The organism is Bacillus sp. EKM202B (genome assembly GCF_011066025.1).
Taxonomy (GTDB): Bacteria; Bacillota; Bacilli; order Bacillales; family Bacillaceae_G; genus Bacillus_A; species Bacillus_A toyonensis.
On sequence record NZ_JAAMNK010000014.1, the window covers coordinates 57,672 to 115,342 of the forward strand.

62 protein-coding genes and 4 pseudogenes (2 of these 66 cut by a window edge) are annotated in these 57,671 nt (G+C 34.5%); 41 read left to right on the top strand and 25 right to left on the bottom strand.

Annotated features, from left to right (window positions below; translation table 11 throughout):
- Positions 1-765 carry the 3' end of a C40 family peptidase gene (locus G9F74_RS17385; RefSeq protein WP_016107949.1) on the top strand. 1,143 nt of this gene lie to the left of the window's left edge, so 765 of the gene's 1,908 nt are visible here — the last part of the coding sequence; its start codon lies beyond the left edge, outside the window; its stop codon occupies positions 763-765.
- A gap of 97 nt (positions 766-862) precedes the next feature.
- On the opposite strand, the gene G9F74_RS17390 is transcribed toward G9F74_RS17385, so the two are convergent.
- The 6 genes and pseudogenes from G9F74_RS17390 to G9F74_RS30125 form a co-directional block, all read right to left on the bottom strand.
- Entirely contained in the window at positions 863-1,213 is a 351-nt protein-coding gene (locus tag G9F74_RS17390) for a DUF3139 domain-containing protein (RefSeq protein WP_016107950.1), read from the bottom strand.
- 203 nt (positions 1,214-1,416) lie between these two features.
- On the bottom strand, positions 1,417-2,310 hold the full coding sequence (locus tag G9F74_RS17395) for a helix-turn-helix domain-containing protein (protein WP_000393592.1): 894 nt from the start codon (positions 2,308-2,310) through the stop codon (positions 1,417-1,419).
- A 1,017-nt stretch (positions 2,311-3,327) separates the two neighbouring features.
- A pseudogene (locus tag G9F74_RS29900) lies at positions 3,328-3,747 on the bottom strand (Branched-chain amino acid permease); the annotation flags it as partial.
- A gap of 654 nt (positions 3,748-4,401) precedes the next feature.
- The gene (locus G9F74_RS17405; RefSeq protein WP_000757557.1) at positions 4,402-5,577 is read right to left on the bottom strand and encodes an MFS transporter; all 1,176 of its coding nucleotides are present in this window, start codon (positions 5,575-5,577) and stop codon (positions 4,402-4,404) included.
- A 267-nt stretch (positions 5,578-5,844) separates the two neighbouring features.
- A complete protein-coding gene (locus G9F74_RS17410) occupies positions 5,845-6,156 on the bottom strand; it encodes an ArsR/SmtB family transcription factor (protein WP_000433544.1) in 312 nt (103 codons plus the stop codon).
- A gap of 194 nt (positions 6,157-6,350) precedes the next feature.
- A pseudogene (locus G9F74_RS30125) lies at positions 6,351-6,452 on the bottom strand (TetR family transcriptional regulator); the annotation flags it as partial.
- A gap of 244 nt (positions 6,453-6,696) precedes the next feature.
- Here G9F74_RS30125 and G9F74_RS17415 point away from each other — a divergent pair.
- The gene (locus tag G9F74_RS17415) at positions 6,697-7,314 is read left to right on the top strand and encodes a VanZ family protein (protein WP_016107951.1); all 618 of its coding nucleotides are present in this window, start codon (positions 6,697-6,699) and stop codon (positions 7,312-7,314) included.
- Between the two features lie 111 nt (positions 7,315-7,425).
- Here G9F74_RS17415 and dhaQ read toward each other — a convergent pair whose 3' ends face one another.
- The gene (dhaQ, locus tag G9F74_RS17420) at positions 7,426-8,424 is read right to left on the bottom strand and encodes a DhaKLM operon coactivator DhaQ (RefSeq protein ID WP_000723338.1); all 999 of its coding nucleotides are present in this window, start codon (positions 8,422-8,424) and stop codon (positions 7,426-7,428) included.
- 19 nt (positions 8,425-8,443) lie between these two features.
- Positions 8,444-9,010 carry a dihydroxyacetone kinase transcriptional activator DhaS gene (gene dhaS, locus G9F74_RS17425; protein ID WP_000204220.1) on the bottom strand — a complete coding sequence of 189 codons (567 nt, stop codon included), beginning with the start codon at positions 9,008-9,010 and terminating at the stop codon, positions 8,444-8,446.
- A 177-nt stretch (positions 9,011-9,187) separates the two neighbouring features.
- On the opposite strand from dhaS, the gene dhaK reads away from it, so the two are divergent.
- Positions 9,188-10,939 (top strand): dihydroxyacetone kinase subunit DhaK, encoded by a 1,752-nt coding sequence (gene dhaK, locus G9F74_RS17430; protein ID WP_000720708.1) that lies wholly within the window; start codon positions 9,188-9,190, stop codon positions 10,937-10,939.
- A 74-nt stretch (positions 10,940-11,013) separates the two neighbouring features.
- On the opposite strand, the gene G9F74_RS17435 is transcribed toward dhaK, so the two are convergent.
- The gene (locus G9F74_RS17435; RefSeq protein ID WP_001044357.1) at positions 11,014-11,655 is read right to left on the bottom strand and encodes an FMN-dependent NADH-azoreductase; all 642 of its coding nucleotides are present in this window, start codon (positions 11,653-11,655) and stop codon (positions 11,014-11,016) included.
- A 210-nt stretch (positions 11,656-11,865) separates the two neighbouring features.
- Between G9F74_RS17435 and G9F74_RS17440 the strand changes: the two genes are divergently transcribed.
- A complete protein-coding gene (locus tag G9F74_RS17440) occupies positions 11,866-12,378 on the top strand; it encodes an RrF2 family transcriptional regulator (RefSeq protein ID WP_001200345.1) in 513 nt (170 codons plus the stop codon).
- A gap of 100 nt (positions 12,379-12,478) precedes the next feature.
- On the opposite strand, the gene G9F74_RS17445 is transcribed toward G9F74_RS17440, so the two are convergent.
- Positions 12,479-12,802 (bottom strand): PepSY domain-containing protein, encoded by a 324-nt coding sequence (locus G9F74_RS17445; protein WP_000912147.1) that lies wholly within the window; start codon positions 12,800-12,802, stop codon positions 12,479-12,481.
- Positions 12,803-12,822: 20 nt separating this feature from the next.
- Positions 12,823-13,293, bottom strand: a complete 471-nt coding sequence (locus tag G9F74_RS17450) for a hypothetical protein (RefSeq protein ID WP_001246840.1) — start codon at positions 13,291-13,293, stop codon at positions 12,823-12,825.
- A 174-nt stretch (positions 13,294-13,467) separates the two neighbouring features.
- Between G9F74_RS17450 and G9F74_RS17455 the strand changes: the two genes are divergently transcribed.
- Together G9F74_RS17455 and G9F74_RS17460 are read left to right on the top strand one after the other, a co-directional pair.
- Complete coding sequence (locus G9F74_RS17455; RefSeq protein WP_001264540.1) at positions 13,468-14,142, top strand: response regulator transcription factor; 675 nt, start codon at positions 13,468-13,470, stop codon at positions 14,140-14,142.
- On the top strand, positions 14,139-15,512 hold the full coding sequence (locus tag G9F74_RS17460; RefSeq protein WP_000736484.1) for a sensor histidine kinase: 1,374 nt from the start codon (positions 14,139-14,141) through the stop codon (positions 15,510-15,512). Before G9F74_RS17455 ends, G9F74_RS17460 begins: the two co-directional genes overlap by 4 nt.
- Positions 15,513-15,872: 360 nt before the next feature.
- On the opposite strand, the gene G9F74_RS17465 is transcribed toward G9F74_RS17460, so the two are convergent.
- Entirely contained in the window at positions 15,873-16,031 is a 159-nt protein-coding gene (locus tag G9F74_RS17465) for a hypothetical protein (protein ID WP_000732343.1), read from the bottom strand.
- The gene (locus G9F74_RS17470) at positions 16,031-17,125 is read right to left on the bottom strand and encodes a response regulator aspartate phosphatase (protein WP_016107952.1); all 1,095 of its coding nucleotides are present in this window, start codon (positions 17,123-17,125) and stop codon (positions 16,031-16,033) included. Before G9F74_RS17470 ends, G9F74_RS17465 begins: the two co-directional genes overlap by 1 nt.
- Positions 17,126-17,638: 513 nt before the next feature.
- Between G9F74_RS17470 and G9F74_RS17475 the strand changes: the two genes are divergently transcribed.
- Both G9F74_RS17475 and G9F74_RS17480 read left to right on the top strand, forming a co-directional pair.
- Positions 17,639-20,023, top strand: a complete 2,385-nt coding sequence (locus G9F74_RS17475; RefSeq protein ID WP_016107953.1) for an immune inhibitor A domain-containing protein — start codon at positions 17,639-17,641, stop codon at positions 20,021-20,023.
- A gap of 384 nt (positions 20,024-20,407) precedes the next feature.
- Entirely contained in the window at positions 20,408-20,821 is a 414-nt protein-coding gene (locus G9F74_RS17480; protein WP_000120220.1) for a BtaA family protein, read from the top strand.
- Positions 20,822-20,885: 64 nt separating this feature from the next.
- Here G9F74_RS17480 and G9F74_RS17485 read toward each other — a convergent pair.
- Together G9F74_RS17485 and G9F74_RS17490 are read right to left on the bottom strand one after the other, a co-directional pair.
- Positions 20,886-21,053, bottom strand: a pseudogene (locus tag G9F74_RS17485) (YolD-like family protein); the annotation flags it as partial.
- A gap of 71 nt (positions 21,054-21,124) precedes the next feature.
- Positions 21,125-21,595, bottom strand: coding sequence for a hypothetical protein (locus G9F74_RS17490; protein WP_000720845.1), 471 nt, complete (start codon positions 21,593-21,595; stop codon positions 21,125-21,127).
- Positions 21,596-21,808: 213 nt separating this feature from the next.
- On the opposite strand from G9F74_RS17490, the gene G9F74_RS17495 reads away from it, so the two are divergent.
- The 3 genes from G9F74_RS17495 (at position 21,809) to G9F74_RS17505 (ending at position 22,776) form a co-directional block, all read left to right on the top strand.
- The gene (locus G9F74_RS17495; protein ID WP_000448820.1) at positions 21,809-22,198 is read left to right on the top strand and encodes a YflT domain-containing protein; all 390 of its coding nucleotides are present in this window, start codon (positions 21,809-21,811) and stop codon (positions 22,196-22,198) included.
- 50 nt (positions 22,199-22,248) lie between these two features.
- Complete coding sequence (locus G9F74_RS17500; protein ID WP_000004263.1) at positions 22,249-22,449, top strand: CsbD family protein; 201 nt, start codon at positions 22,249-22,251, stop codon at positions 22,447-22,449.
- A 75-nt stretch (positions 22,450-22,524) separates the two neighbouring features.
- The gene (locus G9F74_RS17505; protein WP_000522903.1) at positions 22,525-22,776 is read left to right on the top strand and encodes a GlsB/YeaQ/YmgE family stress response membrane protein; all 252 of its coding nucleotides are present in this window, start codon (positions 22,525-22,527) and stop codon (positions 22,774-22,776) included.
- Between the two features lie 180 nt (positions 22,777-22,956).
- Here the strand turns inward: G9F74_RS17505 and G9F74_RS17510 are convergent, their stop codons facing one another.
- Entirely contained in the window at positions 22,957-23,157 is a 201-nt protein-coding gene (locus G9F74_RS17510; protein WP_016107954.1) for a hypothetical protein, read from the bottom strand.
- A 197-nt stretch (positions 23,158-23,354) separates the two neighbouring features.
- Between G9F74_RS17510 and G9F74_RS17515 the strand changes: the two genes are divergently transcribed.
- The 5 genes from G9F74_RS17515 to G9F74_RS17535 all read left to right on the top strand — a co-directional run bounded on the left by G9F74_RS17515 (position 23,355) and on the right by G9F74_RS17535 (position 26,746).
- Positions 23,355-23,693, top strand: coding sequence for an STAS domain-containing protein (locus G9F74_RS17515; RefSeq protein WP_016107955.1), 339 nt, complete (start codon positions 23,355-23,357; stop codon positions 23,691-23,693).
- 6 nt (positions 23,694-23,699) lie between these two features.
- On the top strand, positions 23,700-24,182 hold the full coding sequence (rsbW, locus tag G9F74_RS17520) for an anti-sigma B factor RsbW (RefSeq protein ID WP_016107956.1): 483 nt from the start codon (positions 23,700-23,702) through the stop codon (positions 24,180-24,182).
- Positions 24,145-24,921, top strand: coding sequence for an RNA polymerase sigma factor SigB (gene sigB / locus G9F74_RS17525; protein WP_016107957.1), 777 nt, complete (start codon positions 24,145-24,147; stop codon positions 24,919-24,921). The genes rsbW and sigB overlap by 38 nt, the downstream gene beginning before the upstream one ends.
- A gap of 69 nt (positions 24,922-24,990) precedes the next feature.
- Positions 24,991-25,431, top strand: coding sequence for a ferritin-like domain-containing protein (locus G9F74_RS17530; protein ID WP_016107958.1), 441 nt, complete (start codon positions 24,991-24,993; stop codon positions 25,429-25,431).
- A gap of 172 nt (positions 25,432-25,603) precedes the next feature.
- A complete protein-coding gene (locus G9F74_RS17535) occupies positions 25,604-26,746 on the top strand; it encodes a fused response regulator/phosphatase (protein WP_016107959.1) in 1,143 nt (380 codons plus the stop codon).
- 39 nt (positions 26,747-26,785) lie between these two features.
- Here G9F74_RS17535 and G9F74_RS17540 read toward each other — a convergent pair whose 3' ends face one another.
- The 3 genes from G9F74_RS17540 to G9F74_RS17550 all read right to left on the bottom strand — a co-directional run bounded on the left by G9F74_RS17540 (position 26,786) and on the right by G9F74_RS17550 (position 30,804).
- Entirely contained in the window at positions 26,786-27,643 is an 858-nt protein-coding gene (locus G9F74_RS17540) for a CheR family methyltransferase (RefSeq protein ID WP_000429038.1), read from the bottom strand.
- Between the two features lie 16 nt (positions 27,644-27,659).
- Positions 27,660-30,350, bottom strand: a complete 2,691-nt coding sequence (locus G9F74_RS17545; protein ID WP_016107960.1) for an ATP-binding protein — start codon at positions 30,348-30,350, stop codon at positions 27,660-27,662.
- A 202-nt stretch (positions 30,351-30,552) separates the two neighbouring features.
- Complete coding sequence (locus G9F74_RS17550; protein ID WP_000991353.1) at positions 30,553-30,804, bottom strand: hypothetical protein; 252 nt, start codon at positions 30,802-30,804, stop codon at positions 30,553-30,555.
- Positions 30,805-31,040: 236 nt separating this feature from the next.
- Between G9F74_RS17550 and G9F74_RS17555 the strand changes: the two genes are divergently transcribed.
- The 4 genes from G9F74_RS17555 (at position 31,041) to G9F74_RS17570 (ending at position 32,572) form a co-directional block, all read left to right on the top strand.
- Positions 31,041-31,181 carry a hypothetical protein gene (locus G9F74_RS17555; RefSeq protein ID WP_001004563.1) on the top strand — a complete coding sequence of 47 codons (141 nt, stop codon included), beginning with the start codon at positions 31,041-31,043 and terminating at the stop codon, positions 31,179-31,181.
- 62 nt (positions 31,182-31,243) lie between these two features.
- Positions 31,244-31,774: a general stress protein gene (locus G9F74_RS17560; RefSeq protein WP_001100089.1), complete on the top strand. Its 531-nt coding sequence runs from the start codon at positions 31,244-31,246 to the stop codon at positions 31,772-31,774.
- A gap of 140 nt (positions 31,775-31,914) precedes the next feature.
- Positions 31,915-32,118 (top strand): DUF4028 family protein, encoded by a 204-nt coding sequence (locus tag G9F74_RS17565; protein WP_000635853.1) that lies wholly within the window; start codon positions 31,915-31,917, stop codon positions 32,116-32,118.
- 142 nt (positions 32,119-32,260) lie between these two features.
- A complete protein-coding gene (locus G9F74_RS17570; RefSeq protein WP_000637510.1) occupies positions 32,261-32,572 on the top strand; it encodes a YbjQ family protein in 312 nt (103 codons plus the stop codon).
- 118 nt (positions 32,573-32,690) lie between these two features.
- On the opposite strand, the gene G9F74_RS17575 is transcribed toward G9F74_RS17570, so the two are convergent.
- The 3 genes from G9F74_RS17575 to G9F74_RS17585 all read right to left on the bottom strand — a co-directional run bounded on the left by G9F74_RS17575 (position 32,691) and on the right by G9F74_RS17585 (position 35,780).
- On the bottom strand, positions 32,691-33,872 hold the full coding sequence (locus G9F74_RS17575) for an MFS transporter (RefSeq protein ID WP_016107961.1): 1,182 nt from the start codon (positions 33,870-33,872) through the stop codon (positions 32,691-32,693).
- A 70-nt stretch (positions 33,873-33,942) separates the two neighbouring features.
- The gene (locus G9F74_RS17580) at positions 33,943-34,623 is read right to left on the bottom strand and encodes a FadR/GntR family transcriptional regulator (protein ID WP_001024476.1); all 681 of its coding nucleotides are present in this window, start codon (positions 34,621-34,623) and stop codon (positions 33,943-33,945) included.
- A 161-nt stretch (positions 34,624-34,784) separates the two neighbouring features.
- Positions 34,785-35,780, bottom strand: a complete 996-nt coding sequence (locus G9F74_RS17585) for a zinc-dependent alcohol dehydrogenase family protein (protein WP_080001221.1) — start codon at positions 35,778-35,780, stop codon at positions 34,785-34,787.
- Positions 35,781-35,994: 214 nt separating this feature from the next.
- Between G9F74_RS17585 and G9F74_RS17590 the strand changes: the two genes are divergently transcribed.
- Both G9F74_RS17590 and G9F74_RS17595 read left to right on the top strand, forming a co-directional pair.
- Complete coding sequence (locus G9F74_RS17590; RefSeq protein ID WP_001034988.1) at positions 35,995-36,579, top strand: hypothetical protein; 585 nt, start codon at positions 35,995-35,997, stop codon at positions 36,577-36,579.
- A gap of 90 nt (positions 36,580-36,669) precedes the next feature.
- Positions 36,670-36,915 carry a hypothetical protein gene (locus tag G9F74_RS17595; RefSeq protein WP_000418550.1) on the top strand — a complete coding sequence of 82 codons (246 nt, stop codon included), beginning with the start codon at positions 36,670-36,672 and terminating at the stop codon, positions 36,913-36,915.
- Positions 36,916-36,969: 54 nt separating this feature from the next.
- Here the strand turns inward: G9F74_RS17595 and G9F74_RS17600 are convergent, their stop codons facing one another.
- Positions 36,970-37,110: a YflJ family protein gene (locus G9F74_RS17600; protein WP_000273535.1), complete on the bottom strand. Its 141-nt coding sequence runs from the start codon at positions 37,108-37,110 to the stop codon at positions 36,970-36,972.
- 153 nt (positions 37,111-37,263) lie between these two features.
- Here G9F74_RS17600 and G9F74_RS17605 point away from each other — a divergent pair, with 153 nt between their 5' ends.
- A complete protein-coding gene (locus tag G9F74_RS17605) occupies positions 37,264-37,626 on the top strand; it encodes a hypothetical protein (RefSeq protein ID WP_016107962.1) in 363 nt (120 codons plus the stop codon).
- Positions 37,627-37,652: 26 nt separating this feature from the next.
- Here the strand turns inward: G9F74_RS17605 and G9F74_RS17610 are convergent, their stop codons facing one another.
- The gene (locus G9F74_RS17610; protein ID WP_000539550.1) at positions 37,653-37,838 is read right to left on the bottom strand and encodes a YhzD family protein; all 186 of its coding nucleotides are present in this window, start codon (positions 37,836-37,838) and stop codon (positions 37,653-37,655) included.
- Positions 37,839-38,099: 261 nt separating this feature from the next.
- Here G9F74_RS17610 and G9F74_RS17615 point away from each other — a divergent pair, with 261 nt between their 5' ends.
- The 17 genes and pseudogenes from G9F74_RS17615 to glpD all read left to right on the top strand — a co-directional run bounded on the left by G9F74_RS17615 (position 38,100) and on the right by glpD (position 56,969).
- Positions 38,100-39,341, top strand: coding sequence for a metallophosphoesterase family protein (locus tag G9F74_RS17615; protein WP_016107963.1), 1,242 nt, complete (start codon positions 38,100-38,102; stop codon positions 39,339-39,341).
- Positions 39,338-42,262 (top strand): ATP-binding protein, encoded by a 2,925-nt coding sequence (locus tag G9F74_RS17620; protein WP_016107964.1) that lies wholly within the window; start codon positions 39,338-39,340, stop codon positions 42,260-42,262. Before G9F74_RS17615 ends, G9F74_RS17620 begins: the two co-directional genes overlap by 4 nt.
- Before the next feature lie 41 nt (positions 42,263-42,303).
- A complete protein-coding gene (gene yhaM, locus G9F74_RS17625; protein ID WP_000726648.1) occupies positions 42,304-43,248 on the top strand; it encodes a 3'-5' exoribonuclease YhaM in 945 nt (314 codons plus the stop codon).
- Between the two features lie 601 nt (positions 43,249-43,849).
- Positions 43,850-44,179 (top strand): hypothetical protein, encoded by a 330-nt coding sequence (locus G9F74_RS17630; protein ID WP_000566287.1) that lies wholly within the window; start codon positions 43,850-43,852, stop codon positions 44,177-44,179.
- Positions 44,180-44,973: 794 nt separating this feature from the next.
- Positions 44,974-45,240 (top strand): annotated as a pseudogene (locus G9F74_RS17635) (AAA family ATPase); the annotation flags it as partial.
- Positions 45,241-45,785: 545 nt separating this feature from the next.
- The gene (locus tag G9F74_RS17645) at positions 45,786-46,730 is read left to right on the top strand and encodes a ring-cleaving dioxygenase (protein WP_016107965.1); all 945 of its coding nucleotides are present in this window, start codon (positions 45,786-45,788) and stop codon (positions 46,728-46,730) included.
- Between the two features lie 56 nt (positions 46,731-46,786).
- On the top strand, positions 46,787-47,764 hold the full coding sequence (locus G9F74_RS17650; RefSeq protein ID WP_001072582.1) for a ring-cleaving dioxygenase: 978 nt from the start codon (positions 46,787-46,789) through the stop codon (positions 47,762-47,764).
- Positions 47,765-48,030: 266 nt separating this feature from the next.
- Positions 48,031-49,125, top strand: a complete 1,095-nt coding sequence (locus G9F74_RS17655; RefSeq protein ID WP_016107966.1) for a response regulator aspartate phosphatase — start codon at positions 48,031-48,033, stop codon at positions 49,123-49,125.
- Positions 49,125-49,373 (top strand): Phr family secreted Rap phosphatase inhibitor, encoded by a 249-nt coding sequence (locus G9F74_RS17660; protein ID WP_016107967.1) that lies wholly within the window; start codon positions 49,125-49,127, stop codon positions 49,371-49,373. Before G9F74_RS17655 ends, G9F74_RS17660 begins: the two co-directional genes overlap by 1 nt.
- Positions 49,374-49,615: 242 nt before the next feature.
- Entirely contained in the window at positions 49,616-50,488 is an 873-nt protein-coding gene (locus tag G9F74_RS17665) for an alpha/beta fold hydrolase (protein WP_000819488.1), read from the top strand.
- An 80-nt stretch (positions 50,489-50,568) separates the two neighbouring features.
- A complete protein-coding gene (locus G9F74_RS17670) occupies positions 50,569-50,769 on the top strand; it encodes a sporulation YhaL family protein (RefSeq protein WP_000404439.1) in 201 nt (66 codons plus the stop codon).
- 217 nt (positions 50,770-50,986) lie between these two features.
- Positions 50,987-51,217 carry a hypothetical protein gene (locus G9F74_RS17675; protein WP_001093030.1) on the top strand — a complete coding sequence of 77 codons (231 nt, stop codon included), beginning with the start codon at positions 50,987-50,989 and terminating at the stop codon, positions 51,215-51,217.
- 276 nt (positions 51,218-51,493) lie between these two features.
- A complete protein-coding gene (locus tag G9F74_RS17680) occupies positions 51,494-51,943 on the top strand; it encodes a helix-turn-helix domain-containing protein (protein WP_016107969.1) in 450 nt (149 codons plus the stop codon).
- Positions 51,944-52,040: 97 nt separating this feature from the next.
- Complete coding sequence (gene glpP / locus G9F74_RS17685; RefSeq protein WP_000394289.1) at positions 52,041-52,601, top strand: glycerol uptake operon antiterminator GlpP; 561 nt, start codon at positions 52,041-52,043, stop codon at positions 52,599-52,601.
- A gap of 227 nt (positions 52,602-52,828) precedes the next feature.
- Positions 52,829-53,650, top strand: coding sequence for a glycerol uptake facilitator protein GlpF (glpF, locus tag G9F74_RS17690; RefSeq protein ID WP_016107970.1), 822 nt, complete (start codon positions 52,829-52,831; stop codon positions 53,648-53,650).
- A gap of 12 nt (positions 53,651-53,662) precedes the next feature.
- Positions 53,663-55,153 carry a glycerol kinase GlpK gene (gene glpK / locus G9F74_RS17695; RefSeq protein ID WP_000759981.1) on the top strand — a complete coding sequence of 497 codons (1,491 nt, stop codon included), beginning with the start codon at positions 53,663-53,665 and terminating at the stop codon, positions 55,151-55,153.
- A 133-nt stretch (positions 55,154-55,286) separates the two neighbouring features.
- Positions 55,287-56,969, top strand: coding sequence for an aerobic glycerol-3-phosphate dehydrogenase (gene glpD / locus G9F74_RS17700; protein ID WP_000672822.1), 1,683 nt, complete (start codon positions 55,287-55,289; stop codon positions 56,967-56,969).
- A gap of 200 nt (positions 56,970-57,169) precedes the next feature.
- Here glpD and G9F74_RS17705 read toward each other — a convergent pair whose 3' ends face one another.
- On the bottom strand, positions 57,170-57,334 hold the full coding sequence (locus tag G9F74_RS17705; protein ID WP_000561154.1) for a hypothetical protein: 165 nt from the start codon (positions 57,332-57,334) through the stop codon (positions 57,170-57,172).
- Positions 57,335-57,644: 310 nt separating this feature from the next.
- Here G9F74_RS17705 and G9F74_RS17710 point away from each other — a divergent pair, with 310 nt between their 5' ends.
- A protein-coding gene (locus G9F74_RS17710; protein ID WP_016107971.1) for a sigma-70 family RNA polymerase sigma factor crosses the window boundary here: on the top strand, positions 57,645-57,671 show its 5' end (the start). Its footprint extends 507 nt past the window's final position; 27 of the gene's 534 nt are visible here — the first part of the coding sequence; it begins with the start codon at positions 57,645-57,647; its stop codon lies beyond the right edge, outside the window.

Consider the following 57,671-nt stretch of genomic DNA (forward strand, 5'->3'; position numbering starts at 1 on the left):
AAAGAGTTCAATGAAAAAAGGGAACCAATGCGACAATCGCTAGGTTATAATGAAAATGATTTAGATTTTGACAGTATTAAAGTACAACAAGCAGCAAAAGCTAGAGCGTTTGTAGAATCTGCGAGTGATTCCACAATGCTTAAACCTGAACAAAAGCAACTTCGAATTCCATCAAAAGAGGAGATTGAGGAGTTTAGAAAGAGTTTAGAATCTAGTAATGATGGAAAAGCAAGAAGTTTTGCGGCACGTGCAATGCCGGATGATTGGGTACGTAAAGGAGATGTAATATATACGCCTAATTCTAGATATGGTCCAATAGCAGGACATACAGCGATTATTGCTAAAGATCCTATGGACGGTAAAGATTATCAAATAGTTCATGCTCCTGGTACAGATGAGTATCCTGCTGTTCAAATGCAAGAACTATCTAAGTGGGAATTCATTCATAAGGGCAACCCGTATTATAAGAGATTTTTCTATTTCAGACACCCGAATAGATCAGTTGGTGCGGCAGCTGGTAATTATGCTTATAATCATTTTTATCAGAATCGTTATAACTACAAATATGACATTTTTACAACGTCTGCTAAAGTAGACAGTGCGAAAACATACTGTAGTAAGCTTGTTTATTTATCTTATCGTGATGGAGCTGGGGTAGATTTATTCCCAACACAGAGATTCTACATTGTACACCCAGCAGATTTCTTATTTACTCAACATAAATTAGGGCTATACTTTATTGGTGAAGGTGGAACTTGGGGATAATTAATAATATTAGTTAGATTAAAAAAAGCACTCTTATGAGTGCTTTTTTTAAAGAAAAGATACCTTAATATGCTTTTATGATGTAATTAAATATATATTATTTTAATTCTGTATGTTTTCCTTGCTCGCCATTATCACCTTGCCCAAATTCAACCTTACCTGTATGAGGGTTATCCCAGCCTATGTATTTGTACCATATGTTTGGTTCATCTTTAAATTTAACATGTGCTCCATATTGACCTATTTTACTATTAAAAGAAGATTTAATTTCTAGAACATCTGACTTCGTATAGCCTTTGTCCTCTAAGTGCCACATAATACCTATAATAGCTTCTTCTCTTAATTTCGGATCACCTGTAATAAAATAACGATCTATTATCCCTTTCCCGATTATAAATAAACTAATTATAAGTAATAAAGATGTAATTATAAGAGCACCTTTTTGCATGTATAAATATCCTCCTTATTTTAATTTATCCTTTATATAAGATTAAAGGAATTGCATGTTAAAATACAGATTTACGAATAAAGAAAAAAGACAACCAAAGGTACCTTCCTCCAACTTGAACTACTTTCATTTTAATAATATCGTTCTAAGTTTAAAAACTATAGAGATTTTTCCTGTGGGCTTTGTAAGTAGTTTTTACGAAATTATGAGTGTTTTTTATTTTGTATTTCAATCAATTCATCTTTAATCATTTGTATATAATGTTCTTTTTCTGTTAGTTCAAATATAAATAATGCTTTTTTCATGTTATTCACAACATCTTCTTCATCATGTTGTTTAATCTTTAATAAATACTGACCTTTTAAATAGAATAGTTCACCTAATAGGTATAAAGTGTTTAGATTAATAGCTAATTTGATGCCCTTATCAAGGTGTTTTATTGCTTCTTCATGTTGATAGGTGAAGTCTAAACATTTTGCTAAATTTAAAATAATTTTTAATTTAATTTCTTTATCTCTAGGAAAATCTAACTTATTAAAATTAGTTAAGCATTTTTTTAACATATTAATACTTTTTTCGTATTCTTTGTTTTCCGCATACAATATAGCAGTTGATTGCATAATATCTATTTCTCTTTCTGATAAACAATCAACATTGGTTAAAGTTAGTTTTAATGCATTATTAAGAAGAGTTAAAGCCGCTTTTGTTGAGTTATTCACACGATATATAGCAATTGCTTCATACCATATTAGAAATTGTTTATCTTCTGTTGATTGGAAATTGTTTTCGTTTTTCTCTTTTTTTACTATTTCATAAAGTTCTTTATATTGTTTTTGCTTTACACAATCTCTCATTACATATTTTACATTTTTTACGTATTTTAATTTTTTGTTTTGAGTTAGTGCAAATATATTATTTGGATCAACACCAAGTCTTTCTGATAATTGATATAACAATATGCTAGATGGATAAATCATACCTTTTTCTATCTTGCTAATTTGACTTTGTGAACATATGCCATGACATAATTCGGATTGTGATATATTTTTTTTAATTCGAAGTTCTTTAATGGTAATACCCAAATCACAAAATTCCATTTTTCCCCCTACTATTTAGCGCTTTATTAGTATAATAATATTCTCCATCCTTAATGTAATGTAAAATTAATATAGTTGCAATTATTGTTTTTTAAGGCTTTTTTATAAAATTTCATTATAAAAGGCTCCTTCTTCCGAATCGAACCATCATGCATAAGTATAAAATTACATAAAACCCACCTACGGAAATAGATGGGCCTTACTATTAGGTGTTACTCCTTCATTGTACAGAAGGGAATTTGCTAGCATATCCTTAAAGTTCTTACATTGAGAAATAAAGAAAAGACACCCTGAGGTGCCTTTCTTCGACTTGAACCATCTTAATTTTAATAATATTGGGATTCTCATCCCAATATTATTTTACCATGTTAAGTTATTTTATTCATTGAGAAATATGTTTCAAATATATATTTTATTGGGATTTTTTTATATAAGAGGCTATATTTAAACTATATGTAAGTTTTTTAATAATAATATCTTATGAAATTCTGTTTCTCCCCTTTAAATGTAACAATTTATGAGTATAAGAATATTTTTCAACTTTTAATATAATGTAAAATTAGTATGGAACTTATTTTATGAAAAAACGTTAACCGAAAGAGAGTTTGAATTGGCTATTTGAAGAAATTAATAATATCATGTGTGTTGGCTACATTCTGTCTAAATATGGTAGGATGTTCTAATAGTATGGGTACACTAAGGGATAAGTCTAAAAATTCAACAACTGTGAAGTGTGAACGTATCAACAAAGCGTGGTACAAACATATGTAATAGTTTAAAGAAATTTGAAACGGTTGATGTTAAAGGGCATAAGGAAAAATTAATTAGGCCGATAGTAGATGCTGATAATTGGAATAATGATAGTACTTAGAAATCCAATGAAAGCTTTTCTATTCATATTGTTTATTCCTCTCTTTTGTTGATCTACATAGTAAAAGCACTCATCTGAGTGCTATCACTTACTTCACTACTTTGTTCATAATCCCCTTATAAAGGTAATGTGAACTTTAAAAATGTTTATTGTAGATTTTTTGTTTTCATCTGTTCTTCATAAACAAACTTAGCTGTCATAAAATCGTTAGGAAAATCTTTTAATGCGTTTTTCATCATGTTCAATTCTTCTTGTGATTTTATTTCAATGCCATATAAGAAATCGTACGCTTTCGTTTGCTCACTAGCAACAAAGTTTTGAGTCATGTAATCATCTTTGAAGTATTGCTTCGCTTTTTCCTTCACTGGATTTGCAAATGAACCTGTAGATTGTTGTTGTTTAACTTCTTCTTTCTTTTCCGGTTGAGCAGCAGGTTGTTGCGTTTCGCGCTTTTATTCTTCTTTTTTAGGTTGTTCTTTCTTTGCTAATTCTTCTTTTAATCTTTTCACTTCAGCATCTAGCGTTTTATTTTGCGTTTCCAATAGTGATATATCCCCTTTTAATTTATCCCGCTATTTGTGGGGCTGCCCGTAAACGCCCGATTGGTGAAGGCTAATAATCAGTGGGGATGAACAAAACCCCCACTGATTAAAGTTTCACTTTATCAATCTCTTTAGATTTATCATCAGTTTCTTTATAAACGATATCTAATAGTATGTTGATCTTTCACATGAAAATTTAGAGCTAATACCATTCCTGTTATGATTAGCAAAATGAAGATACAGCTGATACTCCAAATACAGCCAACGGTCGTAGAAATGGTCTTTTAACATATTAATCCCCCCCCTCAAGTATGGAACGATATACTTGAGGGGGGATGGGTGATTACAATCATGCTATTAATAAGAACCCCATAAATGATAAACCATTCCACTAACAAAAAACACTAATCCTAAAACCAAAACAATTATAGCAAGTATTCCATTTTGATTATGCTCCATAAAGTAGCTCCTTTGAGATTTATTTTTAACCCGCATTAACTGCCTGTAAAAGCCTGATTAAAGTTTCACTTTATATACAAAAAAGCCTTTAGTCGTAATTATGGCTAAAGGCTTTGAGCATTATACTTTTTAGTTTGGAAAATCTTATAAGAAGAATAACCTGTATGTTATATAGAGAAGAATTTATAATATTTTTATCAAATTTGGAACTGTAATGTACTAGCTTGATAATGAAGCTGGACTATTGGAATTGAAAAATTTTAGTTTTATTATAACTAATAGAAAGGAAAGTAGTGTGAATAGAAATCCACTCCAAATAAGCTGGTGAATACCTAAGTTTGAAATGAACCAGCCTCCAATAGTTGTTCCTAAAGTAATTCCGAGATTTGAGAATGAAACGAATAGGCTATTACCAAATTCAGGTGCTTCTTTTGCTTCACTTATTAACCATGTTTGACCAACAATTAATCCGCCAGCATGTACGATTCCCCAAATGAATACGATAAAAATCATTGGAACAAGGTAGGAACCTAAATAATAAACTAATATGTAAACGATAGAATATAAAATAGGGAAGGATAGTACTGTATTTACTATACTTTTTTGCAGGAGACTACCAAATAAATGATTACCTAAAATCATAACTATACCAAATATGAATAGCATAATACTGATGAGAGATCCATTCATGGAAGTTACTGTTGCAAGGTATTCAGCGAAGTAGCTGTATACGGAAAACATGGCTGCAAAAAGGAATGTGACGGTTAAAATATTTAACCATAATCCTGGTTTGCCGAGTATACGAATTTGTTTGCCGAAAGACATTTTTTCTGTAACAGGCATAGAAGGAAGGTAGATTAGTATTCCAATGAATGCAAGAGTGTTAACGAATGCTCCGAATAAGAAAGCAATTTCTAGTGAAAATTGGTCTGCAAGGTAAGAGGTTAATGGTACGCCTAGAGCAAAACCAACTGTAATTCCCATGAAAACTTTTGTAACGGCTTGACCACTTTTCTCAGGAGGGACAAGTTTAGCAGCTGTTACAAGAGCGATTGAAAAGAAGAGTGGATGAAGTGCAGCCGGTAAAATACGAAAAATAAGCATGATTTCAAATTGTGTTGTATAAGCGTAGATTATATTTGAAATAACAAATGTAAAAATTGCTGTTAATAAAATTATTTTGCGATTAATCCCAGAGACGAGCAAAATTAGAAACGGACCAGAAATAGCAACAACTAGTGCGAATATACTTACTAAAAATCCTGCTTGTGCAGTTGAAATGCCGAATTTCTGAGTGATTTGTGGTAATACACCGACAATACCCATTTCGGTAGTAATAATTCCGAACACACCTATTGCGAGTGTCAGAATAAGTAAAGGGTTTACTTTTTTCATTTATAAAACTCTCCATTCGTACTAGTATTTTGAAAGTAAATTCATTAACAAAGAAGCATTATTGCAAGCATGATTGGATGTCAATATTATTAGGACTATGTAATTTGAAATACAATAACAGATATCTAAATAATTAGATATGATGTGTTAAAAAAATTTCTCCTTTCCATGTTTCTTGCTTTTATAGGTAGTGCAATTTTATAAAAAAAGCAGAATGTGTGAAGGCTAATAATCAATTGGTATGCTAATTGATTATTAGCTTTCACTTTATAATTCGTTTTGGACGTATTCAGAAAACTCTTGTATTGTTTTTTCATTTCGACGATAGTAAGTCCATTTTCCAATTCGGTCAGAGTCTAGTAGTCCTGCCTTTTTCATAGTTAATAAATAACTAGAAATAACCGATTGGGCTAAACCAGTTTTAAGCTGGATATCTCCTACACATACTCCAACTTGAAAGTTAAGGCCTTGCTCTAGATAAGGTTTTTCATCGAAATAGTTTTCTGGATTTTTCAACCATGATAAAATTTGACATCTTGTTTCATTTGACAATGCTTTATAAATTAATAAAGGTTCCATAAGGATATTATATCTACTTTTATAGATTTGTAAATGGGTTTTAGTGATTTTAAGGAAAGAATGTATAGTTGATCCCTTTGAATAGGCATAAGGTGTTCTTGATCTGTACTCTTTGTAAAGGACATTCTAAAAAAAGTTAGGTAACCTAAAAAAGATGATTTCTGTATGCAAACAGGAATCATCTTCTTTAAATTCTATTGATAGCAAGAGTGATTATAGTACGTCATATATTTCTTAATTTCATGTTTTAACTGAACAAACGATTCACATGATTTTATATATGTTTCATCAATTAAAGTACTACGAGGATTACGTGCAAAAATGATAATCTTGTTACGTTCAAGCATGTTGTTGCCTAGCTATCAATGGCGGATTCCTAAGAAGAGTAATAATAAAACCCAACTGCAGATTTAAGAAAAATTTTATGTTTCCCCCACTTTTTATTTTAGAAGTTTTTCCTATCCTATAAATGAGTTACATCATGAAGGAGACTAAAAACGACAAAGTCATAGATGAAAATGTAAAGTTAGGGGATTCTGCATGCATACAGAAGTTTTGATGAGTTATTTGTATACTTATTTCTTTACTGTTATTTTTTGTATTGTATTTCAAATTGGATTTTATTTTAAAACGAAAAGAACTATATCTATTTGGCATTTTCTATGGGTGTATGTTTTTCTGTTTTACCTTTCGCTAGTGTATGGGGTGACGCAGATCGCGACTGTATGGGATATAAGTAGAAATGAAACGTGGATTCGTGTAAGTCAAATTAACTTGACTTTATTTGATACTGCAGGTAGTACTACGTATCTTTTGAACATTGTACTGTTTATGCCGTTAGGTTTTTTATTACCGACTATTTGGTCGCAGTTTAGAAAAATGAAAAATACCGTATGTGCGGGATTCTTTTTTTCATTGGCAATTGAGTTAAGTCAATTACTAAATAGTAGAATTACAGATATTGATGATGTATTTACGAATACTCTCGGGGCGATTATTGGGTATGTATTATATAGAGTTTTATTTAAACTGATAGATAAAAGAGAGGGGAAAAAGCTTGATACTAACACTTCTCTAGTTATACAATACGAAGCTGTTTTTTATTTGGTTTTCTCACTTGTAGGTGTGATGTTAATTTATTATCCTGGAGACCTGTAATCTTCCAATGAGATGATTACGAATTTATTTTTAACGCTCGTGCGATATTTCAATTTGTAAAAAAAGCCTTTAACTGGCTATAGCTAAAGGCTTTTATCATCATAATTTTAGTTACCAATTACCCACTCCAACATCCGCATTCAACCACTTCACCCAATCCAAATCTTCCACCTTAAGCAAACTGAGCGAAACACCCTTCATATCTAAAGAAGTTAGCAGTGTACCGACTTTTACGAACTTCACTTGTAATTTCTCCAGCTCACATAAACGGCGAATATCATTTGCGAAAATGTATTGTTCCATTAGCGGAGTTGTGCCGAGTCCATTAACGAGGATGGCGAAGTTGTCACCTTTTCTCCAGCGGTAAATGCTTTTTAGTTTGTTCATTAGTTCGATTGCTAATATTTCAGAAGAGGATAGTGCTTCTTTACGGTAACCTTTTTCACCATGGATGCCGACGCCGTAAAACACTTCATCTTCGTTTAATGTGAATGAAGCTTTTCCTTTTACTGGATCGTTGGCAGGGGAAAGGGCAACTCCTAATGTGTGTAAGTTTTTGATGACAGCTTGCCCGATTGTTGTTAGTTCTTCTAAAGAATGTCCACTCTCAGCGGCCGCACCAAGTATTTTTTGAACGAAAACAGTGCCAGCGACGCCGCGTCTTCTTTTATTAAAAGAAGCATCATCTTCAATTGAAACGTCGTCATTTACGATGATGTGGTCAATTTGTCTTCCTTCTTCTTTGGCAATTTGCTTCGCCGCTAGAAAATTCTCAACATCATCTTTAAAGTTTTTAATGATGAATAAAATACTTTTATCCTTTGGTATAAGGTGAGTAGCTGCGACAATTTGTTCTACTGTAGGCGGAGTGAAAATACTGCCATTTACTGCCGCTGTAAGCATTCCTTTTCCTACATAACCAATATCAGCAGGTTCATGTCCGCTACCACCACCGCTTATAATAGCGACGTCTTGCTTCAGTTTGTCGATATCTTTTACATAAATGATGTTGTTTGTTTCGTCGTAATTTACTTTGTCGTTATGTTCAAAATAAAAGCCATGCAGCATATCTTGAACGATATGTTGTACATCATTCATAATCTTTTTCATTGCTTTTGCCACCCTTTAATTACTTTGCTGATTGCTCCAGTAATAGTAGTAATTGATTGTTGATCATATTTTTCATGAGAGAAGACATAATGGAAGGATCTACTTCGCATTTGCTTTCAATCCAATCTTTTATCGTTCCAACGAAGCCGTGACTATAAAAGGAGGCAATCGTATTTTTTGTCTCGTCAGAAAGGCTGAATCCACAGCTCACGGATAGTTCATCAATAATCTTCATATATAAGTTTTTCGTATGCTCAAATAAATAGTGATTAAACGAGTTTTGTTCAATGACTTTAAAAGCATTTCGGTAAAATTTTTGATTTTCATAAAAGTAATCAAATAATAAATCGAAAATGTTTTCCCACGTTTCATAGTCGAGAAAGTCGATAATGTTTTCTTTCGTTTCTTCTCTATAAATCCAGCTTAATAGTTCAAATTTATCTTTAAAATGATAATAAAAAGTTTGCCTACGCATTTGACAGTGTAACATAATGTCGCTTACTGATATTTTATGAAACGACTCTGTTTCCATTAAATATTTCAATGAGTTCGCGATTATCTTTTTAGAAATTATAGAAGAGGTCATCTGAATCATCCCTAGAATGTAGTAATATAAAAATCCTATCTATAAATGAGAGCGGTGTCTTTAGACAGATTGTCCATTTTGTCCGTTTACTATAAAACGCTTTCATTTTAACATGGTTAGTAAGAAGAAGATTTCAAATATATCACAATATATTAAAGGAATTGAGGGAGAATCACAATGAAAAAGATTATAAACAAACCAGAAACATTAGTTATGGAAATGTGTAACGGGATGGTTATGGCTCACCCAGAGCTTGAGCTTTTGAAAAAATATAAAGTAATTAAGAAGAAAGAAATGAACGAAAACAAAGTAACGTTAATTAGTGGCGGCGGTAGTGGTCATGAGCCAGCACATGCAGGACTAGTCGGAAAAGGAATGTTAGATGCGGCAGTGTGCGGAGATGTGTTTGCTTCTCCTTCGCAAATTCAGGTATATCAAGCAATTAAAGAGACAGCTAGTAAAAAAGGTACGTTATTAATTATTAAAAACTACAGCGGCGATATTATGAATTTCAAAAACGGTGCGCATTTAGCGAAGGAAGATGGAATTGAAGTCGATTACGTAAAAGTTGACGATGATATTGCGGTAGAAGATAGTCTATACACAGTAGGACGTCGCGGCGTTGCGGGCGTTATTCTCGTTCATAAAATTGCCGGCGCAGCAGCGGAAGCAGGTATGGATTTAGGCGCGGTGAAAGCTGTAGCGGAAAAAGCAGCGGCTAACGTGCGTACAATCGGTTTAGCGTTAACTTCTTGTACAGTTCCAGCGAGCGGATCACCTACTTTCACACTTGCGGAAGATGAAATGGAATACGGCGTTGGTATTCACGGCGAACCAGGAATTAAGCGTGAAAAAACGATGTCAGCTGATGAGTTAGCTAACCGTATGACAAATGATTTAATAAAAGATTTAGGAGTAAAAGATGGCGAGGAAATTGCGCTTCTAGTAAATGGTTTTGGTGGTACACCACTGCAAGAACTATACTTATTTAATAACGCAGTTACGAGAGAATTAGCTGCTAGAAACATTAAAATTAATAGAGTATTCGTCGGTAACTATATGACGAGTATTGATATGGCTGGTATGTCTTTAACAGTGATGAAGTTAGATGATGAGCTAAAAACATTACTATCGAAAGAATGTAATACACCAGCGTTCAAAGTAGATGGACCAGTTGAAAGTGTAGAGTACGTGAATGTACTTGAAGAGGCAGAAGAGAAAGAAGTTTCATTTGAAATAGAAACAGCGGAAGAGCACGCTGTGATTAAAGATAATATCATTACATTAAACAACATGATTTATCTCGTTGATAAAATGAGCGACATTATTATTAAAAATGAAGTACCGTTCTGTGAGTTAGATACACATGCAGGTGACGGCGACTTCGGAATGAGTGTTGCGAAAGGATTTAAGCAATTAAAACGTGAGTGGCATTCTATTGTAGAACAAGAAAATGTAACGATCGGATCATTCCTTGACGGTTGTTCCATGATTATTATGGAACATTGCGGCGGCGCATCTGGTCCAATTTGGGGCGGTGCATTCCGCGCAGCTAGTAAAGCAGCAGGCGAGAAGCGTGAGTTAACAGTGAAAGAATTTGCTGAAATGTTGCAAGCAGCACTGCAAGGCATACAATCTATCGGTGAAAGATCGTTCGGTAGAGGTGCAGTAGTTGGTGATAAAACACTTGTTGATGCACTTGCTCCATGTGTGGATTCTTGGTTAGCTAGCGCTTCAAACGAAGTAGACATGAAAACTGCCTTTGAAAAAGGTGCAGAAGCAGCCGTTAAAGGAGCAGAGTACACGAAAGAAATCGTAGCTCGCATGGGCCGCGCCGGTACAGTTGGTGAAAGAAGTTTAGGCTATCCAGATGCAGGTGCACATGCGCTTGGAGTTATCTTTACGGAGATTGCGGGTAGTTTGAAATAGGAATTAGAAGATCCCCTCTGCCTTAAGGTGGAGGGGATCTTTATTTATAATCATCATTCTTCCAGTGAAAAATTTTATTTGTTAGCCAATCTAGAAGCTGCTTCTTCAACTTCTTTATACGCATTTTGTAATACTTCATTTGGATCTAGTACTGCTGTTCCTTGTGCACGAACGATTTGATAATCTTCAATACCAAAGAAATTAAACATTGCTTTTAAATATTTATGAGAGTATTCCACTTCTGTATACCAATCATCATTTGTATAGATTCCTCCACTTGCTTGTATAACAAGCATTCTTCTTCCATCTTTAAGTAGTCCCACTGATCCAGTTTCAGTATATTTAAATGTTTCACGTGCAATCATGATATTGTCCATGTAATCTTTTAACTTTGATGGAATATTAAAATTGTGCAAAGGTAATACGATAACATACGTATTTGCACTTTTAAATTGTTGTAAAATTTCGGACATACGCTCTGTTACTTTTTGTTCTTCATCAGTTAACTTTTGTCCATTTCCTTGCTTTTCCCATGCACTTAAAACAGTTTTATCTATCATTGGTACTATATCATCGTATAAATTAATTTGTTCAATCGGTTCATTATTAGGAATTAATTCTTTATAAGATACTAAAAAGTGGTTAAGAACTTTAATGCTGACTGATGATGTATCATCCACTTTTGGATGTGCGTTTATGATAAGTGTTTTGTTCATTTGTATTTCCCCTTTTTAAAAGTTTTTACGTTTTAATTGTCGACAAAGTTAATCGTCGATTAACTTTGTCTTTAATATAAGCTCTGAAATTATTTTTGTCAAACGAAATACATACTATTCGAAAAGAGCCTTTTTTTATTTGACTAAAATTCTAAATGGTCCTAAGATACAATTTGATAACCCTTAAAATAAAAAGCAGGTGATTTGTATATGCAGTATAGTGTTGGGGTTGAATATGCCTTGCATTGCCTAGTTTATTTAATTAACACTCCTTCCAAGGAAAGTGTCGGAATAAAAGATTTGGCAGAGTTCCAAGGGCTTTCTGAAACATTTCTTTCAAAAGTTTTCGGTAAATTATCTAAAGCTGGCATTGTAAATTCTGTCCCAGGTGTAAAGGGCGGGTATAGGTTAGCTAAGTCTCCAGAAGATGTTTCTTTTTGGGATGTAATAGAAGCTGTCGAAGGTCCAAAACCTATTTTTCAATGTAAAAATATTGTACAGAATGGTCTACTATATCGAGACGAGGCCGAGGCTTGCAATTCTTGTGAACCTAGCAATTCTTCTTGTACAATTAACTTAGTAATGCTTGAAGCAGAAGAACACATGCGTGAGTTTCTTCGTAAAAAGACTCTTGCATGGTTAGATAAAGAACTTGATATTGTTTTACCTGAAAAGATAAGGGTAGATACTCGTGAATACTTCAAACAAAAAAACTCTAACTAAATCGCCATGACGAATTAGTTAGAGTTTTTTTGTTTTTTAACATGAATGCCATCATGTGAGTTCCTAAAAATATGGAATTCACGTTGCTTAATTATATTTTTTAATCTTCGTGATCGATTTCTATTGTGCCTGTTCTAGCGCTAACTTTTAAAACATTCAATAGATTATCAGGTGTCTTGATTTCCACTTCATATTCGAATTGAGATTGTGTTAAGTTGTCATCTTCTAATTCAAATTCTTTTTTCACATGAATAATTTCTCCATTTGTTTGTGCTAAAGCAATTTCACGAACTTGTTTTTCTGTGTAGTTGTCATTCTTTTTTGCATAATTGTAACCCATACCAAAATATCCACCAACAATAGCAATACCAATTACTAAAGTAGCAATTACACTTATCATTATTTTCTTTTTATGTTTTAACATTTTCATTCACTCCTTAATGATTAATCATCTATTCCAAATCTTGCTTCAAGTGCATTTTCTGCTTGCTCTAATTGATCTTCCAGTATATCTTGTTCTCTTTCTTGTGTTTGATATTGTTCAACAGTTATCGTTCCAGCGCGATAATCTGCTTCTAGCTGATTATCAGATAAATCTATTTTGTCATCTAATTGGTCAATTTCTTTTTTTGCTGCTAAGTACGTATTTAAGTCCTCTTCTTTTGCTCCAACTGGTTTTGTGTTATGTGCCTTTTCTATAATAGATGAGACTTCATTTTTGAAATCTTGTATTTGCTTCGTATCATTCGTAGCAGGCTCTGTTTTGTTTGGTTCTTTTTGTAGTTGAGCAACTTCTTTTTGTAATTTATCATTTTCCGCTTTCAGTTGTTGTACTTCTGTATTGTTATCAGATTGAGTAGAACAAGCTGTTAAGAATAAACAAGACATTGCTCCAATTATCATCCAGTTTCTCATTATGTTTTCCTCCCTTTAATTGAGCACCTTATCCTTGCCTTTATATTACTGAACAAACATTAAAGGAAGATTAATGTGCCAAAAAATAAAATGATATAATTAAATCGTTTCTAATCTTTCTTTAATGTTTTGGAACTATAGTGATATATATAATAAGAAAAAAGGAGGATGCTAATGCGAGTTCTTATTGTCGAAGATGAACAAGACTTACAAAATATATTAGTAAAACGATTAAATGCAGAATATTATAGTGTCGATGGATGTGGGAATGGAGCAGATGCCTTGGATTATATAAGCATGGCTACTTATGACTTGATTGTGCTTGATATTATGATTCCCCGAATAGATGGGTTACAAGTGTTACAAAGATTACGCGCAGACAATAATACAACTCCTGTCTTGCTTCTTACAGCTAAAGATACAATTGATGATCGCGTAAAAGGACTCGACTTAGGTGCGGATGATTATTTAGTAAAGCCATTTGCTTTTGATGAACTATTAGCAAGAATTCGAGTGTTGATGCGAAGAAAAACAGGGAATACCTCTAATGTGTTTGAAATTGCTGATCTAGTGGTGGATTGCAATATGCATAAAGTAACAAGGGGAGAGCAGGTTATTAATCTTTCCAGTAAAGAATTTGCTATTTTAGAATATATGATTCGTAATAAAGAAGTTGTGTTGACACGAGATAAAATTGAGCAACATGTGTGGAATTACGACTATGAAGGTGGCTCAAATATTATTGATGTTTACGTCCGATACCTTCGTAAAAAAATTGATAGCCAGTTTGAAACGAAGTTAATTCATACAGTACGAGGCACTGGTTACGTATTGCGAGTAGAGTCATGAAAAAACTATCAATAAAAATGAGAGTAACCCTTTGGTATACGGGGTTAATTGTAATTATTATGGCACTCGTGTTAGCTTTTATTTTAGCTTCTTCAGATAAAGTTGTGCTTTTTAATATGAAAAATCAATTAAAGAGCACAGTAAAAGAAAGCATGGAAGATATCAAATATAAGCATGGGCAGTTAAAGATTGACGATGAGTTTGAAACTTTAGAAGATGGAGTAAATCTCCTCATTTATAGTAAGCAAGGTGAGCTACTGGCAGGAAATAGTCCAACAAGCTTTAATAAAAAGATATCGCTTAAATCCGATGAAATACAAACCATTAAAAATGGTAATAAAGAATGGATCGTATATGATTTTCTCCATAACGTAGGCGGCGATGAGCAAGTCTGGGTTCGTGGAATAATGACGATGAACCAATTATCATCAACGATGAATACGCTTATCGTGGTAACACTCATCTCTTTCCCATTACTTATTCTCATTGCGGCAGTGGGAGGATATTTTATTACGCAAAGAGCGTTTCGACCTGTGAAACAAATGAGTGATTCAGCTAGTGAAATTGGTGATGGTAAAGACCTTTCGAAGAGGATTAATTTACAAGGTTCATCGAAAGACGAAATTTATCATTTAGCACAAACCTTTGACAACATGTTTGAGCGATTGGAGAAATCATTTGAAAGTGAAAAACAATTTACATCTGATGCATCTCATGAATTAAGAACGCCAACATCTGTGATTATTTCGCAATGCGAATACGCCTTATCGCAGAGGAATAATCCGAAAGAAATGGAAGAATCTTTAGAAGTAATTTTAAGGCAATCACGTAAAATGTCCTCGTTAATCTCGCAACTTTTATTATTAGCACGAGTTGATCAAGGAAAGCATGATACTTTTCAATTTGAATGTATCAATATGAGTGAATTAACGGAAATCGTTGTAGAAGAGCTTTCATTAATGGTTCAAGAAGCCTCGATTGATATAACAACAAATATAGAGGAAGACCTGTTTATTAAAGCAGATCAAACATTGATGATGCGTTTATTAATGAATTTATTAACGAATGCGATTGCTTATGGTAAAGAGAATGGTAGTGTGAATATACAACTATGCCGTGATGGAACGAACATAATAGGTAAAGTCTCCGATAATGGCATAGGCATCAGCGAGCAACATATTACGAAAATATGGGAACGCTTCTATCGAGTTGATGCAGCACGAACATCTTCAAACATGGGAAACACAGGTTTAGGATTGTCGATGGTAAAATGGATTGTCGAACTACATGGAGGAGAAATTACCGTTGAAAGTAAATTAGGGGAAGGCAGTACTTTTACATTTAAACTACCAATTGAAAAACGAGCATAATGTATGCTCGTTTGTAGCTTTAGAATAAAGATGGATTTAAAAGCTCTCTTTAATCTTTATTTAAAAGTAAATGAAAGTAAATCGATTTAGTTATAAATTATGTTTTCAACATGATACAATACATTCCTTTTTAGTATGAAATTGAAACAACAAGAACAGATGATTAGTCTGTTTCTAACATCATAGATTTATATTTTCGAACGTGTTGCGCAAATGATTTCGGTGCGGAGTTCAAGGTTAAATGGGCTGAAGTTAATAAGTAGTCTGCTATATGTTGTCTATTAATTAGGAAAAGGGCACTCCATTGAGGGAGTGCCCTTTTCCTAATTAATGATGGTAACAGATAAAAAACTCTTTGTATTACCAGGAGTCACCGTGGCTTGATTGCATGTACATAATTGTACTAGATTTAGTCGAATCAACTTGTTTCTTAGAATCTGATTGTGAAGGGAATGCTAATCCAATAGATAATGCAACTGAAAGTGATAAACCTAAAATCGTTCCAAAAAGTTTTTTCATTATTTTAACGCTCCTTTTTCAAAAGTTTTTTCTTTAGCTTGATGACTAATATAAAAGTATTTACTAGCTTTTACAGTGTCGCTTTCTTCGTAAAACTTGATTGCTAATTTTTCAGTGTATTCTTGTGTGTAAGTATAGAGTTGTTGTGTGTCGAAAAATGAGATAGCTTCCAAAGATAATTCTTCGAGAATAGCAGCCGAAACACCTTTATTTATACAATCTAAAAGTTTGAAATGATATAGGTATTCTTTATTGTCTAGCTTCTCACAAATTGCTAATCCTCGTTCGATTAACTCGGCCGACTGTTCAAGTTCCCCAATCTTTAAATGTTCTCTAGCCTTAAGAAAAATGGCCCTAAAATGCTCTGGAGTTTTAGTTGTTACTTCTGATAAGTGTCGAATTGCTAAAGCGGATAAGTTTTGGCTACTATATAAAAAACCTAAATTATTGCGGACTCTTAATATTAGGGAATCCTCATTATTTTTACGTAAAATATCTATTGCAGAATTAAATTTTTCTTCTGCTACAGGGAATTGTTTTATGTCAATACATGCTAAACCGTATAAGTTCTCACAAGCGGCAACATTATTTTCATAGCCATTATGTTTAGAGAAGATTTCTTTAGCTTTAGTCACATGTTGAATTCCTAATAGAGGTTGATAGGTATGAAGATAGAAGTTAGCAAAACGATAGCTAAACTCGGCTATTTCAAGATCGTCATGAATATGTTGTAATAGTGTTTCGGCTTTTTCGTAGTATTCCCAGGCTTCATTGTTGTTGGAAATTAGTGTAGCATGAATCCCTTTGAAAAAGTGATAATAATAAGACAACGATTCATTTTTTGGTATATCCAGTGAATCAATTGCCTGGAAGCTTGTGGGTGTGATGCTTAAATGATCAAGCAAAACTTTAAAGCGAAAAGTAAGAAGTGAGTAATGGAATAGTAAATTTGGATCTTCATTAATACTTTTTATGTGTGTATCAATCTCTGTTTTTAAATGTTTTGCTTCTTTTAGGTGCTGGGCACGTATCTCTTGATACCAATTATTTAAAAGTTGTGTGATTATATCTTTTGTTTTTAGATGACTTACCATAATTCTCCCCGCTTTCTACTATGTTTATTTGTATATTGATATGTATATACTAGCAAGAAATTAAGTGTGTTAGAGTGATAGATAGCAAGAAAAAACTTTTTCAATAATTTTCCGATAATTTAAAAGGTAATTAGAATATAAATAAGATTCCTTAGATGGTGATCATTTATTTATTGCCAAAAAATAAGTGCATCGAGCAAGTATGACTATTGTACTTAAAACAAATAACAGCCTGTTTGTATGTTGTATTTCCTTAGTATTGTAAATAAGCATTTTACTCCATCGCTATCAATTTGAAAGAACAAGTGATCCCACTTTATGGTTATATGCAAAACTTAAAAAACATAAATAAGCAGAACCTTTGTATTTTGCTATCTTACGTATTTCATCCTGCACAAAAAATATTTCTCAACATTTTGTCTGTTGAAAAAGATTGAATATTCGTATTATAACGAATATTATGTTGTTATCGACAAAAAAACGATAATTTGCAGACACTGGGGAGGAAATGCATTGAAAAAGGATAAGAAGTTAAAACCATTATCAGTTTTAGCAACAGCGGCAGTACTAAGTAGTAGTTTTGCTTTTGGAAGTCATGCAGCGTATGCTGATACGCCATCATCTCTACCGATAGATGAGCATTTAATACCGGAGGAGCGTTTGGCAGAAGCGCTAAAACAACGGGGCGTAATTGATCAATCTGCATCACAAGCGGAGACGTCAAAGGCTGTCGAAAAATATGTTGAGAAAAAGAAAGGGGAAAACCCTGGGAAAGAAGTCTTGACAGGAGATAGTCTTACGCAAGAAGCTTCTGATTTTATGAAAAAAGTAAAAGATTCAAAAATGAAGGAAAATGAACAGGCGCAGCAGCCAGAAGTAGGACCAGTAGCTGGACAAGGTGCAGGATTAAATCCAGGGAAATTAAATGGAAAAGTACCTACTACATCAGCGAAGCAAGCTGAGTACAATGGAGCTGTCCGAAAAGATAAAATACTTGTTTTACTCGTAGAATTTAGCGATTTTAAGCATAACAATATTGATCAAGAGCCAGGATACATGTATTCTAAGGACTTCAATCGTGAACATTATCAAAAAATGTTATTTGGTGATGAACCGTTTACGTTATTTGATGGATCGAAGATTAACACATTTAAACAATATTATGAAGAACAATCTGGTGGTAGCTACACAGTTGATGGAACTGTAACGGAATGGCTTACTGTTCCAGGAAAAGCTTCAGACTATGGTGCGGATGCTGGAACTGGTCATGATAACAAAGGTCCTTTAGGGCCACGTGATTTTGTGAAAGAAGCATTAAAAGCAGCGGTAGCAAAAGGGATCAATTTAGCAGACTATGATCAATTTGATCAATACGATCAAGATGGTGATGGAAATAAAAACGAGCCAGATGGCATTATTGATCATTTAATGGTTGTACATGCTGGTGTTGGTCAAGAAGCTGGTGGCGGTAAATTGAAAGATGATGCAATTTGGTCTCATCGTTCAAAACTTGGATCAAAACCATATGCGATTGATGGCACAAAATCTTCTGTTTCAAATTGGGGCGGAAAGATGGCTGCATATGATTATACAATCGAGCCTGAAGATGGAGCGGTTGGTGTGTTTGCGCATGAGTATGGTCATGATTTAGGATTACCAGATGAGTACGATACGAAGTACTCAGGGCAAGGTGAACCTGTTGAGTCTTGGTCTATTATGAGTGGCGGTAGTTGGGCTGGAAAAATTGCAGGAACAGAGCCAACAAGTTTCTCACCACAAAATAAAGAGTTTTTCCAAAAGAATATGAAGGGCAATTGGGCGAATATCGTTGAGGTAGATTACGATAAACTTCGCACGGGAGTCGGTGTTGCAACATATTTAGATCAAAGTGTTACAAAATCAAAACGACCAGGAATCATTCGTGTTAACTTACCGGACAAAGATATTAAAAATATCGAATCGGCATTTGGTAAGAAGTTTTACTACAGCACAAAAGGAAATGACATTCATACAACACTTGAGACACCAGTATTTGACTTAACAAATGCAACGGATGCTAAGTTTGATTATAAGGCATTCTACGAACTGGAAGCGAAGTATGATTTCCTTGACGTATATGCGATTGCAGAAGATGGAACGAAGACACGCATTGATAGAATGGGCGAAAAAGATGTAAAAGGCGGCGTGGATACAACTGATGGTAAGTGGGTTGATAAATCATACGATTTAAGCCAATTCAAAGGGAAAAAAGTAAAACTGCAATTTGAGTATTTAACAGATATCGCAGTAGCTTATAAAGGATTTGCATTAGATAATGCTGCATTAACTGTAAATGGAAAAGTTGTTTTCTCAGATGATGCAGAAGGCCAACCAGCAATGACACTAAAAGGATTTACGGTGTCTAACGGATTTGAACAGAAGAAACATAACTACTATGTAGAGTGGAGAAATTACGCTGGTTCTGACACGGCTTTACAACATGCGCGTGGTCCAGTATTTAATACAGGAATGGTTGTATGGTATGCGGATCAAAGCTTTACAGATAACTGGGTAGGGGTTCATCCAGGTGAAGGATTCTTAGGAGTAGTAGATTCTCATCCAGAGGCAATCGTAGGGACATTAAATGGACAACCGACTGTGAAGAGCAGTACGCGTTATCAAATTGCTGATGCTGCATTCTCATTCGATCAAACACCAGCATGGAGAGTAGATTCGCCAACTCGCGGTATCTTTGACTATAAAGGATTACCAGGTGTTGCGAAATTTGATGATTCTAAGCAGTATATCAACAGCGTGATTCCAGATGCAGGACGTAAGTTGCCGAAACTAGGATTAAAGTTTGAAGTAGTAGGCCAAGCAGAAGACAAGTCTGCAGGTGCAGTTTGGATTCATCGATAAAATAAGGTGAAGTGAAGAGGAGCTGTCTCATAAGTTGGTGAAACCGACTTATGGACAGCTCTTTTTTTTATTGTAGAAAAGGGACCTTTTAGGAACTAGTTCATGGACAAGAATGATATAAAATTTATCCCGCTATTTGCCGGGCAGTAAGACCCCCACCTCAAAATTCAGCGGAAGCAAAGAAGTTAGGTGGGGGTCGGGCTGCCTGTAAACCCCCACTGATTAAAGTTTCACTTTATTTTCAATACGAGTGAACAAACGTAAACTTAAATATTAGAAAATATAGATGAAATTCCGCTATTATACCTTTCAATAAAATAATAATAGCATTATATATTATAAGGAATGCTTGTCCTTAATTGTAAATGAAAGGGGGAATTTGATATGAGTTATGGCTATGGTTATTCTTCTAAAAAATGTTGTAAAAATTACAATGAAACGTTATCAACGGGTGTATTACGTAGACATTCTGCTACTTTATTTCTTACTGTTGATGCTATGAATGTTGATCCAGATGATACTCATAGAGTAACTGTTGAAATGTTTGATTGGTCATCTGGTTCTCCTGTATTGTTACCATTAGTAGATCCTTCTACACGAACATTAGCACCTAATCAATATGTTACTTTTCGTTCGGCAGCTCTTCCTCCAGGACTTTTTGCTTACGAAGTAAGAATAATTCATCCAAATGATAGAGATGTTGTTACGAATGTTTTTGGTCTTAGTGCAATCGTATTTAATCCACAAGAAGGAAATAATGTTTTACAACATGATTTAGCAAAATTAGACCTTAAATAGATTTTATAAAAGTCTAAATATGGAAATGGTTAAGTAAAGGAAGTAGGATGTAAAGCTACTTCCTTTACTTAACATCAACTATATAAAAAAATTTAGTGTCATCATCGGTACATAGGACAGCACGATTTAGCAAATCAATATTAACGATAGTCATATAATTAGAGAGTAAATAACCGTCTCCATAATATATAATTAATATTTCTTCTTCGAATGATAAGGAGCATAACAATAGTATGTATTTCGTTTGCTTGTATAAAGCAAATTGTATAAAGAGAAAAAGGATCTCCTTAAAGGAGATCCTTTTTACGTTTTATCATTTTTAAAGAAATCTTTCATCATTTTAGAGTGTTTCATGTTTAATGTCACAGCTTCTACTTTACCTTTCTTCTCATCTTTAGCGATTGTAATTTGCTCCTTATTATCGATCCAGACAAGAAACTCTTCTTTTGCGTCATCTTTATATGTAACGGTTATAGTAGAATGTGCCGATTGTTTCTTTTTTTGATCTAATGTAATTGTTTTCGAGGTTCCATTTTGAACTGCCGAAACGATAGGTTTTATCATTTCTTCATTGTCTGTTTGAGATTTGGAAATAGTATTATTTGTTGTTTTCAGTATTTCAATGTCTGTAATATTAGCGGAATTTAATTGAAATGTATTTTGTGTATGTTCTTGCTTAACTTGTGAAGCTTTATCTGTAGCCGAGGAGCTTGTACAACCTATTAAAGTGAAAGATAGAGCGGTTAGAGCGCATATAGATATGATTTTTTTCATAGTATCCCTCCTTATGTTTAATTATAACAATTTTCTGTTAATTTAGGTAGTTATTGTAAGGAGAAGATGTTTTAAAGTGGTAAATGATGTTGTTCATTTTCTATTAAAATTAAAATTCACATAACTTTTTTCATATTTTATGTTTAACATTTCGAAAATAGGTGTACTACATATAATATAACAAATAATTCATTTTAAAGGAGGAAGTTAAAGATGGAAACGAAGTATAGTAAACCTTTTGTATATGAATTTATTACGGAGAAAGAGGTCATGAATGCGGCAAATGATCTAGTGAAGAAAGGAATAGAACAAAAAGATATTTACGTGTTAACACATGAGAAAGAGAGGACAGATAGAATCGCAGATAATGCAGACGTGAACACGATTGGAATAAAAGAGGAAGGACTTGGGACAAGCATTATTAATGTCTTTCAAAAAACGGGAGATCAGTTAAGAAATAAGATGCAAGAGTTAGGACTTAATGAGGAAGAAGCTAACTTTTATGAAGAAAAGCTGGATGAAGGGAAAATCTTGTTATTCGTTAAGGATTTAGAAAGAGTCGGTGAATGGCTACAAGAAAGAAGATGCACGTATTCTCTTTAAATTTGTATCCTTTACATCTATAAATCTATTACGAAAAGGAGATTGGAAATATGAGTGAGAGCGGTCTAAAAGAACAAATTACGGGTAAAGTTGAAAAGAAAAAAGGACAAGTAAAAGAAGGGATTGGTGAAGTTACAGAAGATAGAGAGTTGAAAAATGAAGGGAAGTGGGAGAAGACGAAGGGAACTATAAAAGAAAAAGTCGGAAAAGTGAAACAAAAGATAAGTGATGGATTGGATAATAAAGAATAATACATGTTTATCAAGCTTTGGTTACATACCAAAGCTTGATAAATCAAATATAAAAACAATATAGGAGGTTTAATTGTGGGACTTATTATTACGTGTATTGTAGGTGGACTTATTGGTGCGTTAGCTGGAATGATTACGGGGAAAGACTTTCCTTTAGGTATAGTTGGTAATGTAATTGCTGGTTTAATTGGATCTTGGGTAGGTAGTGCGTTATTTGGTCATTGGGGTCCTGAATGGGGAGGCATTTTTGTTCTTCCAGCGTTATTAGGTGCAATCGTCTTTATTTTAATCGTTACATTCTTCTCTAGAATGCTACGGAAAGCGTAAGTATGATAATGAATAGTAATCTTAAGTTTATTATATATAACTATAAAGTGAATGAACTGATAAATATACATAAAAAAGCATCCAATTAAACTAATTTGGATGCTTTTTTAATGTAATCTGCATAGGAATGAGCGGGGGATGAAGGCCCCCGCTCATTGAAATTACACTTTTTATTATGTATTAAATCATCGTTACTTTTTCACAATTATTTATTCTTACGACTTGCCTTGGCTCTATATGAGATAAGTCCTCGCTATTACCTATATCAACTACAATTGTATTTGTTAGTATGTTAATAATGGAACCAACTAACGTTGTAGCATGATCGTGTCGATAAGAAAATTGAACGAAATCTCCCTTTTTAAAGTTGTGCTCTTCCATAGATAGATCCCCCTAAAAATAATGTTTATACATTATACATACACAAATTTATAAGGTTTAAACATTTAGTAGTATTTTTTAAGTGTTAAGCCGAGAAAGGTGTAGAAAATTTATTTATAATGAAAATAAAAAAATATGTTTAAAATTAATTTTTATGGGTAATTAACATAGTAGTAGTTTGAGATAAGGGGGCGGAAATGATGAATTTGGCAATAAATATTTTGCAAAATGATGTAGGTTATACGGTACAACTTAATGGTGAGATTGATGCGTATACGGCATCAGATTTGAAAAATAAGGTAATACCTATTACAAGTGAAAAAGAGGTTCATATTGTAGTAGATTTTCATAACGTAGATTATATGGATAGTACTGGTTTAGGTGTTTTTATAGCTCTATTAAAAGCAGTTAAGAAAAATGATGGCAAACTAGAGTTTATTGGTGTATCTAAAAGACTAAAAAGATTATTTGATATTACAGGACTAACAGAAATATTAAATTTGAATTCCGATTTTGAAAAAGTAGAAAGAAGGTGACTAGGGATGATGGAGAAATTTGAAAAGATAGAAATGAAAATTCCTGCAAAGGCAGAATATGTGGCTATTATTCGTTTAACAATGGCTGGTGTTGCGAACCGAATGGGCTTTGCTTATGACGATATAGAAGATATGAAAATTGCTATTAGTGAAGCATGTACAAACATTGTACAACATGCATACAAAGAAGATGTTGGAGAAATTACAATTGTCTTTGGTCTATATGAAGATCGATTAGAAATTATGGTTGCTGATAATGGGGTTAGCTTTGATTTTAGTAGCTTAAAAAGGAAAGTTGGTCCGTATGATATTAGTAAACCAGTAGAACATTTGCCGGAAAATGGTTTAGGTTTATATTTAATAAATACGTTAATGGATGATATACAAATCATGCATGATGAGGGCATGACAGTTTTAATGACAAAATATATACAAAGAGAGCAGGTGGAGAATGATGGAAATCCAATCTCAACCTACAAATCTTACTAAAGAAGACGTTATTAAGCTAATTGCAGAATTTCAACAAAACCAATGTGATGAAGCACAGGAAAGGTTAGTTGATCATTATAAAAATCTCGTACATTCCATTGCATATCGCTATTCAAAAGGTGGGCCTATGCATGAGGATATTATACAAGTAGGAATGTTAGGGCTCTTAGGCGCAATAAGAAGGTATGATTATTCGATAGGGAATGCTTTTGAGCCGTTTGCAATACCTACGATAGTAGGAGAAATAAAGAAGTATTTACGTGATAAAACTTGGGGCATTCACGTTCCAAGGCGAATTAAAGATTTGGACGGGAAAATTAAACTTGCGATAGAGGAGTTAACAGATCACCTGCAGCGTTCACCGAAGATTATAGAGATTGCGGATCATTTAGGACTATCCGAAGAGGAAGTGCTAGAAATTATGGATGCTAAAAATAATTATCGAGTATCTTCCTTAGATGATGTAGTTGAAAATTCATCTGATGGAAGTTCGGTAGCGAGAATTGAATCTGTAGGTGAAGTAGAGCAAGGATATGAACAGACAGAAAGGCGTCTCGTTTTAGAGGATATTTTTAACGTATTAAATGAGACAGAAAAGAGTGTTATTCATTATATATTTGGAGAAAATTTAAATCAAAAAGATACAGGGGAACGGTTAGGTATTTCACAAATGCACGTTTCTCGTATTAAAAGACAAGCGATAAGTAAATTGAAGCAAGCCGCGTTTTTAGATACATAAAAATTTAAAATAATGATGTTTAAAACATGAGAAAAGGGGTAGTTATTAAGTATAGGAGGAGATATTAAAATGTCATACGATGTGAAAGAACTAATAGAAGGATTGAATGAAGATTTAGCAGGAGAATACTCGGCGATTATTATGTATAACCATAATGCTGCTACAGTTTCTGGTATATATAGACAAGTGTTAAAACCTTTCTTTGAATCTGAAATTAGCGATGAACAAGGACATGCCCTATATTTAGCGGAGAAAATTAAGACGCTAGGTGGTACACCTACTACGATCCCTTTACCAGTGAAACAAGTGGAAGATGTTCGAGAAATGTTAGAATCCGCTAGACAATCAGAATATGAAACAATTAAGCGTTATGAAACGAGAAAAGAACAGGCAGCGAAATTAAATATGACAGAGTTAGTTGTAAAACTAGAAGATATGATTGCAGATGAAACAAATCATATGGAAGAATTAGATCGTCTTTTAAATGATAAAGCAATGGTGTTAAATTAAAAGTGGAAATTTATAGAGTGAAAGAACAAATTCCTATTTCTAGGGGTTTGTTCTTTTGTTGTATAAATATGTTTGAGTACGAAATTTTCATTTTGTAACTGAGTATGTAATACTAGAAAAATAGAAAATTATAATAGATTTACATTTTAAATAAGAAAAGGGGAAATAACTTGTGTCCATTTTAATTGTTGATGATAATCCGGTTAACATATTTGTAATTGAGAAAATTTTAAAACAAGCCGGATATCATGATCTTGTATCGCTCAATTCTGCACAAGAGCTCTTCGAATACATACAGTCTGGAAAAGATTCTTCCAGGCATAATGAAATTGACTTAATACTATTAGATATTATGATGCCTGAAATTGATGGACTTGAAGTTTGTAGGCGATTACAAAAAGAGGAGAAGTTTAAAGATATCCCTATTATTTTTGTTACAGCTTTAGAGGATGCAAATAAATTAGCCGAAGCTCTTGATATGGGGGCAATGGATTATATTACGAAACCTATAAATAAAGTTGAACTATTAGCGCGTATGCGTGTAGCATTACGCTTGAAATCGGAATTAAATTGGCATAAAGAACAAGAAGAAAATCTTCGGAATGAACTAGATTTAGCTACACAAGTACAAAGAAACTTATTAAGTAGCCCATTAAGAGAAGATCATATAAAAATTGAAGCAAGTTACTTACCGTCATTCAAACTAGCTGGAGATATGTATTATTGGTACAAAATCGATGAAAATCGCTACGGTATTATATTATTAGATGTGATGGGACATGGTATATCTGCTTCATTAGTTTGTATGTTTATTTCTTCTGTATTACGTGAAACGATTAAATCTTTAATCGATCCAGAACTCGTCATTAAAGACTTAAATAAATATATGACTCTTTTACATAATGAGAATGACGATATTCCATATTATTTTACAGCGATATATTTAGTAGTAGATACAGAAAAGAGAACGATTGAATATGTAAATGCAGGGCATCCTTCTGGATACGTTTTAGTTGATGAAACAAATATGGTTGAACTAAATCGCGGGAGTTGTGCGGTAGGATTTTTTGATGAAATAAAAGTTAAAAAGACAGTTATACCTTTTGAGAAGAATGCTCAAATATTATTGTTTACAGATGGTGTTCTTGAAGCAATTGCAAATGATGAATTTGAATCTGAAGAAAAATTACGTACTTTTACAGAAAGAAAATGGGCAAATTTAGAAGAAGAGATAGAAGGGTTTTATAAGGAAGAACAGAAGAAAACACAATCAGATGATATGTGTCTCATTATGATAAAAACGAATGCGAAATAAAAAGCGTATGAAATCCAAACAGAGGATTTCATACGCTTTTTATTGTATTTTTTGATAAATTTGTTCACTAGGATTAAATTGGGTATAATGCGGCATTATATTTGAAAAACGAAGAGTTTCTTTATTCCCCAAACATAGGAATCCATTGTGGCCTAAACTTTCATAAAATAGTTGCTGTACTTGATTTTGAAGTTTACTTGTAAAGTAAATTAAAACGTTACGACAAAGTATAATATGAAATTCGTTAAAAGATTGATCAGTTACTAAATTATGCTGTGCAAAAATAATGTTTTGTAAAAGTGATGGATTAAAATAAGCAAAACGATTATCTGTTGAATAATAGTTAGAAAATGCTTGTGTACCGCCAGCTTGTAAATAGTTTTTCGTATAAGTTTGCATTTTATTTAACGGGAGGATGCCTTGTTTTGCTTTTTCTAACACATTTGTATTCATATCTGTTGCGTAAATAACCGACTTTTCACTTAATCCTTCTTCGTGAAGTAAGATGGACATTGATAATACTTCTTCACCAGTTGCGCATCCAGCATGCCAAATTCTAATTTCAGGATTCTTTTTTAATTCAGGAATTACATGCTCTCTAAGCGCTTTAAAAAAGGCAGGGTTACGGAACATCTCAGTTACATTAATCGAGAAGTCATTTAATAACTGTTCTAAAACCCCTTCCTCGTGAATTACTTTTTCAATTAATTTTGAAATGGTTGGGATATTAGAGAGCTGCATTCGATTACAAATCCTTCTATAAATAGATGTGCGAGCATATTGGCGAAAATCAAATCCTGATAGTTTAAATACCGCTTCTAATAGTAATTCAATTTCTAAGTTCGTGCGCTCATCCGTATCTACTGATGGATCAAAATTATAATACTTATTTTCCACTCCAACTAAACCTCACTTATTTTATTAACCATACATTCATTACCGAATAGAGTTGATGTAGATTTAATGGTTTACTTATATAATCTGAAGCGCCAGCAGATAAACATTTTTCCTTATCATTTGGCATTGCTTTAGCAGTTAATGCGATAATCGGTATTTCATTTAACCCTAAATTCATTCGGATATTTTCCATCGTTTCATAACCGTCCATATTCGGCATCATAATATCCATTAAAATAAGGTCAATATTTGTATTGCTTTTTAGTATTTCTAAACATTCTATGCCGTTTTGGGCAGTAATGATGTTGGCATTTTGTTTTTTTAATGCATTTTGTAACGCAAATATATTTCGATGATCATCATCGACAATTAAAATGGTTTTCTCTTGGAAGACGTTATTTGTTTCGGTAGTAACGATAGTTTCCTCAATAACTTCAGCAGGAATAACATCTTCTATCGTTGCTGCGACTTCTAAATTGGATAACTGTATATCATGTAATCCATTTGGAAGATTAGGAATATATACTGTGAAAGTACTGCCTTTTCCTACATTACTATCTAACGTAATCCAGCCACCTAATAATCTAGCAAACTCTTTACAAATAGATAACCCTAAGCCTGTACCACCATATTTCCTAATTGTTGCTCCATCTGCCTGTTGAAAGGCTTCGAAAATAAGTTGATGCTGTTCTTTAGCGATACCAATACCAGTATCTTTTACTGAAATTGTAATCCACTCTTTACTTATAGACTGCATATCATGACTCAAATTGGTTGTTTCTATCGGATTGAAATGTAAAGAGACGGATCCTTTTTCTGTGAATTTAAATGCATTGGATAGTAAGTTTTTAATAATTTGTTCAATCCGTTTTGCATCTGTATAAAACAGATCTGGAATCGTATCACTGTCTTCAATCGTAAATTCGATATTTTTTTGTGCAGCTATATGTAAAAAGTTTTGATGCATATTGGCTGCCATGTCACTTATGTTCGTTGCTTCAAAAATGATGTCTAGTTTGCCTGCTTCTACTTTAGATAAATCTAGTATGTCATTAATTAAAGTAAGTAAGTCTTTCCCTGATGAATGAATGACAGTTGCTAGTTCAATTTCATCATCCGATAAATGATTATCATGATTTTCTCTTAACATTTCAGATAATAGTAAAATACTATTTAACGGTGTGCGTAATTCATGTGACATATTTGCTAGGAACTCAGATTTGTATTTTGAGCTGCGTAACAACTCGCTTGCTTTTTCTTCTAATTCTGATTTGGTAATTTGTAAGTCAGCTGTCTTTTGTTCAGCTTCTTCAGTTCTAGACTCTAATTGTTCATTCGTTGTTCGTAATTCTTCAGCTTGCATTTGTAGTTCTTCAGCTTGCGTTTGTAATTCTTCTGATTGAACTTGTAACTCTTCTGTCATTGCTTGTGATTCATGTAAAAGAGTTTGAATTCGCATACGTCCTATAATGCTATGGATTGTTAAACCTAGATTATCAATAGTTTGTTGAATTAAATCTTGATGTAAGTCTGAAATCTCAGTTACACTTACTAACTCCATTACTGCAATTACTTCATCCTCAAATAAGATAGGGATGACTAGTAGATTTTTAGGACGTATTTCTAATACTCCGCTAGTGACATAACGAAACTCTTCGGGTATGTCACTGAGAATAAAACTTTTCTTTTCTAAGGCAGACTGTCCAATGAAACCTTCACCCATTTTAATAGATTGTTTTCCAATATCAGCACCTTGATCGGCGAAAGAAGCTTTTTTCACATAGTAGACAGTTTCTTCATATTCTTCACGTACATAAAATGCACCGCAAGAAGTTTGCGTTTTTTGTATAATTCCACTAAGAATTTTTTTACCTAACATCTCAATAGAAGATACACCTTGATACATTAAAATTAATTCTGCAAGCTCAGTTTGTAACCACTCTCTTTTCGATATTTCATCTAGTAGGTGATTTGTTGTATGAGCAAGATCTTTTATTTCATCATGTGTATTTACATGAATTCTTTCCGTAATTTTTTCTTTAGAAGAAATGGATTTAATAGCTTGAATTACATTTTTAATCGTTTTTGTAATGGAATTCGAAATATAGAGTGAAACGATAATGGAAATACAAGAAAGTAAGAACAATAAACTGTATAACCAAATCTCTAATTTATTATTTTCAATATCTAATTGTGCAGCTCTTTTTTTCGTTAGTTGCTCCTCAGTGCTCCGGAAGTTAGTTAGCTGCGACTGTAATGACTGAATTTGAGTCGTGTCGATTGTTTGTACATTATTACTATTATTATTTGTAATGAGTGGGTGAATCTCTTTATTAATCCAACTAGTAATGTTTTCGTTAATCTGTTTTAATTTTTCTTGCTGAGAGGGGTTATCCTCTAATAGAGCAAAAAGATCTTGATAATGTTTTTCGTAATCTTTTTCCGCGGAGTTAAGGGATTGCACGTAATTTGGGTTATTAGAAATGATAAACCCTTTCGCTTTATTTTCAATTGTTAGCAATTCTTTCTCCACTTGATTCGTTAAATTAAGAACTTTAAAATCGTGATCAATAATAAAATTACGAGATTTTTGTAAACTGGAAATCTCATTGTTTAGCATAATGAAAGAGATAAGTAAGAACAAAATGATAACTAAATAACCAGCCATAATTTTGTAGCGAATACTAAATTTTGCTTTCGAGTTCATTAAAAATTCCTACCTTCAAGAGTATTAAAAGTTTCCTATTGTAAAGAATGAAAAACGTAATATATATTATATCAGTTTTCATAAGGCCAAACTAGAAATCCCCCTATTGTATTAGGGGGTTCTTTTTTAATAGAGGAAATCATTTTGAAATAAAAATATATATGAAAGGTAGTAAACGAGGGAATAGAGGATAACAAACATTCTAAGAAGGAAAGAGTGTTCTTAAAGCTCTTTTTGCATCTATTCCTTCAAAAATAAATAATACAAGCTCTCTCTTTTTTACCGTAAGGAAAAAGGATACTAATGTGCTTAAGTTTTTAATAGAAGTAAGTGTTCCGTGTTTACTTATAAACAAGTTCGTTTGAAATGTTGTCATTAAAGCGTAAAAATGATGAATCTGAGTTATTGTAGGCGTTTCATTATAAGAAATAGTAGTAGAGTGAATGGCGTTCATTGCAATATTCCTTTCCATATAGTAAGCATAACAATATAAACATACCCGTTTTAAAAAATGTTAAACATATAAATAAGAAAAAATATAAGTATAGTTTTTTACGTTTAGAAAAGGTTAGGAAGGGTATACATATACTACAAAGAGATTGACTGAAGATGAATTGTAAGATGTCTATGTTTAGTAGATTAGTCTATCAAAATATACTTTTACTTTAAATAAAAAGGAGCCTGGTATACATGAATGAAATGATGATTGATATTACGTTTGATTTAATTTACTTGTTAAGTAGTTCGCTTGTAATACTGTTACTATTCGCTTTTTTCGTAAATGGTTATGTTAATAAGAAGATTAGTGTATACAGAAATGAAGAAGGATAAAGATGCATTATATAAAAATAAAAGGGCGTATATGTATATAAAAATTTAGGAGGTTAATAGTTATGAATGTAGATAGAAAAATAGTAGGTGTTTTTAGAACAATTGATGATGCGGCACTCGTTATTAATGAATTAAATGATAAAGGATACTCAGCAGATAACATTTCAGCTATTGCGAAAGATCAAAAGGAAATTGAACATTTGGAAGAAAAGTCGGGTGAAAAAGTGAATAGCGAAACTGCACATAAAGCAGATATCTTTTCAGCGACAGGGCTTGTAGCAGGAGGAGTAGCAGGGGGACTAGGTGGTTTATTAACAGGTCTTGGTATACTTGCCATTTCTGGAATGGGTCCAATTGTAGCAGCAGGACCAATCGCAGCAGCTATTGGAGGAGCCGGTATTGGCGGAGGAGCTGGAAGTTTAATAGGAGCATTTATCGGCTTAGGAATTCCAGAAGAACATGCTAAAAAGTATGAAGAATATATTTACGATGGCAATATATTAATTTTAGTAGATGCAAAATTAGACGATAAGTTAGAAATCTATAAAATATTTGATAAGCATAATGCCTATAACTCTGATTTCTTTAAATAAAATGTAAACAAAGTGAATATCGTTTTTTTGATCTTACAACTTTGGCGCGGCCGAGGAGTCGTATGACTATAAGAGAGGAAGGGCTTATAGTAAAAGATCAAGTTCTATCATGTTATTTAAAAGGAAAGAGGTGCCTTTTCGTGATTGTAAAAATATTAAAGGATAGCAGTAATAGTTTCCTTTGTACAGTTCAAAACAAAAATGGAGACCAGTATGTGAAAAAATGGTTTAGTAAACATGAAAATAACAAAGAATTAGGGCGACCAACTTTTAAAGAAGTAGAAAAGGATTGGAAAGAAAATAGAGAATCGTTTATGTATCCCAATATTAAAGCGCTTTATTAAAATTAAACATAATGCGCGCTTTATTATTACAAAACTGTCACATTCCTGTAAGGTAATTCAATGGATTAGATACTTTTTCCATGTCATAATAAAGACATAAGAAAGCTTATCAAAACTACAACTTATTAGGAGAGTGTCAGTCATGATTGTAACAACAACGTCTGGAATTCAAGGTAAAGAAATTATTGAGTATATCGATATTGTAAATGGTGAAGCTATTATGGGTGCAAATATTGTCCGCGATTTATTCGCTTCTGTTCGTGATGTTGTCGGCGGTCGTGCTGGTTCTTATGAAAGCAAGCTAAAAGAAGCTCGTGATATCGCAATGGATGAAATGAAAGAACTTGCAAAACAAAAAGGTGCGAACGCTATTGTTGGTATTGACGTAGATTACGAAGTAGTTCGTGATGGAATGTTAATGGTTGCTGTAAGTGGTACAGCTGTACGTATATAAGTAAATAAAAAAAACAGGCTCCCTTCGAAGCTTATGCTTTGAGGGGATTTTTTTGTTTTCAATTTGTAGAAGTAAAGGAATGAGCTGGATCCTTTAGGAAAAAGCCCATTCTTTTCATTTAAGCTATTTTCGCTTCTATCTTTCTTTTGTTCATGACTAAAGTTAAAATGAACAAAACTAAGCTTAGAAGTGCCATTATAATAAAAATTTGCGTATAACTATTAAAATAGTCACGAGCGATTCCTGCTAAGACAGGAATGAATCCGCCCATAATGTATCCTCCTGACTGCATCATAGCAGTCCATGCACTCGCATCTTCGGAAGTTTTTGTTTCGTATAGCGGTAGCATGAGAGCGAGTGGAAATACGCCGCCGAGCCCGATACCTAATAAAATAGAAGGGATCCATGGTGTAGTTAGTGGGTAAATCATAAGCGATAAACCTGCGAGTACAAAGCATATACTCCCTAATAACCAAAGTGGTCTGTTTTTATAAATATCGGCTAATGTTGGAATTAAAAAGCTGCATATCATTTGAATAACTGTAAATACAGTTATTAGAGTACCAGCCTGTCCGCTACTGACACCCATACTTTGATTTGCTGGTGCTAGCCAAGTCGTAATGGAATAAAAGATTCCTGATTGTAGGCCGAAAAAGATTGTGAACAACCATGCTTTTTTATTTCTTAAAGGTAAATTATTATTCTTTTTATTTTGTATGCTCGTATTCTTTTTTCGTTTCATAACCGGATACCAAAATATAATAGCGATAATAGTAAGTACACCCCAAAAAGCGAGTGCCATATTCCAAGATCCTTTTAATACATGTTGTAAAGGAAGCGTTAATCCTGCGCTTAAAGAAGCGCCAGTTCCCATACCTACTGAATATATTCCAATCATTAAGCCGATTTTCGTAGGGGATTTTTCCTTAATAAAACCTGATAGTAACGGCCCTGCAAGTGCAATTCCAATGCCGATAAATAAAGCGCTTGTGAATAAGGTGAGAATGGAAGAAGTAAAAGCTCTCATACATGTTGCAAAGCCAATTAAAATAAGACAAGCCATAATTGCTTTTTCTGCCCCATATTTTTTAATTACCTTCCCGGTTAGTAAGGCGAATGTCCCCATACAAAAAACAGGAATGGCTGTTAAAAAACTAACGGAAAAATTGCTTATATTTAAGTCTTGTCGGATTGTTTCTAATAAAGGTGAAATAGATGTAATTCCGATACGTAAATTAATAGAAGTAAAAAATAGTGCTAGTATATACAAATAAGTTCGTTCTTGATGTTTCAATTTCATTTTCTCCTCTCTTAAACATCAGATGTTATTGAGTATATCATCTGATGTTTAAGTGTAATATATAAGGAGCTTATTTCAGCTCCAAATTTTGAACAACGTATGTTCGAGCCTCTTCGGCATTTTGTTTTAATATAGCTTGGAATAATTTTTCATGAATTTCAGAGTTATCTTCATAGTCAGCTGTATTTAATATTAATTGGCTTAAAATATGACGAAGGGCAGGCACGAAAGATTGATATAAATCAAGTAGAACTTCGTTTTTGCTCGCCGTTGCAATTGCTAAATGAAACTGAATGTCTGCATCTATGTAAGCTACATAATTTCCTTCTCGAAGGGCATTTCTTCTTTTATCCAAATGTCCTTTTAAGTATAAAAGATCCTCTTCGCTTCGGCGCTGTGCCGCTAACATAGCTACTTCTTTATCTAACATATTTCGTGCTTCATACACATGATTAATATTTGCTGCCTGCAATCGTTTTTCAAATGAATCTTGCGTAGTATTTAGTGAGACAATACGAGTACCTTGTCCTTGTCGAACTTCTAAGATACCAGCATGTACTAATATCTTTATGCTTTCTCGCAGCGTCGAACGCCCTACACCTAACTCTTCCATTAATTGGGGCTCTGTAGGGAGGCGATCACCAACTTCGTACTCGCCAGAAAAGATTTTTTCTTGTAGACGTTCCAACACTTCATCGACTAATTTTCGTCGAGAAACTTTTGAAAAAGATTTCTTTTCATTTATATTCATCTGCTCATCTCCTGTTATATTCGCTTTTATAATAACCAATTTAAGTTCTGTTGACAATGTTATTTTTTAGGTGTTTGAAGCGGAATACTAAAATCAGATTTATAAGGCATAAAAAAATCCATTTTGAAAAAAATCAATCAAAATGAATTCTTCAACCGCATTTAATAACTCGTCAAAAATACTTTTCCTTTTGCTTTCTCAGCAGAATGCACAACAGCAACCGCAGTTTTCACATCCGCTAAGTCATACGTAGAATGTACTGTCATAAAACGTAATTTTTTATCCTCAACTAAACGAATTAAGTGACGAAACGTTTCTTGCCATTTATACGGTGACACGTCTGTATTCCAATGTCGTAAATGAAATATGTTAGCATGCACCTTTGCTTTCGTAACAATTTCGGCCCAGTTTACTTGTACGCCTGATAGAAGACCGATAGTTAAAAAGTGTCCATTTGGACGTACACAAAATGCTAATTCATTTCCATCGGATCCTCCAATAGAATCAATCGCAGCATCTGCGCCTATCCCGTTCGTTAACTCCATAACGGTTTCATAAAGCGGAACAGTGGAAGTATCTATTACATATTCAGCACCGAGCTGAAGTAATTTCTCTGTATGTTTACTATTTCTAGTCACTGCAATGAGTCGAAAGTTTAAAATTTGTGATAACTGTGCAAAAAGATGACCTATAGCGGATCCACAAGCGTTTACTAATAAAACGTTATCTCGTTTTAAGTTTAGCGTTTCTGTACACGTAACCCAAGCTGTTAATGGGTTGATGTACATTTGTGCAGCTGTAAAATCATCAATTGAATCGGGAATAAGGATTACAAAATCAGCTGATGTCTTCACATATTCTTGCCAAGTACCTTCCCCGCGTAAAGGTAGCGCGCGTTTACCGATAAGGTCTCTAGAAACACTCGCACCAACATCTTCAACAATACCAACACCTTCATAACCAGGTATGTTAGGTAAAGGGATTCTATGTGCATACGCTCCAGTTACAGGAATTAAGTCAGATGGATTAATCGGTCTAACTAACATACGAACTAGCACTTCATTATCTTTTAATGGTTCTATATTTTTATATTCAACTTGTAATACATCTTTTGGGTTACCAAACTTATGAAATTGAATGCATGTTCCGCGCAAAATAATGGTTCCTCCTTAATGTAGTCAAATGTATTATAGCATTTTTAGCTTGGCTACTTATTTCGTTACATATATAAAAGGGAATAGAAATTTTAAAGAGGGAGTAAACATGAAAAATTAGCCCAATAAAAACTAAAGTTAAAGGCACCCGAACGAGTGCTTTTATTTTGTTTTTACCAATATAATTTAAAGATTATACATAAATGGGGGAGTCAGCATGAATAAAAAGATAATCTGGGGAATTTTAGGGATTGTTGTGATCATGATAGCCCTTGTGAGTATGAATGTATTACAAAAAAATGCCAAAGAAGCAGAGGAAAAGAAGAAACGTGAAGCTAGCTATGTTCAAGCCGCAGCGGAATTTTATAATAATATTGAATTAATGGGATTTGTTGCTGATTTTGTTTTACCGCAATATTCAGAGTCCTGGTCTAAAGCTATTGATGAACGCCGAAATTTTAACATAGCTTTAAATGCTAAGAAAAAATCTCTAAATTCAATGGTGGCTCAATCTTCTGTAATATATAGTGATATGGAAGGGCAATTAAAAACGGTATCTGAAGCTGCGAAAGAAAATCCAAATAAGTACAAAGAACTTTATGATGAATACAAGAAGATGTATGGAATTATTACATCTTTAAAGGAACAAACAGAATCTCCTAGTGGAACTCTGATAACGTTTAATCAAAATGCAAACATGTTATTCCAAGAATACAAGAAATATAAAGGGAATATTGATGTGGCTATATCAGAGGATATAAAAAATGAAGTAGAGAAGATTCAAGAAAAAAACAAAAAATAATCGCAAAATAAAATATATGGCCTAAAAAGAACAATTTTAAATTCTATTATATAATGAGGGCTTTAAAAGTTTGTAATGGGGGAATTATAGATGGAGCTATTTAAAGGTAAAGTTGTTTGTCCAAGATGTGATGGGAATGGTCTCGTTTGTAAAGTTGAAATAAAAGACATTGATAAAGTTGTATATGTTTGTGATGAATGTGACGCAACGTGGTTACATAAGGATAGGTTTGGGATGAATAATTTTGTGAACTACGAGACGTTTCTTAGAGAAAATTCATTGTCTTATATGGAGGCTAATGTTGTTCGTTTAGGCTATGATTGGTACAAAGGATAAGCGATTTTTCAAATAGAAGAAGCTACTTTTAAAGTAGCTTCTTCTATTTGTCTATTAAGCCGAAGCCTTCTTCATTCTCTCAAGTAAACTAGATAAAATATGCGTACGATAAGATTCTAGTTTTTTACCTTCATAAGTACGGATACCTAATTTTTTAAGTTCTTTTACATACCAACCTTTGCTTCCGAAATACATGTGATCGCTCCCCTTCAACTTTGTTTTATTTGTTCTGATTGTACTTGGAGGTACAGGTAATATAATGAAGGAAATGAATTTCGTGCGAAAATGGTTAACTTTGTTGCAAAAGACATATATACTAAAGGTAGTATATAACGAGGTGGGCAAGACGTGATTATAGAGAAGCACGAAATTCAAATTGACCAAATTACGAGCGGTAAAGTGAATATCTTTACTTTCTATAGAAATAGAAAGCAAATTGATGATGATTTTTTACGTTTACAAGAACCATCGCTTACAGCAAACTACTTCTTCCATTTTCATTTTGATGCAGAGAGCTTACACCTTCTGCAGGAAGAGTTTCCGGGCATATATCCGTACGACGGTAGTGAAACGATTCATAACTGGACGGAAAAGATGAAGGCAGAATTGCAACATCAGATCCAAACAGGTAAATGGAATAAACGCGTACGTATCGGTAATCGCATTCTAGATGTGGAGTTTACGTGGTGCGACGAAGATATAGTAGAGTGAAAAAGAAGCGGATGACGCTTCTTTTTTTAGCGCTGGAATAAAACGAGCTTACCTGCAGAAGATGTGCAGCGATGTGTTTTTTCGTGCAATCCTTTTTCTTGCAAAATAGATTCACCTTTTGCTTTCGCTTCTTTTTCAGTTGCCGCCTCAAATGATTCGTCCAATGCTTTTGAACCATCTTTTTCAAAGACTGTTAGAACGTATACTCCCATGAAAATTCCCTCCAAAAATTAAAATCAGAATCTTATAACTATTTTGGCATAAATCACTAGAATATGCAAAGAAATATATGACATTGCATGTTACAATAAAGTGACACTTTAATAAGCAGGGGAGTTTTTCATCCCCTGCTTATTATTAGTGGAACCAATCGGGTATTTAAGGGCAGTTAACTTTCAGATTGCCTTCTTTGCCTATTGCCCGTTAGTACGGGATAAAATGAAACTTTTGAAATATAGAAAGGATCGTTATTTGTGAAACAAGTGAAGTTTATACATGCGGCTGATTTGCATTTGGATAGTCCGTTTAAAGGGATGGAAATGAATGTACCGCAGTCTGTTTGGGAGAGAATGAAGCAAAGTACGTTTGAATCGTTCGAACGTATTATTGATAAAGCGATTCAAGAGCGCGTTGATTTCGTATTACTAGCCGGGGATTTGTATGATGCGGAGACGCGAAGTTTGCGGGCGCAAGTGTTTGTGCGTGAGCAAATGAAGAGACTTTCGCAGTACGATATCCCTGTTTTTATTATTCATGGTAACCATGACCATTTAGGGGGGAGCTGGGCTGCAATTGAGTTTCCAGAAAATGTTCATGTGTTTACGGAGCCTTATGTAGAAGAGAAATCATTTTATAAAAATGGTGAACTGTTAGCTTCTATTTACGGATTTAGTTATTTGCAGCAAGCGGTAACGGATAATATGACAGCGCAGTATACGAAAATGAGTGATGCACCTTTTCATATTGGCATGCTTCATGGAAGTGTGGAAGGAGATGCAGAGCATAATCGCTACGCACCGTTTCAAATTCGTGAGCTGAAAGAAAAGCAGTTTGACTATTGGGCTCTTGGCCATATACATAAACGTGAAATTTTATCAGAAGAGCCGTACATTATTTATTCAGGTAACATACAAGGGCGTCATCGTAAAGAGACAGGGGAAAAGGGTGCGTACCTTATTGAACTTACGAAACAAGGAACGCATTGCTCATTTTTCCATACGGCAGATGTTGTATGGGATGAAATAGAAGTGAATATTGATGGACTTGAAACTGTTGATGAAATTATGACGAGCATATCTACTGCGATGAATGAGTGCCGAAGAGAAGAGGGAGGGACGCTTTTAACTGTCGTATTCACAGGGCAGGGCCCACTTTCTCCTTATTTGCGTGACGAAAAGCGTGTGGAAGAGATTTTTCACATTTTAGCATCTGGAGAAGAGCGAAAAGATTTCGTATATGCGATGAAATGGAAAAATGAGACGGTTTCTTTTGCAGAAATAGAGCGTTTGAAAGAAGAAAATCATTTTGTCGGTAGTGTACTGAAAGAGTTAGAAGCTTTCACAAATATGGACGGCGTGTTGCGCACCATTTGGACATCTCCTGTAGCGCGTAATAGTATTGAATCTTTTACAGAAGAAGAGAAGAAAGAGATTCAAAAGGAAGCGGAAAATATTATTTTAGAACAATTATTCCAGCAAGAGAGGGATAAGAAATGAGAATGGAAAAACTCCATATTTATGGATACGGAAAATTAGAAAATGTGGAAATGGATCTGTCGATGCTGACGGTGTTGTACGGTGAAAATGAAGCGGGGAAATCGACAATTCGCTCATTTATGAAAAGTATTCTGTTCGGTTTTCCGACGAGAGGACAGCGCCGTTATGAGCCGAAAGAAGGCGGAAAGTATGGTGGTGCAGTTACTGTACAAACAGAGAAGTACGGCCGTTTGAAAATTGAACGATTACCAAAGACGGCAGCTGGTGAGGTGACCGTTTATTTTGAAGATGGAAAAACGGGCGGCGAGGAAATTTTACACGATATATTAAGCGGGATGAATGAAAGTTTATTTGAATCTGTTTTTTCTTTTGATATGCATGGGTTGCAAAATATTCATCAGCTTGGTGAAGCGGATATCGGAAATTATTTATTTTCGGCAAGCGCAGTTGGAAGCGATGCGTTATTACAGCTCGATAAAAAGCTAGAGAAAGAAATGGATCAGCGCTTTAAGCCGAGTGGTCGTAAGCCAGAGATTAATATGTCACTGCAAGAGATGAAGAAGCTTGAAGAGAAGATGAAAGAGTGGCAAGGGAAAATTGGCACGTATGAAAAACAGGTCGAGCAGTTAAAAGAGGATGAAGAGAAGCTTGCCTCTGTTCGTGCGGAGAAGGAGAACGCGGAAAAGCGAAAGCAAGATTATGAAATATTAGCAGCGCTTGAGCCTCTCGTTATTGAAAAGCATGCGCATGAGAAAGTGTTAGAATATGAAAAAAGGCAATTTCCTGTAAACGGAACGGCGCGCTATGAAGCGATAAAGGCGAAGATGGAGCCGCTTCAATTACAAGTTGATTCGCTCCATAAGAAAATAGAGACAGTGCAATCGGAAATTGCCTCGATTCAAATAGATGAAGAGTTTTTACAAAAAGAAAGTTATGTAGAAGAACTTCGCATGCAGCATATGTCGTATGAAAATGCACGCCAAGAAATGCGAGATATGACGGGGAATATTGCGAATATAAAAGAAGAAATAGCAGAATTAGAGCAACAAATTGGTGCTACTTTTGAAAAAGAAACAGTTCTTTCGTTTGATATGAGTTTGGCAACGAAAGAGCTAATTACACAAACAGTGCAAAAAGCGCGCGAATTAGAAACGCAAAAAGCACAGCTCGATGATCGCTTCAAAGTAGCGCAAGAGCAGTTAGAAGAACAAGAAGAAAATATAAGACAGATCAAGAAACAAATGTTAGCTGATGAAGAGCGTGCTACATTAGCTGAGAAAGAAAAATCGTTCCAAGACGCGGCGTTTATCGGTATGGGTGCGGATAGAATGAAGCGTAAGTATGAGGAAAAAGTAGGAGTGGCTACGCAAAAGAAAAAGCAGTGGCAAAGAGTTTGTCTTCTGTTACTTCTTATTAACACAGGTGTTTTATTCACGAGCTTATTTATAGATAACCGCCAGCTTTTATTTATTAGTGTCATTGTTTTTGTAGGGATTGTTCTCGCCCTTGTTTTATATAAAGATCCGTCAAGCGGATTACAAGAAGAGCTTCTTACTCTTCAGCAAAGTGCTGGCGGAAGACAAAGTGAAGAAGCGATGTCCGTTCGCTATCAATTAGAAAAAGATGAAGAGATCCGTAAGCTATTTGAGCGCGAGTCATATAAGTTACAGCAAATGGAACGAGCTTATGATAAAGTCGTTTCATCGTATGAGGAATGGGAGAGAGAAACGTTCCGCGCAGGAGAACAAGTCGATGCGTATAAATCGCGCTATATGTTCCCTGAATTTTATACGTATGCACACATATTGCCGGCATTTGAGCGGATTGAAAAAATGCAGCAACTGTATCGTGAAGTAGAGAAACAAAGCACGCGGAAATCTTCATTATATGAAATGATTTCGCACTTTGAACATAAACTAGAAACTGTTATCGGTAGCGCGGAGTATAATAAGCTGCACGAGGCACAAAGTCGTATGCAAAATGAGAAAGAAAAGCGCCAAACTTGTAAGCAACTAAAAGAGAAGCTGACGGAATGGCAAGAAGAATATGAGTTCATGCAAGAGCAATTGAAACAGCTACTAGTAGAACGAGATAGTTTGTGGCATATTGCAGAGGTTACAGATGAAGAGATGTTTTTAGAAGCAGGTAAACTGGCAGAGAAATGTGAAGATGCAGAGAAACAAGTGGGGCGTTTATTACCGCAAATTGAGCTTTTAGAGCAGCGTTTAACGAGTTTGTCATTAGCTGAACATTATGAAGCTGAAGGTTATGAGGAAAAATTAAAGCGAGAAATGACAGTCGTGCGAAACTGTCTTGCAAAAGAGAAAGAACTGACAGAGCGCATTGCGAAACATCGTATGGAAATTGAGAATTTAGAAGAAGGCAGTACGTACGGTGATTTAATGCATGAATGGGAAATGAAAAAAGCGCAAGTGCGCGAACAAGTGAAAAAGTGGGCTGCTTATGCGGCAGCAAAGACGGTGTTAACGAAAACGAAGCAATACTATCATGAGGTACATTTGCCTCGTATTTTACAAAAATCAGAAGAGTATTTCGTCTATTTAACGGGCGGGCGCTATAGTAAAATCTTTTCACCGTCAGAGGCGGAGCCGTTCATTGTTGAACGTAACGACGGTATACGTTTTTACAGTCATGAACTAAGCCAAGCGACAGCGGAGCAATTGTATTTATCGTTACGATTTGCATTAGCGAAAACATTTGAGCATGATTATCCATTTATTATTGACGATAGTTTCGTGCATTTTGATGTGGTAAGGACGAATCGAACGATTGAACTAATAAAGGAAATTGCGAAAGATAGACAAGTCATCTTCTTTACATGTCATGCGCATTTGTTAACGTATTTCACAGAAGAACAGATTATAAAATTAACGCATAAGCGTAAAGAAAATGAGTTGTAGTGTGCTATACTAAAAGTAACTGATTTGGTGGAGGAATTCGAATGAAAAAGAAAATTGCAGAATATGAAGTTGGTGAACAAGTCGATGTTTTCTTGTTAATTAAAACAGCGACAAAAGGTCTCGCAAGTAATGGAAAGCCGTTTTTAACAGTAATTTTACAAGATCCAAGTGGAGATATTGAAGCGAAGCTATGGGATGTATCACCGGAAGTTGAGAAACAATATGTAGCAGAAACAATCGTTAAAGTAGCTGGAGATATTTTAAACTATAAAGGACGTATTCAATTACGTGTGAAACAAATTCGAGTTGCGAATGAAAATGAAGTAACAGATATCTCGGACTTTGTAGAAAAAGCACCAGTGAAAAAAGAAGATATGGTTGAGAAAATTACGCAATACATATTTGAAATGAGAAACCCGAACATTCAACGTCTAACAAGACATTTATTAAATAAGCATCAAAATGAGTTTTTAGAATATCCAGCAGCGACGAAAAATCATCACGAGTTCGTATCTGGACTAGCTTATCACGTTGTATCGATGCTAGATTTAGCAAAAGCTATCTCGGCTCTATACCCATCGTTAGATAAAGACTTACTATATGCAGGCGTTATTTTACATGATCTTGGTAAAGTAATTGAGCTATCTGGTCCAATTTCTACAACGTATACGTTAGAAGGAAATTTACTAGGCCACATTTCTATAATGGTGAACGAAATTGGGAAAGCAGCAGACGAATTGCAAATTGATGCAGAAGAAGTATTAATTCTTCAGCACATCGTCCTTTCTCACCACGGAAAAGCAGAATGGGGTAGCCCAAAACCACCATTAGTAAAAGAAGCAGAAATTCTGCATTACATTGACAACTTAGATGCAAAAATGAACATGATGGACCGCGCATTAGGACGTACAAAACCAGGCGAATACACAGAGCGTGTCTTCGCACTTGATAATCGTTCGTTCTATAAACCGACGTTCCATAATTAAGATTGTAAATAGAATGGCCTCATTAAGCGTTAAAAGCTTAGTGAGGCTGTTTTTGTATTAAAAATTAAATGAAATAGTTAAGAAGTACGCATGGGGTTAACGAAGAACGATTAAAACATATCTCACCACTAGAATGGGAGCATATCAACTTTAATATGGCAGATACTGAGAATCGCTTCAGCCTGTACAATAGGCCTAAAAATAAGAGTTGAAATTTGTTTAGCATATATTTTTGTTAAAAGGTGGGAGGGATCCCTATATAAAAAAGACACCCTAAGGTGCCTTTCCTCGACTAGATCGGAGTACCGCCAGCATTTCAGAAAAAATATGCTAAGCAAAAAATACAATAAGCTGTCCATATGGGCAGCTTATTTACATAATTCTCGTTCTCGGAAGTTGATCTTGTAGCGTTCTTTCTCGTAATTCACTATGTTTTCCAAAGAAAATAGTGAAAGGCAAGGCGCTGAATACATTTACAAAATGACAAAACTGTAAGAATACACGAATGTTTGTAAGAAAGTTCGATGTTTTCCTTTTTCTTTTTTTATTATAGTGAAAAAGAAGAACGAAATATTCTCTTATGTAGGAAAGGAAGATAATAATGATTGATCTATTAAATAAATGGATGTTAGAAAGTACAGGCAATTTCAATATCGTTGTAGGACTTACAGCACTTCTATTTTTGGGTTCAGTAATTGCACTTATTATTATTTACAAAAAAATTGGTAAACCATATGAAAGAACAAATGCTATTTATTTAAAAATTACTTCTCGTATGTTTACTATTCAGATTCTAATGAATGCTATATTTATTTCTTTAGTTGGTAAAGATATTGAGAATTTCCGTCAAATCTTTATATTATTTGAAGCTTTTGTATTCTTTATTGGAGCTATTTATTCGTTTAAATTATATAAACAGGAATGCAAATAATTCACTTATAAGAAACAATAAAAAATGTAAACTTTTCATTTTTAGTTAACTGTATATTCTATACATATGGGGTTAACATAACGTCTCATTATGAGGAGTCAATCTATCTAGAAACCTAGAAAAGCCCCTTCAGATTTTCTCAAGGGGATTTTCGTTCATATAATCAGTGTTATCGGTAGTTAGGTCTCTTTAGTTGAATGGGAATATTTTGATCCAGTAGAAGAACGCAAAACCTCCAGCTACAAATAAAGCAGCTAAAATGAATGTTATTAGAGGTATTTTATTTTTCATACTTCCCTCCCCTTTTTCCTAATTGTACCATTTAGAGGAAGTGATATGTTGTATAATTTTGGTTGTATATGATATTCATGTAAGGTTAACATAACGTCTTATTATCGGTAGCAAGGACAAGGAGGAACCCCTATTCTCACAAGGGAACTTCCTTTTTTTTGTTTTATGGATCTATGCATTTTTTAATACATTCCTATCCTGGAGCGGCTTTAGAGTCCTCGTTTGTTGCTGAATTAGCTGAAAAACTGTACTTGCATACTCTTAGCGTGTTTTTTCAAAAATGCTGGCGATATCCTAAATCCATCAACTTATGGATTTTATAATGTCCTCAAACCAAGAACCTCGCGTGTTTTTAGTCCAAGAACGTTAGTTATTAGATCTTAAAAGAACAGCCCTTCAAAATAAGGGATAGCACTAACAAAATCTATATTTTCTAGTTTATGGGAAATGTTTATTGTGATAAAATATCAGAAAAATCAAATAACATAAAGGGGATAAGGAATATGAACATATTAGAAAAAATTAAAGAAAACGTTTCAAAGGTTATTGTAGGAAAGGAAGGAGTAATTGATTTAGCGATGATGGCATTAGTTGCAAATGGACATGTTTTATTAGAAGACGTACCAGGAACAGGGAAAACAACATTAGCCAAAACTCTTGCGAAAAGTATTGATGGGGCTTTTTAGCGTGTTCAATTTACATCGGATACGTTGCCGAGTGATGTAGTAGGATTAGAATACTTTGATATGAAAGAAAGTGATTTTAAAACGAGTAGGCTATGCACCAGAAGATCTTCTCTGAGTTAGTATCTCTCATTTGTGGTAGGAAGAAAAATAATATAACTCCTTATCGCCATCAGATTAAGAATTTCATTATTCTCCAAAACGACAAAAGTACACTGAATTCTCATAAACAACCAACTGTGGTGAGATAAAATTTTTGTTTTGGGGCATGGGGAGCCTGGAGTCTTTAGCTTGATAGTGATGTGACGCTATCCCACATAGAGATTAATGATTTTACACCCTAAATGTTATTTAACTAAAAAAATATCTCAAATTCGAGATTTTTCACTTGCTTTTTAATCACTTGAGATGTAAAGTGATAGTAACGAAAGCAAATGAGTCATATGAAAAACATACACTCAGTTGTTTTCGTCTTACACAGTAAAATAATGTATGAATGAATTCAATGCAGCTTATTTAGTAAAAACTACGACTAAGTTATAAAAACATAATGAGAATAAATTGAAAAGCTAAGAAGCATATTATTTTTTTCGTTATCACTTGACTAGTAAAATGAAACGGAGGAATGACCGATGTATGAAATTAAAGGGCATCATCACATTTCAATGGTTACGAAAAACGCAAATGAAAATAATCACTTTTATAAAAACGTGCTTGGTTTACGTCGTGTGAAAATGACGGTAAATCAAGACGATCCGTCAATGTATCACTTATTTTACGGAGATAAAACAGGAAGCCCAGGTACGGAATTATCGTTTTTTGAAATTCCTTTAGTAGGAAAAACATATCGTGGTACGAATGCGATTACTCGAATTGGATTACTCGTTCCGTCAGAGGACAGTTTGCAATACTGGAAAGAACGATTTGAGGAATTTGGTGTGGAACATAGTGAAATGACAACATATGCAAATCGTCCTGCTTTGCAATTTGAGGATGCTGAAGGACTTCGTTTCGTACTACTCGTTTCAAACGGCGAAAAAGTGAAGCATTGGGAAACATGGGAGAAATCAGAAGTTCCTGCAAAGCATCAAATTCAAGGAATGGGTGCTGTGGAAATGACAGTGCGTAGACTTGATAAAATGGCGAGTACACTTACAGAGATGTTTGGTTATACAGAGGTTAGCCGAAATGACGAAGAAGCAATTTTTCAGTCTATTAAAGGAGAGGCCTTTGGCGAAATCGTTGTGAAATATTTGGACGGTCCATCTGAAAAACCGGGCCGCGGTAGCATTCACCATTTAGCGATTCGTGTGAAAAACGATGCAGAGCTTGCTTATTGGGAAGAACAGGTGAAACAAAGAGGTTTCCATTCTTCAGGAATCATTGACCGCTTCTATTTTAAAAGCTTATATTTCCGTGAATCAAACGGAATTCTATTTGAAATTGCGACAGATGGACCAGGATTTACAGTTGACGGAGATGTGGAGCATTTAGGAGAAAAACTTGATTTACCACCGTTCTTAGAAGATCAGCGAGCAGAAATTGAAGCAAATTTAGCTCCGATTGAAGAGAAGTAATAGAAGAAAAAAATACAACCTTAATATATAAATGAAAACCATTGGAGGAATATAAAATGAACCAATTAAAAGGAATTCACCACGTTACAGCGATTACGAGTAGTGCAGAAAAGAACTATGAATTTTTCACTCATGTTTTAGGAATGCGTTTAGTTAAAAAAACGGTAAACCAAGATGATATTCAAACGTACCATTTATTCTTTGCAGATGATAAAGGTAGTGCCGGGACAGATATGACATTCTTTGACTTCCCAGGTGTTCCAAAAGGAGTACACGGTACAAATGAAATTTCAAAAACTTCATTCCGCGTTCCAACTGATGCAGCATTATCATATTGGGTGAAACGCTTTGACCGTCTTGAAGTGGAACATACAGGAATTAAAGAGCAATTTGGTAAGAAAACTCTTTCTTTCGTTGATTTTGATGATCAACACTATCAATTAATCTCGGATGAACTTGATAAAGGGATAGAATCAGGTACACCGTGGCAAAACGGTCCAGTTCCATTAGAATATGCAATTACTGGTTTAGGACCTGTATTCATTCGTATTGCGAACTTTAGCTTCTTTAAAGAAGTGTTAGAAAAAGTTCTATTATTTAAAGAGATTGCGCAAGAAGGAGAATTCTATTTATTTGAAGTGAACGAAGGTGGAAACGGTGCATCTGTCATTGTAGAACATAATACAGTTCTTCCTGAAGCACAACAAGGTTTTGGTACAGTGCACCATGCTGCATTCCGCGTAGAAGATCGTGCGGTATTAGAAGAATGGATTGAAAGAATAGGTAGCGTTGGTCTCCCTTCATCTGGTTATGTAAACCGTCACTTCTTCGAGTCATTATACGCAAGAGTGGCACCGCAAATTTTATTTGAATTCGCAACAGACGGCCCAGGGTTTATGGGAGATGAGCCATACGAAACACTTGGAGAAAAATTATCTTTACCTCCATTCCTAGAGCCAAAACGTGAAGAAATTGAAAAATTAGTTCGTCCAATTGATACAGTGAGAAGTACGAAGGAATTTATTAAAGAGTAAAAATGTACGTTGCTGTTTAGATATAATAAGTAGAAGAGCAAGTAGTTTTAGCGAATAGCTGAAATTGCTTGCTTTTTATTTGGTCTATAAAGTTTTCTGATAAATGTTTCTCAAGTTTTTGAAATAGAAATATTTGGTATAATGATTTTAAATTATAAATTTTCTGATAATTATTTTTCAATACATAGAAAAGAGGTGATAATATACAATTTGGATAATTGTATAAATATCCCAAATTTATAATTTGGCAAGGGAGAGGCGAAAGTATGGGAACGAATATAGTAACGAAGGAGCAAATGAAACATTCTTTAGATGATTGGTATCGTGTAATGTTGCAGCAACAAATAGAGCAAGTTACGGAAATGAAAGAGGAGATTGATAGTAAGATTAGTGGTTTGGAAGTGGATCAAGATGTATTACTTTATCATGCGTTATTGAACTTTAGATACGATGCATTAGTTGATTGGATTGGGGTTAGAGAAGATAGTTTTGATAAAGTGGAATCTTTCGAAATTCCGACAGAAGGCTTTTTAGCGTATTACTATCACTTCTTTAAAGGATTTCATTGTACATTAATTTCAAATTATAACGAAGCGAAAGAACAGTATGAACAAGCTGAGAAGTTATTGAAATATATTGCAGATCCGATAGAGCATGCGGAGTTTAATTATCGAATGGGGAATTTTTATTACCAAAAATATGACCAAGTTCATGCAATAGATTACTTGAATAGAGCCAAAGCGGCATTTTTGAAATATCCAGGCTATGAAATAAAAGTAGGGTTATGTGAAAATGCTTTTGGGCTATGTTGCGTAGACATAGATCACTATGAATTAGCGGAAGAGAACTTTAATGCTGCTATGGAAGTATTGCAAAAAGCAAATCAAAAAAAATATATGCTAATGGTTCGACATAATTTAGCTTGGCTTTATGCCAGTCAAAACCTTTCAGAATTAGCGATTCGCCATATATCTGAGGTGACAAAAAATTACCCAGAACATTTTAAAGCCTTGTTTGTAGAAGCACGTGAACATTACAAATTAGGAGAATATAATTTAGCGAATCCAATTGTTGAAAAAGGTTTAAATATTTGTATTGATTTAGGCGAAAAAGAATTTCAACATCGGTTTAAAATTTTGAAAGAACTCAATGGAAATTCTTCTATATCAATTATTGAAGATGTAATTTTAAAAGGCCTTTCTTATTTTGAGAGAGAAAGATTATGGGATTGTATTCAAGAATACACTGAAATTTTAGCAATGAAATTTTATGAAGTTGATGATCATGTTAAGGCAAGTAAATATTTTTATATGAATAATAAGGCTCAAAAAAATATATTGGAAAAGGGAGCGTTAAAATAATGAAGAAATTTCGTTTAGCTATTGTTGGGGCTGCATTAGTAGGGGTATTATCAATTGGATTCAATAGTTCTTTTACAAATCAAGCTGTAAATATAGGGGACACGGGAGGAGCACCAGCAAGACCAGACTACGTTAATATAGGAGACACAGGAGGGGCGCCAGCAAGACCAGACTACGTTAACATTGGAGACACGGGTGGAGCACCTGCAGATAATAAAGGTGACGGCGGCGGAGTAAGCCAACTATAATAAAAATAAAGAAGGGACTTCATATGGAAGTCCCTTCTTTATTTTTTGGCCATGCAGAGAAAAGAATTGACTTACTTTTAATATGTAACTATAATAGTTACAAAGTAACCATCAGTAATAGAGATGAGTTATATTTTTTTAATATAATTGTAACTGATTTAGTTACAATTAAAAAATCAATCATAAAACAACCAAAAAATGTAAAAACTTTAAATAGCAACATGAGAAAGGAGACGGAAATTTTGAAACGGTTTAAGTTTTATATGATTAGCGGTATTGTGCTCGTTTTGTTAGTAGTATGTAACTTCGTCGATAAGCCGATTGCGAAGGTTAGAGAAGTGAAAGATACTGTTATGATGAAGCTGAATACGAAAGAGAGTATGGCACAGATTGATGGGCAGACGATTTACTTTAAGCAAATTGGTGAGGGGAAGCCGCCTTTACTTATGCTTCATGGATTTGGTGGTTCTTCAGATGGGTTTAGTGATATTTATCCGGAACTTGCGAGAGATCATACGATTATTGCAGTTGATATTTTAGGATTTGGGCGTTCTTCTAAGCCGGTTGATTTTCAGTATTCGTTTCCTGCGCAAGTGAATTTATATTATAAGTTAATGAAGAAGCTCGGATACGATCAGTTTGCGGTATTTGGTCATTCGATGGGGGGAGAGATGTCCCTTAATTTAGCGTATTTATATCCGGACGCAGTGACACATCTCGTTTTGGCGGATTCTACAGGAATCGAGTCTTTCCAGCAAAAAGAAAGTTATGAAGTGTCGCCCCTATCAACGGATCTTCAAACAGTAACAGAGATTACGGATTATAATAAAAATGAAGTGAAAAATAGTCGTGATGATAAAGAGCATTACGATCAGCTTACGAAAATGAGAGAGCGCCGCATTGCGATGGAGGCCGATAAAATTAAAGTACCGACTTTAATTATATGGGGACGACATGATAAGAGCGTTTCTTGGAAAAACGGTGAGCTGTATCATCAGTTATTTACAAATAGTACATTTCATATTATTGAAAAAGGATACCATGCTCCGTTCCGCCAAGAGCCAATCGAATTTATGGAATATGTACAAGCATTTTTCTCAAAGCATCCACAATAAAAAGTTTTTAAGCATAAATCCACTTCTTTCCTCATACAGTGAAACTAATAAGGCTTGTCTAAAGAAAGGAATGAAGTGATTTGGAAATTTTACCATGGTGGGTGTATCTTGTAATTGTTGGGATTGTACTAAGTGGCTACATGGTTTTATATACTTCGAAAAAAGAGCAAGAGATGGATAATGAGTTTATTGAAAAAGAAGGCGAAGTATATATGAAACGTTTAGAAGAAGAACGCGAGAAACGTAATCAGGATAGTGATAAAGATTCGGTATTACTTTAATAGAGATTGTAAAGAAGAGGAATATATTTTATTTCTCTTCTTTTTTGTTGTATGAAATATTTGTATAAGAGAAAGTATATGCTTCGTTTATTAGCTGTCATTTTAAAATTGAAGATGTACTAAATAAAAAGGTAATTGATTTATACAAGAGAGTATTTTATATTTTTTTTTTATCTAATATATAATTTTATTAATTTTAAAAAGGATGTGAACTAACATGAATACAAAAAAATTTCAAACCTATGTGGCATTGTCAACAAAAGACTGGAGTGCTGAAACATTTGTAAGAACTCTAGAAGAGATTGTAGCTTCGGCAAAAGAATATGAAAATGATTATATTGAAGTCCATCAAGTATTAGAAATGGTAGTAACAGAAGTTGAAGTTGAGTATGTAATCATTCTAAATCATACGAGAAACTTAGATGATTTGGGGAAATATCTTAAATAATAATTTCTAAATACAGTTTATAAAAAAGGAACGCTTTCTGTTTATTATTCTAAAACAGAGGGCGTGTTTTTATGTTTAGTCCTGTTTTATTGGGATATATTATTGTTCGGGAAATTATTATAGAAGAAAAGTATAAAAAATTTGCATGACATAAAGTGCGCAATAGCTCTATGTTAAGGTGTAACGCATAAGTTGCGTAGGTTATGCAACGATAACTAGCTTTACTCTTCATCATTTATTTGACCATACTAGGCGTAGAGAGGTGATAAACACAGTATGATCTTTAGTGAGCGTTTAAAAGAAGAACGAGAAAAACGGAATTGGTCCCAAAATGATTTGGCTGAAAAACTTCATGTAAGTAGGCAGTCTGTTTCGAAATGGGAAACAGGAAAGAACTATCCGAGCATTGAAATTATTATTCATTTAAGCGATCTGTTCGGTATTACGATTGATGAGTTATTGAGGAGTGATGAAGAGTTGACACAGAAAGTTATTGAAGATAGTAAGCAATTGGCATATCCAAAATGGAAGGTGTTTTTTGATAGTTTATTTATGATGGGCGTATTTTTGTTTGTTACAAAAATCATTGTGTGGATGTTAAATAAGTTTGCAGGAGCGAGCGTTACAATTGTAGCAGACGCACCGTATGTGATGAACTTTCTACCTCTTATATTAATGATTATAGGTGGCGCGGTTTCTGATAAGTTGAAGAAAATATATAAATAGAGGAAAGGTTTGAAAGAAATTCCCTACACTAGCTGTTCTTTTCATATAAATTGTGTACTATAAAGGATAGGATGATATAAAGAAGGGGACATTTAGAATGGAATTTCATGAACAAAAGATTTTGCCAGCAGTGAGGCAAATTAAAGACTTGGAAAAGCTATTACATAGTTCGTATGAATATATTGTTATTTTAGATATTCATGTTGGTCAATTGAAGAGTGTTGTTTCACTCGCGAAGCAACACGGTAAAAAGGTGTTTTTACATGTTGATTTAATCCATGGGTTACAAAGTGATGGGCATGCGACGGAGTTTTTATGCCAAGAATATAAACCGTACGGGTTATTGTCAACAAAGGCGAGCGTAATTATGAAGGCGAAGCAAAAGGGTGTCGTCTCCATTCAACGCATCTTTTTGATTGATTCTAGTGCGATGGAAAAGAGCTGTAATTTGTTAGAAAAGACGAAACCGGATTATATAGAGGTGCTTCCTGGTGCGCTAACGGATGTGATCGCTGAAGTAAAAGAGCGTACAGGTGTACCGATTTTAGCGGGTGGTTTTATTCGTACTGTGGAGGATGTTGAAAGAGCTTTACATGCTGGTGCGACAGCGATTACGACATCGAAAAAAGAATTATGGAAACATTACCAAAAAAAGTGACGAAAATGTGAAAAGATTCTGTTGACACCGCTTTCATTAACGGTTAACATTATAGACAAGTTAATAAACGTGACGGAGAAAAGAAGAGATCCACATTTCATTGTTTCTATATACTTTTATATAGAAGCGTGTAAGCTGTGGATCTTTTTCTTTTGAAAAAAACGAATGGCCATTCATTTTACCTCTATCACATTTGAAAGCATTTAAATTGATTGTGGAGGGATTTTATGTCAGCATTTTTAGGGGAATTAATAGGGACAGCGTTGTTAATCGTACTTGGTGGCGGCGTTTGTGCGGGTGTAAGTTTAAAGAAGTCGTTTGCGAAAGATTCTGGTTGGATTGTAATTACAATGGGCTGGGGCTTAGCAGTAGCGGTTGCAGCGTATGCGGTTGGATCAATTAGTGGGGCACATTTGAATCCAGCTTTAACGATAGGACTAGCATTTAAGGGAGCGTTCCCATGGAGTGACGTACCAGGTTATATCGCAGCACAAATGATTGGGGCAATTATCGGGGCAATTATCGTATATTTACATTACTTACCACATTGGAAAGAAACAGAAGATCCAGGAACAAAGTTAGGCGTATTTGCAACAGGTCCAGCAATTCCGAACACATTTGCAAACCTTTTAAGTGAAATGATTGGAACATTCGTTTTAGTATTTGGTATATTAGCAATTGGAGCAAATAAATTTGCAGATGGATTAAATCCATTTATCGTAGGTTTCTTAATTGTAAGTATTGGTTTATCATTAGGTGGAACAACAGGATACGCAATCAACCCGGCTCGTGATTTAGGTCCGCGTATTGCACACTTCTTCCTTCCGATTGCAGGAAAAGGCGGTTCAAACTGGAAGTATGCATGGATTCCGGTAGTTGGTCCGATGTTAGGTGGATCACTTGCAGGTTTATTCCATCAAGTTGTATTTGAAGGAAAACAAAATTCAGCACTTATTTATGTAATTATTGCAACTGTGGTTGTACTAGCAATCTCATATATGACAAGTAAAAAAAGTGGAAGCACTACAAATAATAGAAAAGTAGCATAGGGGGAAACCGATATGAAAAAATATATTCTTTCATTAGACCAAGGAACAACTAGCTCACGCGCAATTCTTTTCAATAAAGAAGGGAAAATTGTTCATTCAGCTCAAAAAGAATTTACGCAACATTTTCCAAAGCCAGGCTGGGTAGAACATAATGCACAAGAAATTTGGGGATCTATTTTAGCAGTTATCGCAACTTGCTTAAGTGAAGCGGATGTAAAACCAGAGCAAATCGCAGGTATCGGTATTACGAACCAACGTGAAACAGCGGTTGTATGGGATAAAACGACTGGTAAACCAATTTATAACGCAATCGTATGGCAATCTCGTCAAACAATGGAGATTTGTGATGAGTTAAAAGAAAAAGGTTATAGCGAAATGGTTCGTGAAAAAACAGGTCTTTTAATTGACGCATACTTCTCTGGTACGAAAGTAAAATGGATTTTAGATAACGTTGAAGGTGCAAGAGAAAAAGCAGAAAACGGTGAGTTATTATTCGGAACAATTGATACGTGGCTTGTATGGAAACTATCTGGTGGTAAAGCGCACGTAACAGACTACTCAAATGCATCACGTACATTAATGTTTAACATTCACGACTTACAGTGGGATGATGAGCTTCTAGACATGTTAACAGTACCAAAGAGCATGCTTCCTGAAGTACGTCCATCATCTGAAATATATGGTGAAACAATTGATTATCACTTCTTCGGTCAAAATATACCGATTGCAGGTGTAGCTGGTGACCAGCAAGCAGCATTATTTGGACAAGCTTGTTTCGGTGAAGGTATGGCGAAAAATACTTACGGAACTGGTTGCTTCATGTTAATGAACACAGGTGAAAAAGCAGTAGCTTCTGAGCACGGTCTATTAACAACAATTGCATGGGGTTTAGATGGTAAAGTAAACTACGCATTAGAAGGAAGTATTTTCGTAGCAGGTTCTGCAATTCAGTGGTTACGTGACGGAATGCGCATGTTTAAAGATGCAAGTGAGAGTGAAGTGTACGCATCACGCGTTGAATCAACTGATGGTGTATACGTTGTACCAGCATTCGTAGGACTCGGAACACCTTACTGGGATAGTGAAGTACGCGGCGCTATGTTTGGCGTAACACGCGGTACGACGAAAGAGCACTTCATTCGTGCGACGCTAGAATCTTTAGCATACCAAACGAAAGATGTACTTTGTGCAATGGAAGCAGATTCAGGTATCGAACTAAATACATTACGCGTTGATGGCGGAGCAGTTAAGAATAACTTCTTAATGAAGTTCCAAAGTGATATTTTAGAAGTTCCTGTAGAGCGTCCAGTGATCAATGAAACGACAGCTTTAGGTGCAGCATACTTAGCAGGTCTTGCGGTTGGATATTGGAAAAACCAAGATGAAATTAAAGCGCAGTGGCATATGGACAAACGCTTTGAACCAACGATGGAAGCGGAAACAAGCGAAGAGCTATATGCTGGATGGAAAAAAGCAATTGAAGCAACAAAAGCTTTCAAATAATCATAAACAGTGTTATAATGATGACAAGTTAATAATTCGGTAGGAGATTTGGAGAGACCACAACACGCTATAGAGGCGAAATCTATAGCGGAGTTCGTGGTCTCTTTTTTCGTTATCAAAGGGAGGAATTACCATGAAATTTTCAAGTAAACAACGTAAAGACGTATTAAACGGAGTAAATAAACAAGAGTTAGATGTGATCGTAATTGGTGGAGGTATTACTGGTTCTGGTATTGCATTAGATGGGGCAACACGCGGGTTATCAACAATTGTGTTTGAAATGCAGGACTTTGCAGCAGGTACATCAAGTCGTTCTACGAAACTTGTACACGGTGGTCTACGTTATTTAAAACAACTTGAAGTGAAAATGGTAGCAGAGGTGGGGAAAGAGCGTGCGATCGTATATGAGAACGGTCCCCATGTAACAACACCAGAGTGGATGTTACTTCCGTTCCATACAGGCGGTACGTTCGGATCATTCAGTACATCAATTGGTCTTCGTGTATACGACTTCTTAGCAGGTGTAAAACGAAGCGAGCGCAGAAAAATGTTTAACCGTGAAGAAACATTAAACAAAGAGCCTCTTGTGAAAAAAGAAGGATTAAAAGGCGGCGGTTACTACGTAGAATATCGTACAGACGATGCGCGTCTTACAATTGAAGTAATGAAAGAAGCAATTGAGCATGGTGCGAAAGCTGTTAACTACGCAAAAGTAGACAGTTTCTTATATAAAGATGGAAAAGTATGCGGTGTACGTGTAATCGATTTACTAGACGGAGAAGTGTACGAAGTTTACGGTAAGAAAATTGTAAACGCAGCTGGTCCTTGGGTAGATACACTTCGTGAAAAAGATAACTCGAAAAAAGGAAAAGTACTTCAGTTATCAAAAGGTGTTCACTTAGTAATTGATCAAAAACGTTTCCCATTAGGTCAAGCAATTTACTTCGATACACCAGATAAACGTATGGTGTTCGCGATTCCTCGTGGCGGAAAAACATACGTAGGTACAACAGATACGTTCTATGATAAAGATGCAGCTGTACCACACATGACAACAGAAGATCGCACATACATTATTAATGCGATTAACTACATGTTCCCAAGCGTGAAAATTACGGAAAAAGATGTTGAATCAAGCTGGGCTGGTGTACGTCCATTAATTTATGAAGAAGGTAAAAATGCATCTGAAATTTCTCGTAAAGATGAAATTTGGACTTCTGAATCTGGTTTAATTACAATCGCTGGTGGTAAATTAACAGGATACCGCAAAATGGCTGAAATGGTAGTAGACTACGTAACAAACTTACTACAAAAAGAAGGTCATAGTGCATATCCGAAGAGTGACACGAAACATATGCCAATCTCTGGTGGACATGTAGATGGTTCACACGGATTCCAAGCATTCGTTGCGAAAAAAGCAGACGAAGGTACGAAATCTGGTTTAACGAAAGCGCAAGCAGAAGAGTTCGCGAAATTCTACGGCTCTAACGTTGACGTACTATTCGACTTAGCGAAAAAACATAAAGACGAAGCGAAAGAATATAACATGCCGCTTGACGTTCTAATCCCACTTGTATACGCAATGGATTACGAAATGACAGCAAAACCAGTAGACTTCTTCGTACGCCGCAGAGGTGCTGTATTCTTCAACATCCACTGGGTATACGAGTGGAAAGAAGCAGTAATCAACTACATGGCTGCGAAACTAGGCTGGAGCAAAGAAGAGCAAATGAAATACACAGCAGAATTAGAAAAAGCATTAACAGACGCTGTCATTCCTGTAGATCAACAAGAACAAGCAGCTGCGTTAGCGTAAAATAGAAAACCACCTGAAGGGGAGCCTTTAGGTGGTTTTTTTATCTTGACTAAAAATAAATAGAATGTGTTACAATGATGATAGGGTATGTAGTATGAATTTTGCATAAAATAAAAAAGACAGAAGCCTGAGAAACTTCTGCCTTGTGTAACCTAACTTGCTATTGTGGTGGTAGTAGGTGCGGTTATAAGACAATTACATTAACGTTTTAGCCGAGAACCGCCCTTACCTTTTCCACGAAGCAGGGTGGTTCTCGCTTTTTTGTATACAGAAATTAGCCACGGACCGACGTATCTTCTACCGATGACAACGCCAGCTCCGGTTAGGATACCATACACTAATTTAATTACAAACATCGCGATCATATTATCACCTCCCCCCTTTTTTCAAAATGGAAGAGATGATTACCACACCTACTAGTTATAGCGTTAGTAAGTTACTTTTTAATTGTATTATTTTTCAAAATAAGGGACAAGACATATATGTAAAAATAAATGACTCATTCGTGTGTAAAGTGAGGGGGCGATGAGCAAATAAAGATTGATTTTACTCATAGTAAAGAAAAATTAAGAGTTCAAAAAACGGTATGGACATTGCTAACCGTTCTTTTTTTTATGAATGTATAAAACTTTTCCATAGAGTGCGTCGTCTAATATATGGGAAGGAGGAAATAGTGTGGATGAATTAACAGTAGAGATGTTT

Bases quoted from the DNA above. Each gene is read 5' to 3' on its own strand.
- G9F74_RS17470 (WP_016107952.1), bottom strand. From the start codon at position 17,125: ATGGTAAGTCATCTAAAAACAAAAGATATAATCACACAACTTTTAAAT.
- G9F74_RS17675 (WP_001093030.1), top strand. From the start codon at position 50,987: ATGAATACAAAAAAATTTCAAACCTATGTGGCATTGTCAACAAAAGAC.
- sigB (WP_016107957.1), top strand. From the start codon at position 24,145: ATGATGGAAATCCAATCTCAACCTACAAATCTTACTAAAGAAGACGTT.
- G9F74_RS17435 (WP_001044357.1), bottom strand. From the start codon at position 11,655: ATGAACAAAACACTTATCATAAACGCACATCCAAAAGTGGATGATACA.
- G9F74_RS17480 (WP_000120220.1), top strand. From the start codon at position 20,408: ATGAGTTATGGCTATGGTTATTCTTCTAAAAAATGTTGTAAAAATTAC.
- G9F74_RS17610 (WP_000539550.1), bottom strand. From the start codon at position 37,838: ATGGGAGTATACGTTCTAACAGTCTTTGAAAAAGATGGTTCAAAAGCA.
- glpK (WP_000759981.1), top strand. From the start codon at position 53,663: ATGAAAAAATATATTCTTTCATTAGACCAAGGAACAACTAGCTCACGC.
- G9F74_RS17465 (WP_000732343.1), bottom strand. From the start codon at position 16,031: ATGAAAAAACTTTTTGGAACGATTTTAGGTTTATCACTTTCAGTTGCA.
- G9F74_RS17655 (WP_016107966.1), top strand. From the start codon at position 48,031: ATGGGAACGAATATAGTAACGAAGGAGCAAATGAAACATTCTTTAGAT.
- G9F74_RS17705 (WP_000561154.1), bottom strand. From the start codon at position 57,334: ATGATCGCGATGTTTGTAATTAAATTAGTGTATGGTATCCTAACCGGA.
- G9F74_RS17450 (WP_001246840.1), bottom strand. From the start codon at position 13,293: ATGAGAAACTGGATGATAATTGGAGCAATGTCTTGTTTATTCTTAACA.
- G9F74_RS17550 (WP_000991353.1), bottom strand. From the start codon at position 30,804: ATGAACGCCATTCACTCTACTACTATTTCTTATAATGAAACGCCTACA.
- G9F74_RS17395 (WP_000393592.1), bottom strand. From the start codon at position 2,310: ATGGAATTTTGTGATTTGGGTATTACCATTAAAGAACTTCGAATTAAA.
- dhaQ (WP_000723338.1), bottom strand. From the start codon at position 8,424: ATGAAAAAGATTATGAATGATGTACAACATATCGTTCAAGATATGCTG.
- G9F74_RS17620 (WP_016107964.1), top strand. From the start codon at position 39,338: ATGAGAATGGAAAAACTCCATATTTATGGATACGGAAAATTAGAAAAT.
- G9F74_RS17545 (WP_016107960.1), bottom strand. From the start codon at position 30,350: ATGAACTCGAAAGCAAAATTTAGTATTCGCTACAAAATTATGGCTGGT.
- G9F74_RS17445 (WP_000912147.1), bottom strand. From the start codon at position 12,802: ATGTTAAAACATAAAAAGAAAATAATGATAAGTGTAATTGCTACTTTA.
- dhaS (WP_000204220.1), bottom strand. From the start codon at position 9,010: ATGACCTCTTCTATAATTTCTAAAAAGATAATCGCGAACTCATTGAAA.
- G9F74_RS17570 (WP_000637510.1), top strand. From the start codon at position 32,261: ATGATTGTAACAACAACGTCTGGAATTCAAGGTAAAGAAATTATTGAG.
- dhaK (WP_000720708.1), top strand. From the start codon at position 9,188: ATGAAAAAGATTATAAACAAACCAGAAACATTAGTTATGGAAATGTGT.
- G9F74_RS17390 (WP_016107950.1), bottom strand. From the start codon at position 1,213: ATGCAAAAAGGTGCTCTTATAATTACATCTTTATTACTTATAATTAGT.
- G9F74_RS17650 (WP_001072582.1), top strand. From the start codon at position 46,787: ATGAACCAATTAAAAGGAATTCACCACGTTACAGCGATTACGAGTAGT.
- G9F74_RS17645 (WP_016107965.1), top strand. From the start codon at position 45,786: ATGTATGAAATTAAAGGGCATCATCACATTTCAATGGTTACGAAAAAC.
- G9F74_RS17490 (WP_000720845.1), bottom strand. From the start codon at position 21,595: ATGAAAAAAATCATATCTATATGCGCTCTAACCGCTCTATCTTTCACT.
- G9F74_RS17495 (WP_000448820.1), top strand. From the start codon at position 21,809: ATGGAAACGAAGTATAGTAAACCTTTTGTATATGAATTTATTACGGAG.
- G9F74_RS17410 (WP_000433544.1), bottom strand. From the start codon at position 6,156: ATGGAACCTTTATTAATTTATAAAGCATTGTCAAATGAAACAAGATGT.
- G9F74_RS17405 (WP_000757557.1), bottom strand. From the start codon at position 5,577: ATGAAAAAAGTAAACCCTTTACTTATTCTGACACTCGCAATAGGTGTG.
- G9F74_RS17575 (WP_016107961.1), bottom strand. From the start codon at position 33,872: ATGAAATTGAAACATCAAGAACGAACTTATTTGTATATACTAGCACTA.
- G9F74_RS17680 (WP_016107969.1), top strand. From the start codon at position 51,494: ATGATCTTTAGTGAGCGTTTAAAAGAAGAACGAGAAAAACGGAATTGG.
- G9F74_RS17530 (WP_016107958.1), top strand. From the start codon at position 24,991: ATGTCATACGATGTGAAAGAACTAATAGAAGGATTGAATGAAGATTTA.
- G9F74_RS17510 (WP_016107954.1), bottom strand. From the start codon at position 23,157: ATGGAAGAGCACAACTTTAAAAAGGGAGATTTCGTTCAATTTTCTTAT.
- G9F74_RS17515 (WP_016107955.1), top strand. From the start codon at position 23,355: ATGATGAATTTGGCAATAAATATTTTGCAAAATGATGTAGGTTATACG.
- G9F74_RS17415 (WP_016107951.1), top strand. From the start codon at position 6,697: ATGCATACAGAAGTTTTGATGAGTTATTTGTATACTTATTTCTTTACT.
- G9F74_RS17630 (WP_000566287.1), top strand. From the start codon at position 43,850: ATGATTGATCTATTAAATAAATGGATGTTAGAAAGTACAGGCAATTTC.
- glpD (WP_000672822.1), top strand. From the start codon at position 55,287: ATGAAATTTTCAAGTAAACAACGTAAAGACGTATTAAACGGAGTAAAT.
- G9F74_RS17600 (WP_000273535.1), bottom strand. From the start codon at position 37,110: ATGTATTTCGGAAGCAAAGGTTGGTATGTAAAAGAACTTAAAAAATTA.
- G9F74_RS17455 (WP_001264540.1), top strand. From the start codon at position 13,468: ATGCGAGTTCTTATTGTCGAAGATGAACAAGACTTACAAAATATATTA.
- yhaM (WP_000726648.1), top strand. From the start codon at position 42,304: ATGAAAAAGAAAATTGCAGAATATGAAGTTGGTGAACAAGTCGATGTT.
- G9F74_RS17595 (WP_000418550.1), top strand. From the start codon at position 36,670: ATGGAGCTATTTAAAGGTAAAGTTGTTTGTCCAAGATGTGATGGGAAT.
- glpF (WP_016107970.1), top strand. From the start codon at position 52,829: ATGTCAGCATTTTTAGGGGAATTAATAGGGACAGCGTTGTTAATCGTA.
- G9F74_RS17555 (WP_001004563.1), top strand. From the start codon at position 31,041: ATGAATGAAATGATGATTGATATTACGTTTGATTTAATTTACTTGTTA.
- G9F74_RS17460 (WP_000736484.1), top strand. From the start codon at position 14,139: ATGAAAAAACTATCAATAAAAATGAGAGTAACCCTTTGGTATACGGGG.
- G9F74_RS17580 (WP_001024476.1), bottom strand. From the start codon at position 34,623: ATGAATATAAATGAAAAGAAATCTTTTTCAAAAGTTTCTCGACGAAAA.
- G9F74_RS17560 (WP_001100089.1), top strand. From the start codon at position 31,244: ATGAATGTAGATAGAAAAATAGTAGGTGTTTTTAGAACAATTGATGAT.
- G9F74_RS17660 (WP_016107967.1), top strand. From the start codon at position 49,125: ATGAAGAAATTTCGTTTAGCTATTGTTGGGGCTGCATTAGTAGGGGTA.
- rsbW (WP_016107956.1), top strand. From the start codon at position 23,700: ATGATGGAGAAATTTGAAAAGATAGAAATGAAAATTCCTGCAAAGGCA.
- G9F74_RS17500 (WP_000004263.1), top strand. From the start codon at position 22,249: ATGAGTGAGAGCGGTCTAAAAGAACAAATTACGGGTAAAGTTGAAAAG.
- G9F74_RS17440 (WP_001200345.1), top strand. From the start codon at position 11,866: ATGCAGTATAGTGTTGGGGTTGAATATGCCTTGCATTGCCTAGTTTAT.
- G9F74_RS17590 (WP_001034988.1), top strand. From the start codon at position 35,995: ATGAATAAAAAGATAATCTGGGGAATTTTAGGGATTGTTGTGATCATG.
- glpP (WP_000394289.1), top strand. From the start codon at position 52,041: ATGGAATTTCATGAACAAAAGATTTTGCCAGCAGTGAGGCAAATTAAA.